The organism is Nocardioides sp. AX2bis (genome assembly GCF_902506435.1).
Lineage (GTDB): Bacteria > Actinomycetota > Actinomycetes > Propionibacteriales > Nocardioidaceae > Nocardioides.
On sequence record NZ_LR733215.1, the window covers coordinates 513697 to 571367 of the forward strand.

The 57671-nt window shown below is 73.7% G+C and carries 49 protein-coding genes, 1 tRNA gene and 1 pseudogene (2 of these 51 only partly in view); 24 read left to right on the forward strand and 27 right to left on the reverse strand.

All coding sequences use genetic code 11. The annotated features are described in order from the left end of the window. Both cysC and GV155_RS21085 read right to left on the reverse strand, forming a co-directional pair. The coding region annotated (gene cysC / locus GV155_RS02515) for an adenylyl-sulfate kinase (protein ID WP_236553872.1) crosses the window boundary (this coding region is incomplete at its 5' end): on the reverse strand, window positions 1-456 show 456 of its 1827 nt. The annotated region extends 1371 nt beyond the left edge of the window. A gap of 1 nt (window position 457) precedes the next feature. Further along, window positions 458-1005: pseudogene (locus GV155_RS21085) on the reverse strand (DUF222 domain-containing protein); the annotation flags it as partial. A 435-nt stretch (window positions 1006-1440) separates the two neighbouring features. Between GV155_RS21085 and GV155_RS02520 the strand changes: the two are divergent. The 4 genes from GV155_RS02520 to GV155_RS02535 all read left to right on the forward strand — a co-directional run bounded on the left by GV155_RS02520 (window position 1441) and on the right by GV155_RS02535 (window position 10513). Continuing rightward, window positions 1441-1710, forward strand: coding sequence for a hypothetical protein (locus GV155_RS02520; protein ID WP_160004944.1), 270 nt, complete (start codon window positions 1441-1443; stop codon window positions 1708-1710). A 95-nt stretch (window positions 1711-1805) separates the two neighbouring features. After that, complete coding sequence (locus tag GV155_RS02525) at window positions 1806-4676, forward strand: hypothetical protein (protein ID WP_236553874.1); 2871 nt, start codon at window positions 1806-1808, stop codon at window positions 4674-4676. Continuing rightward, entirely contained in the window at window positions 4673-5989 is a 1317-nt protein-coding gene (locus GV155_RS02530) for an ABC transporter substrate-binding protein (RefSeq protein ID WP_160004948.1), read from the forward strand. The genes GV155_RS02525 and GV155_RS02530 overlap by 4 nt, the downstream gene beginning before the upstream one ends. Before the next feature lie 54 nt (window positions 5990-6043). Then, complete coding sequence (locus tag GV155_RS02535; RefSeq protein ID WP_160004950.1) at window positions 6044-10513, forward strand: FtsK/SpoIIIE domain-containing protein; 4470 nt, start codon at window positions 6044-6046, stop codon at window positions 10511-10513. Between the two features lie 3 nt (window positions 10514-10516). Here the strand turns inward: GV155_RS02535 and GV155_RS02540 are convergent, their stop codons facing one another. The 10 genes from GV155_RS02540 to GV155_RS02585 form a co-directional block, all read right to left on the reverse strand. Then, window positions 10517-11341, reverse strand: coding sequence for a hypothetical protein (locus tag GV155_RS02540; protein ID WP_160004952.1), 825 nt, complete (start codon window positions 11339-11341; stop codon window positions 10517-10519). Further along, complete coding sequence (locus GV155_RS02545; protein ID WP_160004954.1) at window positions 11338-11862, reverse strand: DUF3592 domain-containing protein; 525 nt, start codon at window positions 11860-11862, stop codon at window positions 11338-11340. The genes GV155_RS02540 and GV155_RS02545 overlap by 4 nt, the downstream gene beginning before the upstream one ends. Window positions 11863-11864: 2 nt before the next feature. Continuing rightward, a complete protein-coding gene (locus GV155_RS02550; protein WP_160004956.1) occupies window positions 11865-12062 on the reverse strand; it encodes a hypothetical protein in 198 nt (65 codons plus the stop codon). Next, window positions 12059-12511 carry a DUF3592 domain-containing protein gene (locus GV155_RS02555; RefSeq protein WP_160004958.1) on the reverse strand — a complete coding sequence of 151 codons (453 nt, stop codon included), beginning with the start codon at window positions 12509-12511 and terminating at the stop codon, window positions 12059-12061. The genes GV155_RS02550 and GV155_RS02555 overlap by 4 nt, the downstream gene beginning before the upstream one ends. Before the next feature lie 110 nt (window positions 12512-12621). Continuing rightward, window positions 12622-18006 carry a DUF6531 domain-containing protein gene (locus GV155_RS02560; RefSeq protein ID WP_160004960.1) on the reverse strand — a complete coding sequence of 1795 codons (5385 nt, stop codon included), beginning with the start codon at window positions 18004-18006 and terminating at the stop codon, window positions 12622-12624. 133 nt (window positions 18007-18139) lie between these two features. Further along, window positions 18140-18424: a pyrophosphorylase gene (locus tag GV155_RS02565; RefSeq protein WP_236553877.1), complete on the reverse strand. Its 285-nt coding sequence runs from the start codon at window positions 18422-18424 to the stop codon at window positions 18140-18142. 268 nt (window positions 18425-18692) lie between these two features. Next, complete coding sequence (locus GV155_RS20935) at window positions 18693-19568, reverse strand: Imm1 family immunity protein (RefSeq protein ID WP_160004962.1); 876 nt, start codon at window positions 19566-19568, stop codon at window positions 18693-18695. Between the two features lie 263 nt (window positions 19569-19831). Continuing rightward, a complete protein-coding gene (locus tag GV155_RS02575) occupies window positions 19832-20323 on the reverse strand; it encodes a hypothetical protein (protein WP_236553879.1) in 492 nt (163 codons plus the stop codon). Between the two features lie 310 nt (window positions 20324-20633). Next, on the reverse strand, window positions 20634-21545 hold the full coding sequence (locus GV155_RS02580) for a hypothetical protein (protein ID WP_160004966.1): 912 nt from the start codon (window positions 21543-21545) through the stop codon (window positions 20634-20636). A 34-nt stretch (window positions 21546-21579) separates the two neighbouring features. Continuing rightward, window positions 21580-22506 (reverse strand): LysR family transcriptional regulator, encoded by a 927-nt coding sequence (locus tag GV155_RS02585; protein WP_160004968.1) that lies wholly within the window; start codon window positions 22504-22506, stop codon window positions 21580-21582. Window positions 22507-22619: 113 nt separating this feature from the next. Between GV155_RS02585 and GV155_RS02590 the strand changes: the two genes are divergently transcribed. Next, the gene (locus GV155_RS02590; RefSeq protein WP_160004970.1) at window positions 22620-22796 is read left to right on the forward strand and encodes a hypothetical protein; all 177 of its coding nucleotides are present in this window, start codon (window positions 22620-22622) and stop codon (window positions 22794-22796) included. Window positions 22797-22813: 17 nt separating this feature from the next. Here GV155_RS02590 and GV155_RS02595 read toward each other — a convergent pair whose 3' ends face one another. Together GV155_RS02595 and GV155_RS02600 are read right to left on the reverse strand one after the other, a co-directional pair. Further along, the gene (locus GV155_RS02595; protein WP_160004972.1) at window positions 22814-23794 is read right to left on the reverse strand and encodes an MOSC N-terminal beta barrel domain-containing protein; all 981 of its coding nucleotides are present in this window, start codon (window positions 23792-23794) and stop codon (window positions 22814-22816) included. A 135-nt stretch (window positions 23795-23929) separates the two neighbouring features. Beyond that, a complete protein-coding gene (locus tag GV155_RS02600) occupies window positions 23930-24448 on the reverse strand; it encodes a TspO/MBR family protein (protein WP_160004974.1) in 519 nt (172 codons plus the stop codon). A gap of 101 nt (window positions 24449-24549) precedes the next feature. Here GV155_RS02600 and GV155_RS02605 point away from each other — a divergent pair. From GV155_RS02605 to GV155_RS02620, 4 genes are all read left to right on the forward strand, one after another. After that, window positions 24550-24622: transfer RNA gene (locus GV155_RS02605), tRNA-Thr, on the forward strand. A gap of 195 nt (window positions 24623-24817) precedes the next feature. Next, complete coding sequence (locus GV155_RS02610) at window positions 24818-25825, forward strand: extracellular solute-binding protein (RefSeq protein WP_160004976.1); 1008 nt, start codon at window positions 24818-24820, stop codon at window positions 25823-25825. Further along, complete coding sequence (locus tag GV155_RS02615) at window positions 25822-27489, forward strand: ABC transporter permease (protein ID WP_160004978.1); 1668 nt, start codon at window positions 25822-25824, stop codon at window positions 27487-27489. The genes GV155_RS02610 and GV155_RS02615 overlap by 4 nt, the downstream gene beginning before the upstream one ends. After that, window positions 27486-28571 carry an ABC transporter ATP-binding protein gene (locus GV155_RS02620; protein ID WP_160004980.1) on the forward strand — a complete coding sequence of 362 codons (1086 nt, stop codon included), beginning with the start codon at window positions 27486-27488 and terminating at the stop codon, window positions 28569-28571. Before GV155_RS02615 ends, GV155_RS02620 begins: the two co-directional genes overlap by 4 nt. On the opposite strand, the gene GV155_RS02625 is transcribed toward GV155_RS02620, so the two are convergent. From GV155_RS02625 to GV155_RS02635, 3 genes are all read right to left on the reverse strand, one after another. Then, on the reverse strand, window positions 28463-31099 hold the full coding sequence (locus GV155_RS02625) for an AMP-binding protein (protein WP_160004982.1): 2637 nt from the start codon (window positions 31097-31099) through the stop codon (window positions 28463-28465). The two genes, GV155_RS02620 and GV155_RS02625, sit on opposite strands and share 109 nt — an antisense overlap. 155 nt (window positions 31100-31254) lie before the next feature. Continuing rightward, on the reverse strand, window positions 31255-31401 hold the full coding sequence (locus GV155_RS02630; RefSeq protein ID WP_160004984.1) for a hypothetical protein: 147 nt from the start codon (window positions 31399-31401) through the stop codon (window positions 31255-31257). Window positions 31402-31523: 122 nt separating this feature from the next. Further along, complete coding sequence (locus GV155_RS02635; protein WP_160004984.1) at window positions 31524-31670, reverse strand: hypothetical protein; 147 nt, start codon at window positions 31668-31670, stop codon at window positions 31524-31526. A 183-nt stretch (window positions 31671-31853) separates the two neighbouring features. Here GV155_RS02635 and GV155_RS02640 point away from each other — a divergent pair, with 183 nt between their 5' ends. After that, window positions 31854-32285 (forward strand): Fur family transcriptional regulator, encoded by a 432-nt coding sequence (locus tag GV155_RS02640; protein WP_236553881.1) that lies wholly within the window; start codon window positions 31854-31856, stop codon window positions 32283-32285. An 80-nt stretch (window positions 32286-32365) separates the two neighbouring features. Then, window positions 32366-34573 (forward strand): catalase/peroxidase HPI, encoded by a 2208-nt coding sequence (katG, locus tag GV155_RS02645; protein ID WP_160010739.1) that lies wholly within the window; start codon window positions 32366-32368, stop codon window positions 34571-34573. Between the two features lie 72 nt (window positions 34574-34645). On the opposite strand, the gene GV155_RS02650 is transcribed toward katG, so the two are convergent. Next, complete coding sequence (locus tag GV155_RS02650; RefSeq protein WP_160004988.1) at window positions 34646-34993, reverse strand: hypothetical protein; 348 nt, start codon at window positions 34991-34993, stop codon at window positions 34646-34648. Between the two features lie 187 nt (window positions 34994-35180). On the opposite strand from GV155_RS02650, the gene GV155_RS02655 reads away from it, so the two are divergent. Further along, window positions 35181-36008, forward strand: coding sequence for an oxidoreductase (locus tag GV155_RS02655; protein WP_160004990.1), 828 nt, complete (start codon window positions 35181-35183; stop codon window positions 36006-36008). Here GV155_RS02655 and GV155_RS02660 read toward each other — a convergent pair. Next, window positions 36001-36744 carry a RidA family protein gene (locus GV155_RS02660; RefSeq protein WP_160004992.1) on the reverse strand — a complete coding sequence of 248 codons (744 nt, stop codon included), beginning with the start codon at window positions 36742-36744 and terminating at the stop codon, window positions 36001-36003. The genes GV155_RS02655 and GV155_RS02660 overlap by 8 nt on opposite strands. A gap of 69 nt (window positions 36745-36813) precedes the next feature. On the opposite strand from GV155_RS02660, the gene GV155_RS02665 reads away from it, so the two are divergent. The 7 genes from GV155_RS02665 to GV155_RS02695 all read left to right on the forward strand — a co-directional run bounded on the left by GV155_RS02665 (window position 36814) and on the right by GV155_RS02695 (window position 44227). Continuing rightward, on the forward strand, window positions 36814-37437 hold the full coding sequence (locus tag GV155_RS02665; RefSeq protein ID WP_160004994.1) for a hypothetical protein: 624 nt from the start codon (window positions 36814-36816) through the stop codon (window positions 37435-37437). Between the two features lie 58 nt (window positions 37438-37495). Then, on the forward strand, window positions 37496-38512 hold the full coding sequence (locus GV155_RS02670; RefSeq protein ID WP_160004996.1) for an LLM class flavin-dependent oxidoreductase: 1017 nt from the start codon (window positions 37496-37498) through the stop codon (window positions 38510-38512). A 42-nt stretch (window positions 38513-38554) separates the two neighbouring features. Further along, window positions 38555-39088 carry an NUDIX hydrolase family protein gene (locus GV155_RS02675; protein ID WP_160004998.1) on the forward strand — a complete coding sequence of 178 codons (534 nt, stop codon included), beginning with the start codon at window positions 38555-38557 and terminating at the stop codon, window positions 39086-39088. 135 nt (window positions 39089-39223) lie between these two features. Then, window positions 39224-40378 carry a zinc-binding dehydrogenase gene (locus GV155_RS02680; protein WP_160005000.1) on the forward strand — a complete coding sequence of 385 codons (1155 nt, stop codon included), beginning with the start codon at window positions 39224-39226 and terminating at the stop codon, window positions 40376-40378. Between the two features lie 105 nt (window positions 40379-40483). Then, a complete protein-coding gene (locus tag GV155_RS02685) occupies window positions 40484-40798 on the forward strand; it encodes a Dabb family protein (RefSeq protein WP_201300033.1) in 315 nt (104 codons plus the stop codon). A gap of 11 nt (window positions 40799-40809) precedes the next feature. Then, entirely contained in the window at window positions 40810-42114 is a 1305-nt protein-coding gene (locus GV155_RS02690) for a uracil-xanthine permease family protein (protein WP_236553883.1), read from the forward strand. A 100-nt stretch (window positions 42115-42214) separates the two neighbouring features. After that, window positions 42215-44227 carry a sensor histidine kinase gene (locus GV155_RS02695; RefSeq protein WP_160005002.1) on the forward strand — a complete coding sequence of 671 codons (2013 nt, stop codon included), beginning with the start codon at window positions 42215-42217 and terminating at the stop codon, window positions 44225-44227. Between the two features lie 19 nt (window positions 44228-44246). Here GV155_RS02695 and GV155_RS02700 read toward each other — a convergent pair whose 3' ends face one another. After that, window positions 44247-45032 carry an SDR family NAD(P)-dependent oxidoreductase gene (locus tag GV155_RS02700; protein ID WP_160005004.1) on the reverse strand — a complete coding sequence of 262 codons (786 nt, stop codon included), beginning with the start codon at window positions 45030-45032 and terminating at the stop codon, window positions 44247-44249. 100 nt (window positions 45033-45132) lie between these two features. Between GV155_RS02700 and GV155_RS02705 the strand changes: the two genes are divergently transcribed. Beyond that, window positions 45133-46011 carry a helix-turn-helix transcriptional regulator gene (locus tag GV155_RS02705; RefSeq protein ID WP_160005006.1) on the forward strand — a complete coding sequence of 293 codons (879 nt, stop codon included), beginning with the start codon at window positions 45133-45135 and terminating at the stop codon, window positions 46009-46011. On the opposite strand, the gene GV155_RS02710 is transcribed toward GV155_RS02705, so the two are convergent. Continuing rightward, window positions 45986-46816 (reverse strand): Cof-type HAD-IIB family hydrolase, encoded by an 831-nt coding sequence (locus GV155_RS02710; RefSeq protein ID WP_201300034.1) that lies wholly within the window; start codon window positions 46814-46816, stop codon window positions 45986-45988. The genes GV155_RS02705 and GV155_RS02710 overlap by 26 nt on opposite strands. Window positions 46817-46956: 140 nt before the next feature. On the opposite strand from GV155_RS02710, the gene GV155_RS02715 reads away from it, so the two are divergent. Continuing rightward, window positions 46957-48366, forward strand: a complete 1410-nt coding sequence (locus GV155_RS02715) for a mycothione reductase (RefSeq protein WP_160005008.1) — start codon at window positions 46957-46959, stop codon at window positions 48364-48366. A gap of 63 nt (window positions 48367-48429) precedes the next feature. Then, a complete protein-coding gene (locus GV155_RS02720) occupies window positions 48430-49419 on the forward strand; it encodes an NAD(P)H-binding protein (RefSeq protein WP_160005010.1) in 990 nt (329 codons plus the stop codon). Between the two features lie 6 nt (window positions 49420-49425). On the opposite strand, the gene GV155_RS02725 is transcribed toward GV155_RS02720, so the two are convergent. Genes GV155_RS02725 through GV155_RS02735 form a run of 3 tightly spaced genes read right to left on the reverse strand, consistent with a single transcriptional unit; the run spans window position 49426 to window position 51565 of the window. Further along, window positions 49426-50148, reverse strand: a complete 723-nt coding sequence (locus GV155_RS02725) for a helical backbone metal receptor (RefSeq protein ID WP_160005012.1) — start codon at window positions 50146-50148, stop codon at window positions 49426-49428. Beyond that, window positions 50145-50636, reverse strand: a complete 492-nt coding sequence (locus GV155_RS02730) for a thioesterase family protein (RefSeq protein WP_160005014.1) — start codon at window positions 50634-50636, stop codon at window positions 50145-50147. The genes GV155_RS02725 and GV155_RS02730 overlap by 4 nt, the downstream gene beginning before the upstream one ends. Continuing rightward, window positions 50633-51565 (reverse strand): TetR family transcriptional regulator, encoded by a 933-nt coding sequence (locus tag GV155_RS02735; protein ID WP_160005016.1) that lies wholly within the window; start codon window positions 51563-51565, stop codon window positions 50633-50635. Before GV155_RS02735 ends, GV155_RS02730 begins: the two co-directional genes overlap by 4 nt. 147 nt (window positions 51566-51712) lie before the next feature. Here GV155_RS02735 and GV155_RS02740 point away from each other — a divergent pair, with 147 nt between their 5' ends. Together GV155_RS02740 and GV155_RS02745 are read left to right on the forward strand one after the other, a co-directional pair. Further along, on the forward strand, window positions 51713-52672 hold the full coding sequence (locus GV155_RS02740) for a cyclase family protein (protein ID WP_160005018.1): 960 nt from the start codon (window positions 51713-51715) through the stop codon (window positions 52670-52672). A gap of 7 nt (window positions 52673-52679) precedes the next feature. Continuing rightward, a complete protein-coding gene (locus GV155_RS02745) occupies window positions 52680-54326 on the forward strand; it encodes a class I adenylate-forming enzyme family protein (protein ID WP_160005020.1) in 1647 nt (548 codons plus the stop codon). Window positions 54327-54378: 52 nt separating this feature from the next. Here the strand turns inward: GV155_RS02745 and GV155_RS02750 are convergent, their stop codons facing one another. The 3 genes from GV155_RS02750 to icmF all read right to left on the reverse strand — a co-directional run. Then, window positions 54379-55224 (reverse strand): SDR family oxidoreductase, encoded by an 846-nt coding sequence (locus GV155_RS02750; RefSeq protein WP_236553886.1) that lies wholly within the window; start codon window positions 55222-55224, stop codon window positions 54379-54381. Further along, the gene (locus tag GV155_RS02755) at window positions 55221-56492 is read right to left on the reverse strand and encodes an acyl-CoA dehydrogenase family protein (protein WP_236553893.1); all 1272 of its coding nucleotides are present in this window, start codon (window positions 56490-56492) and stop codon (window positions 55221-55223) included. Before GV155_RS02755 ends, GV155_RS02750 begins: the two co-directional genes overlap by 4 nt. An 80-nt stretch (window positions 56493-56572) precedes the next feature. Then, on the reverse strand, window positions 56573-57671 hold the 3' portion of the coding sequence (gene icmF, locus GV155_RS02760; RefSeq protein WP_160005022.1) for a fused isobutyryl-CoA mutase/GTPase IcmF. 2126 nt of this gene lie beyond the right edge of the window; 1099 of the gene's 3225 nt are visible here — the last part of the coding sequence; its start codon lies beyond the right edge, outside the window; its stop codon occupies window positions 56573-56575.

Consider the following 57671-nt stretch of genomic DNA (forward strand, 5'->3'; position numbering starts at 1 on the left):
GTCGAGTCCCTCGGCCGCGGCCAGGGTGGCGCGGAGCAGCGCGACCGGCGACATCGGGGAGAGACCGGTGCCGCAGAGTGTCAGGAGCAGGACCGGGCCGAGCGCGGCCAGCTCCTGGACCTGCTCGACGGTCAGCGCGTCGGAGACCGGCACGACGGTGCGCCCGGCGTGCTGGGTGCGGACCTCGGCGGGGGAGAGGTGCAGGCGGCGGAAGGGGCCGTACTCGGCCCGCGAGAGCGGCTCGATCACACGGGAGCCGGCGGGCCCGCGGGTCGCCCGGGCCAGCGGCAGGCCCTCGGGGTCGACGAGCTCGACGACCCGGGCCTCCATCAGCGCGGCGGGCAGGTCGAGGGTCACCGGGCTGCCGGGCTCATTGAACCCTCGGAGCGGTGCCAGGGCGCCGGTGACGAGGAGCTCGAGGTCGTCGAGCTCTCGGGGCGTGGGGCAGTGCTGGGGNTCGATCTCTTCCCCGACCTCGGGTGCGATCAGGGTCAGGATGTGCGCGCCTAGCTGCTGGAGCACGACGGGGTCGAAGTCGGCCGCGTACGCGACCAGTGTCTCCTCGGCCTGGATGAGCAGGGCTGCGTCGAGGTCCTCGGGGAGGTCCTCCAACGCGTTCACGACAACGCGGACCTGGTCGGCGTTCATCGCCCCTGAGGCCAACGCGTCGCGGACCTTGGTCCAACGCGACTCCAACGCGGTCGCGAGCTTCACCTGGGCCGCGGTCACGTTCTTGCGGGACCTGGTGGCGTTCGCGGCCCAGACGCCGGTCGAGGTGCACCCGGTGTCGGAGCCGACCTGGACCTCGTCGGCGTGGGCGAGGACGGCGTACTCGTAGGCCGCGAGGCGTGACTTCAGCTCGGCCAGGGCCACGATGGTCTGGCGGGTGGTGGCGGCGTCTAACGCGAAAAGCGGCCGCTCCGCCAACGCCGTCACCGAGGCCGACAATGCGCGGACAGCACAGGGCACGGGGTGCCCGGTGGTGGTGTCCTCGGTGGTGGCCATGGATCAATCCAAGCACTCGCCGCCGACAGTCCTGGCCTGTTTCCACAGGTCAGAGGCGGTTCTGCACAACCGGGACGCCTACATTCGATCAAACGTTCAGTAACAGCTGCAGCGGGGGTCTCGTGACGCTCGCTGCGCTCGCTCCTCGACCACCTGCGGGTGAGGGTCTCGTGACGCTCGCTTCGCTCGCTCCTCGACCACCTGCGGGTGAGGGTCTCGTGACGCTCGCTTCGCTCGCTCCTCGACCACCTGCGGGTGAGGGTCTCGTGACGCTCGCTTCGCTCGCTCCTCGACCACCGGGGTCCTGGGTCTCGTGGCGCTCGCTGCGCTCGCTCCTCGACCGCCGGGGGTCTGCGCTCGCTCCTCGACCACCGTGGCTGCGCTCGCTGGGCTCAATCGCCGGGCATTGGGTCGGTCGTGCCGCATGATCAAGCCATGAGTGCCCCCGAGCCCCAGGCGACCCCTCCGTCACAGCCCCCCTCGCCCGCGCAGTCGTCCGCGTTCCCGAGCGTCGTCTACCTCGTCGTCACCGGCGTGGTCGCGGTGATCGGGCTCGGCCTGGCCTTCGCCGCGGTGGTGCCCTCGATCGTGGGCGTCATCTCCATGCTGCCGCTCCTGGTGGGGCTCCAGCAGATCGGCGTCCGCAAGCGGGCGGAACGGCAGGAGAAGAAGGTCCGGGAGGCGCGGGACGCCGATCTTGGTTGAAGCCTCAATGAGCCTCTGACCTGGGACGACGCCCCGGTCTAGTCGGTCGGACAGGACCATGGTTGTTCATGCGCGGGTCTCTGGTCCTAGGCCTTATGCTATGGCCGCCGCGAGGCACGTCATGGGGTTGTCTCACGTCCGCGAATCCGCAAGGTGGCTACATGTTCCAGTCCTTCCCGTCCGCACGGACGGCGACGCACCGCGCCCGCAAGCCCCTGGTCGGCCTCGTCGCCGCCGTGGCTGTCGCCTCGCTGATCGGCTCGTCGTCGACGCCAGGGCTGGTCTCCGTGGCCGACTCTGAGCTCCCTGTCTCCCCGGGTGACCGCGTGCTGCAGTCGGTCGAGATCGCGATGGGCCCCGACGGCACGCTCACCGCGGTCGACGGGACCACGGTGACCGCGTCGGCCGACGGCGAGAGCGCCGACAGCACCACGCAGGCGTACTCGCCCGACGACGTGGTCAGCGACCTCCCGGTCCGCGTGCTCACCTCTTACCGCACCGCGGACGGCTCCGGGTCGGACCTCTCCGACCTCGAAGGCTACGACGGTCAGGTGCAGGTCGACGTCACGGTCCAGAACCTGACGGTCGAGGCGGAGGACATCACCTACGACGTCCCTGGCGGCTCCCGTACGCGCCCGGCCCTCGTCGGCGCCCCGCTGACCATCGTGGCCTCGGCCGACCTCGGCGGCACCGACCCCGCCCGGGTCGTGACGCAGTCCGCCGGCGAGGACAGCGTGACCAACGGCGTGCTCAGCAAGGGCGCCGACGGCGCGACCCAGGTGCAGTGGGCCACGATCCTGGCCCCGCCGCAGCTGAGCTCCAGCGCCACGCTGAGCCTGGTCGTCGACGCCAAGGACTTCAGCGCCCCGGCCTTCGACCTGAGCGTCCAGCCCGGCCTGGTCACCGACCCGTCGGTGGGCGCGCTGGTGGAGAACGCCTTCAACCCCGCCGCCTCCGAGGAGCTCGCCCTCCAGGAGCGCACGGTCGAGGTCGTCGGCAACGTGAACGAGGTGCTGGCCGAGGCCGGTGACTCGATCTCCGCCGTGCGGGAAAGCCTGAACTCCACCACCGAGACCCTCGGCCAGAAGACGGTGGGCGACCTCCGGGCCAGCATCACCGGTATCTCCGACTCGATGGAGGCCCTCGACGGCACCGTCACCAGCCTCGGCGACGGCATCTCCTCGGCACTGGAGACCACCGGTTCCTCCTCCCTCACCCAGCTCGAGTCGACCGTCGCGTCCGTCGACGCGCTGCTCGGTGACACCACCGGCAAGCCGGGCACCGCGACCGTCACGGGTGGCGGGTGCAGCACGACCGTCAGGACCGGGACCGGCGCTGGCAGCGTGTACGACAGCCTGCTGCGTGTGGCCGGCACGCTCAACGGGTACGCCTCGGCGAGTGATGCCTGCAAGGAGGCGCTGAAGAACAGCCTGGCCAACGCGCTCGGGCCCGACCTCACTGGTCTGAACGCTGACGCAGTCGCTGACAAGTGCCGTGCCTCGACTGAGTCCAACCCGAACCAGCTCGCGGACTCGGTCACCTGCTCGCTGAGCGCTACCAAGACCCGCTTCTCCGAGGCCGCGGAGAACATCCGCGGCACCCTCCGCGGTGACGCGAACAACCCCAATGACGGCGTCCTGGACAAGCTGAAGACAGACGAGATCACAGGTGCTCTCAACGACCTCGACACAGTCGTCAAGCCCGATGGCTCCTTGAATGCGACGCTCAAAGCCCTTGAAGACGCGAAGGGCAGGTACGCCGAGGGCGAGGTCGTCAACTTTGTCGACGTCTACACCGCTCTCGGACGACTCTCGACCGAGCGTGGCGCGGTCTCGCAAGCCGTTGCAACCCTTCACGGTGTTGCCGGTCAGAACAGGGAGGCGGATCTTCAACTGATCAAGGACGTCTGCAACTTGGCTGCACCCGACGCGACCAATGTTCAGCCAGGGCAACTCAGCATCGCCCAAGTGGACATGTTGCGAGTGCAACTCACTGACGCCTCTTGCGAGTCAGTCGAAGCCGACGAGGATGTCACTGTTCGCGGATGGGACGCAGTTCTCGCGGCCACCGACTTGGAGATAAAGACCGGTGAAGGAATCGGGCCCGCCCTCGAGAGGTCGAGGGTTGCTTACGGTGACGTTGAGGCTGCTGTCGAGATCGCCGAGAGTGCTGTCAACTCGCAGTCGGAGAACCCGGACGTCAAGACCGTCAGGGACAGCCTGAACGCCTTGATCGGCGGCATCGCAGACCTTCGCGCGGCCCGTGATGACATCGGGACAGCCGCGACCAATCTTCGTTCCGGCTTGGACGGTGCCGAGGCCACACTGACCGGCGCGATTGAAGGGGCCGCAAGTACCACGGAGGACGCTGGCGCGAACGCCATCGATCCCGCCATCAAGCAGGTAGGCGAGAAGACTGAACAGGCGCAGCGCGAGGTCCAAGACGCATTCACCCGCTCCAAGAACGGCATGCGCGCCGCCGCCGACGGCATCGCTGCCGACGGCCGCGCCGCGATCAACGAGCAGAAGGCCGGCCTGGCCACGACCTCGAAGGAGTCGACGTCCGAGATCGAGTCGAACGTCCGTCAGGGCCTCGACCTCATCGCCGACACGGTGTCGGCCTCGACGCGCAACACCGACGCCGCCGGCAAGCTGCTCACCGCCGACCTCACCAAGGTGCTGCTCGACCTCGGTGACCCCGAGGTCGAGGGGGCCGGGCTGCTCGGCACGCTCGGCGCCAACGCGGGCGACGCCCGAGCGGCCGACTTCCAGCTGGCGCTGGCCGCGCGGACGGCGTCCTCCTACGCCAACGCGCGGGGGCAGGACATCGGCGGGCTGATGCTGCGCCAGGCGCAGGCCGAGGCGGCCTTCAAGCGCCAGGCCCAGCTGCAGGCCTTCCAGGTCGACGTGCCCGACGGTGTCGAGCGCCGCACGGTCTACTCGTTCCACCTGGCTGCCGGGCAGTGAGCGTGCGGTCGTCGCGTCGGTGGGCAGCCCTGCCCGCAGCAGCCCTGCTGGCCCTGACCGTCACCTCCTGCTCGGGCGACGACCCCGAGCCGGAGGAGGAGACGGCAGGGTCGAGCGCGGCGCCGGCTGCGCCGGCGACGGTGCCCCTCGAGGCCGAGGGGCTTCCCGAGGGCGCTGCCGTCGGGGTCGTGGTCAGCCTGGCCTCGGCCGGTGACTCCGGTGCCCAGTGGAACGAGGCGGCCGAGGGTGCCGAGGTGGCGGCCTACCGTCTCGGCCTCGGTGGCACGCCCGTCGACGTCGTCGCGGCCGACGACCGCGGCACGATCGACGGCGCGGCCCAGGCCGTCCGGGACCTGGCCGACCAGGGCGTCGCGGGCATCGTCGTGGCCTCCTCCGGCCCGCACGTCAGCGGTGCGGTGGACGCCGCGGTCGAGACCGGCGTGCCCCTGCTGATGCCCTACGCCCCCAACCCGTCGCTGCCCGACGGTGCGCCGGTGTGGCTCACCGGCCCGTCCCAGACGACCATCACCGACGAGCTGACCCGTGCCATCGGCGCCGCGGGCGTCTCCAAGCCCGTCCTGGTCGACGCCGGAGGTGGCGAGCTGCCCACGCTCGCCCCGGCCGCCCAGCGTGCCCTCGCCGTCACCGCGCCGGTCAGCGCCGCCGACCGGTTGTCGACCGAGATCGCCCGGCTGGCCGACGCCGCCGAGGTCGACTCCGTCGTCGTCACCGGACCGGCCGCGCGCCAGGCCGTCATGGTCCGCGCGCTCCAGGGCTCCGCGGTCTCCTTGCCGGTGTTCCTCTCACCGGACGCGCTGAGCCCGGTGCTGGCCCGCGACCTCGTCGAGGCCGACGGCAGCCTCTCCTCGGAGATGGTCACCGTCGGCGAGGAGGCCAGCGACGTCGCGGCCCTCTCGCCCGGCGCGACCGGCGAGTCGCTCTCGGCGTACTTCGCCGCCGTGCGCGCCGCGGCCGCCGACCCGGCCGTCGAGGACTTCTTCGACGGCGAGCCCTTCGCCACCATCGCCGGCAGCGCCGACACCCGCAGCCACGACGCGGTCGTCGCCCTCGCGCGCGCCGCGGCGGCGGCCGGCAGCACCGAGCCCGGCGCCGTCGCCGACGCGCTCGGCGGCCTCCGGCTCGGCCGCGGTGACGGCCTCACCGGCTCCGGTCTCGACTTCACCTCCCAGCGGGCGCTGCCCGCCGACCAGGTGGTCGCCCTCCAGGCCACCTCGCAGGACCCGGGCGTCCGCCCGGTGTCCGGCTCCGCCCCGGCACCCCGCCTCTTCTGGTTCGCGGTGCCGCGCGGCTGACCCCGTCGTACGCCGGTCCGCCCGGCGCCCCGACCGACCCCAAGGAGACCGCCCGTGCGCGTGACCATCGACGTCGACGGAACCCCCCACGACGTGGAGCTGGCGCAGGCCGCCGGTACGGCGACCATCGCTGACCTCGTCGAGCAGGTCTGCGGGCAGCTGCTCGCCGCGGCCGACGAGGTGTGGGTCGACGAGCGCCGCCACGTCGCGGAGGACCGCCTTGCCGACGTGACCCTGCTCGAGGGCTCGCGGATCGGACGGGACGCCCTGTCCCGCACCGCGCCGACCACGTCGTGGACCGCCACGGTCTCCGGTGGCCTCGACTCCGGCCGCGTCGTGCCCCTGCCTCGCAACCGCCCGCTGACCATCGGCCGGGCGCCCCTGGCCGACATCACGGTCGACTCGGCGAGCACCTCGTGGAATCACGCGAGCCTGACCCTGGAGGAGGACGGCGTCCGCGTGCGTGACGTCGGCTCCACCAACGGCACCTTCGTCGAGGGCGAGCGCGTCGAGACGCTCGCCGAGCTCGAGGCCGCGGCCGCTGCGGAGGCGGAGGAGGCCGCGAAGGCCGAGAAGACCGGCGTGGCCGCCAAGGTCTCGGGGCTGCGCCGCAAGGACGACGACACCGAGGAGCCGGAGCCGCTCGTCGACGGGGTCCTGGTCTCCGAGGAGGCCGTCGTGCTGGTCGGCGGCGCGGCCCTGACCCTGCGCCGCAGGGCCGCCGAGCCGCTGGCCCCCGCGCCGGGCTCGCTGAACAACCTGACGCCGTCCGGGACGGCGCCGTTCAACCGCCCGCCCCGCCCCGGCCGGCCGTCGGCGCCGGAGGACATCACCCCGCCGGCCAAGAAGGACGACCCGCCCCCGAGCCGCTTCCCGCTGGCCACCGTGATCGGGCCGCTGGTCCTGGCGGTCGCCATGGTCTTCGTGATGGGCAGCGCCCGCTACGCCCTGATCGCCGGGCTCAGCCCGATCCTCGGCATGGGCACCTTCTACGAGCAGAAGCGCCGCCGCACCAAGGACATCGAGGACGAGGAGGTCCGCTTCGCCGAGGCGCTGGAGACCTTCTCCTCCGACGTCGCCGAGGCCGCCGCGGCCGAGCGGGCGCGGCGTCGCGCCGAGCTGCCCGACCCGGCCACGACCATCCGGCGCGCCGCCCTGCCCTCGACGCTGATGTGGCAGCGGCGCTTCTCGGCCGACGACTTCCTCAAGCTGAACGCGGGCGTGGGTGACGTCGGCTGGGCGCCGCCGATCGACGACTCCTCGAACGGCAAGCGCCTCGACGACGCGGCCAAGAATACGATCCGCGCCAGCATCCTGGGCTCGGCCCCGGTCGAGGTCGACCTCGGCAACGCCGGCGTCGTCGGCATCGTCGGCGACCGCGAGGGCGCCCTGGCGGTGGCCCGCGGGCTGGTCGCCCAGGCCGCGGTCCACGTCGGCCCGGCCGACCTGACCATCGGCGTCTTCTGCGACCGCGGCCGGGACACCGACTGGTCCTGGACCCAGTGGCTGCCCCACAGCCGCCAGCTCGGTGACGCCTCCGGCGGGCACTGGCTCTCCGACGACCGCAGCCGCAGCGAGGCCATGCTGCGCGGGCTGCGCGACAACGTCGACCGCCAGCCGACCCCGGCCGTGCTGCTGGTGCTGGACTCTGACGTGCTCCTCGAGGGGCGCAACGCCCCCGCTCGTACGCTCCTGGGCCACGGCCGCAGGCTGAGCGCGACCAGCCCGGTCAACGTGAACCAGCGCGAGGTCCAGGTCAGCGGGATCGTCGTGGCCTCCTCCCACGAGCAGCTCCCGGCGTCGTGCACGGTCGTGCTCGAGGTGCAGCCCGACGCCCTCGGCACGGCCACCCGCCCCGACGACCTCACCACCGTCGACGACGTCGTCCTGGCCGGGCTCGACCTGGCCACGGCCCGTCGCTGCGCCCTCGACCTGGCCCGCTTCGACGACCCCGAGCTGGTCGTGCCCGGCGCTGCGCTGCCCTCGATGGTGCGCCTGCCCCCGCTGCTGGGCATCGAGGAGATCAGCCGCGAGGCGATCCGCGACGCCTGGCGCACCTCCACCCGGATCAAGGCCCCGATCGGGGTCGGCGAGACCGGCGGCTTCGAGCTGGACCTGGTGCGCGACGGGCCGCACGGCCTGGTCGGCGGGACCACGGGCTCGGGCAAGAGCGAGTTCCTGCGGTCCCTGGTCGCGGGCCTGGCCGCACGCACCGACCCCACCCGGCTGACCTTCATCCTGATCGACTTCAAGGGCGGCGCGGCCTTCGCGGCGTGCGAGCGCCTGCCCCACACGATCGGCACCGTCAGCAACCTCGACGCCCAGCTGGCCGACCGTGCGATCCGGGCCCTCGAGGCCGAGATGCGCTACCGCCAGGAGATGTTCGCGGCTGCGGGCGAGGGCGTCGACAACCTCGACGCCTACCTGGCCACCAACCCCGCCGAGCCGATGCCCCGGCTGCTGCTCGTGGTCGACGAGTTCGCGATGCTGGCCAAGGAGTACCCCGACGTCCTGTCGTCGCTGGTCAGCGTCGGCGCGGTTGGTCGTACCCTCGGCGTCCACATGATCCTGGCCACCCAGCGCCCTGCCGGCGTGGTCAACGAGGACATCCTGGCCAACACCAACCTCCGGGTCGCCCTGCGCGTGCAGAGCAAGGAGGACTCCAGCAACGTGATCGGCGTGCCGACCGCCTCGGCGATCGGCCGCACCCAGATGGGTCGCGCGTTCGTCAAGCTCGGCCAGGACGACATCACCCCCGTCCAGACCGCGCTGGTCACCGGCCGCGCCCAGGCCCAGTCCTCCACGGTCGTCGAGGCGCACCCGCTCGGCTTCGGCGTGACCCTGACGCCCGAGAAGGTCGAGGTCGACGACAAGGACGCGCCGACCGACCTCGACCTGCTCATCGACGCGATCGTCGAGGCCAACGACGAGCTCGGGTACGCCCCGCCGCGCCCGGTGTGGCCCGAGGCGCTGGGGGAGCGCGTCGAGCTCGACGGCCCGTTCGCGCCGGCGCCGACCGAGCCCGACCCGCACGGACCCGCGCCGCTGCCGGTGGTCGGGTCGCTGGTGGACGGTCGGGTGCTGTTCGCGGTCGCCGACGAGCCCGACCGGCAGTGCCAGGTGCCCGCCGGCTGGGACCTCGGCAACGGCAACGCGCTGATGATGGGCATCCCCGGCAGCGGCACCAGCACCGCGCTGGCCGCCATCGGGCTCACCTTCTGCGCGTCGTCCTCGCCCGACGACGTCGACGTGCTCGTGATGGACCTCGGCAGCCGCGACCTCGCCCCGCTCCGCGACCTGCCCCACGTGGTCGGGTACGTCGGGTCCGGTGCCGCGGCCCGCGAGGAGCAGGTGCGGCTGCTGAAGTACGTCCGCGCCGAGCTGGACCGGCGCCGCGCGTCGTCCGGGCCCTACCGCCGCCTGCTCGTCCTGATCGACGGCCTCGCCACGCTGAAGGACGAGTACGACGACTACGAGGGCATCCGGATGCTCGAGGGTCTCTACCGGGCCTGGACCGACGGCCCCGACCTCGGCATGCACTTCGTGGCCAGCACCTCGCGGGTCAAGGCCGTGCCGCCGGCGATCGACGAGGTGACCACGCAGAAGTGGCTGTTCCGCCTCGCCGACCAGTACGACTACTCCACCGCCGGGGTGCACCCGAAGCTCGCGCCGCCGCCGATCCCGGGCCGGTGCGTGCTCGCCGAGACCAAGCTCCAGACCCACGTGGCCACCCCGGCCGGCGGGCTGCAGGCCGCGGTCGAGGCGGTCCGGGCGAGCTGGACGGGCACGCAGCCCAAGGCGACGGTCATCGGCCGGCTCCCCGAGGTGGTCTCGGTGGCCGACCTCGGCGTGGGTGCCCGGATCGACACCGAGCCGATGCTGCTGCCGGTCGGGATCGCCGAGGCCGACCTCGGCGTCGCCGCGCTCGAGGTCTGGCAGGGCGAGCACGTGATGGTCGCCGGCCCCGCCCGCAGCGGGAAGTCGACGCTGCTGCTCGCGATGGCCGAGAGCATCCGTACGGCGGCCACCGCGGCCGGGACCCCGGTCGCGGTCTGGGGCGTCTGCGGGCGCCGCTCACCGCTGGCCGACGCCGGCCTCGACAAGGTGGCGGTGGGCGAGGACGACCTCGCCGCGCTGCTGGCCACCGCCCGGGTGCATCGCGGGCAGCTGGTGCTCCTCGTCGACGACGCCGAGCAGTTCGAGGACAAGGACCAGGCCATCGGCGGGCTGCTCGAGGCCAAGGTGCCGGGGCTGACCGTGATCGCGGCGGGGCGTTCCGACGACCTCCGCTCGATGTACAGCCACTGGTCCAAGACCGTGCGCAAGTCGCGCTGCGGGGTGCTGCTGATGCCGAACGTCGACTTCGACGGCGACCTGCTCGGCATCTCCTCGCTGCCGCGCAAGGCGCCCGTCGCGCTCACCGTCGGGCGCGGGTACGCCGCGACCGGCGGCGCGATCGGCCTGGTGCAGACCGTGAGCCCGACCCCGGCGCCCGTCGCCGGGGAGGCGGCGGTCGCCGGCTGAGGCTCACCGGTCGCGGTCGGTGACCTGCAGAGCCGGGGGGCGCAGCTCGCCGTCGGGGTCGTCGTCGGACCACGGGAGCGCAGGGTCGGCGCTGCCGTCGGCCAGGAAGGCCGTCACCGCCCCGATTGCGGGGTCGAGGGTGGTCGTCTGGTGTCGGCGCAGGTGGCCGTCGGTCTGGGCGATCCGGACCATCACCTCGCCGTCCGGTCTGCTGGTGGTGCCGAGGTGGCGCCACCGCGGCCGGCGTGCGGTGGTGTCCGCGCAGTGGTAGGTCGTCATCGCGCCGGCGGCGTCGCCGGCGACGTCGAGCCGTGCGGGTGGGCGGTGCAGGGTGACGACGGTGCGCGTGCGCCCGTCCAGGCGACGTACGGCGTCGAGGGCCGTCTCCGCGTCGGCGTCGTCGACCGCCACGTCCTCCTCATCGTCCTCCCACCGAGCGTGCACACGTCCGGGGCCGGGCGGGCCCGGAGCAGGTGACCGGACGGTCTGCTGGCGGCGGTACCGGACGCTCAGGGCGAGGGTGAAACCGAGGAACAACCCCGCGGGCGGGACCAGCGCGACGCCCCGGTCGAGGCCGAGCTCACCGGTGACGCCGGTCGACACGATGAACGCCACGACGAGCAGCGGCATGCCGAACCGAGGGACCAGCCCCGCCCCGAGCCCGACCAGGACCGCCGGCGCCAGCGTGACCGCCACGAGGGGAACCGGCACGTCCCGGACGAGGGCGAGGACCACGGCGCCCGCGGCCAGGCTTCCGTTCAGCAGGTACCCGAACCAGCCTGGGGCGAGCACCCGCTCGGTGCGGGCGGCTCGTCGCGGCGGAGTCACGGGCGCGGAGGCTCGTCGTACATCCCGGCCGGGCGGGCCTGGTCGGAGGGACGGGTCGTGCCGTCCGCCCGGGCGCGACGGCGGGCCAGCAGGCTCCGGACGAGCAGGACGAGGAGCAGCACCGCACCGAGGCCCGCGAAGATCGTGAGCCCGAGCGGCCCCTCGTCGGAGTCACCGGTCTCGGCCACATAGGGCGAGTCCGGGTCGTATCGGACCTCGACGGCGCTCTCGCCTCCGTCGGCCGGGCAGGCGCCGCCGACCCGGTCGGTGGTCTGCCACTCCCGCCCGTCGACCTCGAAGACGATCGTGCCGGAGCACCGCTCGCCGCCGGCGGAGAGGCTCTCGGTCTCGCCCGAGACGATCTCACCGGTCGTGGTGGCGCTCAGCGCACGCTCCTCCAGGACGCCCACCATGGCGGTGGCCACCCCGACGAGCGCCAACAGGAGGAGGAAGGCGAGGAGGGCAGGGGTGGCGCCGCGTCCCGAGAGGCGGGACCGACGGGTGTCGACCGCACGTGACACGACTACAGCGCACCTGCGACGTCGAGGGCCGGAGGTCGTTTGTCCTCGGTCCTGGCACTGCTTCGCCGGGCGTGCTCGGGAACCCGGGAGCCGGTGGCGGCGAAGTGCTCGCCCACGGCCAGGCTGCTGGTCATCAGGTGGCCGAACCAGCTCGGGGCCAGCACCCGCGCGGGGCGGGCGTCTCGACGGGGCGGAGTCATGGGCGGGGAGGCTCGTCGTACATTCCGGTGCGGGCGGTCGACGCTGAGGGGGCAGCCGAGCCGTCCGTCGTGGAGCGGCGGCGGGCCAACAGGTCGCGGGCCAGGAGCACCACAGTCAGGAGGAGGCCGGCGACGAACCCCCCGGCCACGACGAACGGAGCGGTGGGCAGGTCGCCCAGCTCCGCCTGCGGCGGGTACTCGGGGTCATAGCGCACGTTGATGGCGCTGCCGATCTCCGGGCACTTCTCGGAGCGGAACTGCTGGACGTCGAGCTCCTGGCCGTCGACGGCGTAGGAAGCGGAGACGTCGCACTGTGCCACCCGCGTGGAGTCCCCGCGCTGCTCCACGTCGGTCACCTCGCCGGTGGTCGAGGCAGACAGCGACAGACCCGCCAGCGCTCCGGTCAGCGCCGCCCCGCCACCGACCAGGAGGACGATCGTCAGCACCACGAGGGCCCCCGTCGTAGCGCGTCGTGGCACACGTCGCGAGGGGGCGTTTCCACGCGCGCCCCGGCGACGCCCGTCGCCCGTCGGTGTCGGTCCTGCCCCCGGTGAAGCGGTCACGGCTCGAATCTGTCGTCGGCGTACCGGTCGGCCATGGCGGTGACCGGAGTGTCGGCGCCCTCGCCCCCCAGGCCGGCGAGCCAGGGTCGGCCTGGGGTGGGCAGGGCACGACGGCCGCCGGTGCTGAGGTCGGGGGGCAGGAGGTCGCTCCCGGCACGTCCGAACCCACCGGCGGTGCTGGCGCCGGCGCCCTTGAACGCCGCCTTGTCGAAGTCGACCTCACCGCTGGTCAGGAGGTCCTGGGTGGCCGATCCGGCGAACCCGCCGGCCCCGTCGATCAGGCCAGACGGTGCCTCCCGTGCCACGACTCCGCTGAGGCCGGACCGGTGGGTGGTGCCGAGCCATGACGCCGCCCGGTCTCCCAGGGGTCCGGAGAGGCCGTTGGCGCCACCGCTGAGCGTGCCGCCCAGGAAGGCCCCGGTGGTGCCGTTCCAGGTCACGTCCTCACCGGAGACCAGGTAGCTGGCGGTGTTTCCCACCCCACCGATGGCGGCGTTGCCGGCGACGTTGATCGTCAGGGCCTTCGTGGTCGACATGGCACCAGTCTGGACCGCCGCCTTCATCGGCGCCGTCACGTATGTCCCGAACCCGGCGGTCGCTCCACCGATCAGACCGGACACAGCGACCTGCTTCCAGTTGACCTCGCCGGTGGTTGCCTTCTGGATGATGGTGTCGGCACCTGCAGCGATCAAGGCCATGCCGGCCGGCCCGCCGACGCCCGTCGCGATCATGACGCCACCGGCCAGCACCATCGCCCCGCCTGCGAGGTACTCCCAGTTGTCAGCCGTCCAGTCCGCGACGTGCTCACCCCACCCCTTGTTCGCCTCACTCCACGCGGCGAGGTCGGCATCCGTCATCGGGCTCAGCCCGAGCGGGTCCAGTGCGTGCAGCGGGTCGTTGCCGGCGTAGGAGTAAGGGTTGCCGGCCCAGGCCGCCCCGGCGACCGGTTCCACCGGGTCGGGCGTGAGGAAGGCGCGGGTGTCCTGGTCGTAGACCCGGGCGCCGAGCCACTCCAGCCCGGCCACGACGAGCTCGCCCGCGGCGCCGACGCTGACACCGTGGGTCACCTGGGCTGCGGAGGACGGTTGCCAAGGATCGGTACCGGAGCGGGCCTCCCGCCAGCCAGGGGAGCTCCAACCGTGGGGTGAGGCTCCGCCCACCCCGGTGAGGGGGCCAGCGTCGACGACCACGGCAGCCCCCACCTGGACGGGCCCACCGGCGAGCCGGGCCGAGTCCCAGAAGACGGGCACACCGTCCACCTCGGCGAGCTCGCCGAGCGCGTCCACCCGGAGGCTGGTGCGCTCGGTCGTCCCGTCGGCGGCGGTCCGGGTCAGCGAGGCCATCCCGCCGGCCTCCCAGACGTACTCGTCCAGCGATCCGTCGCTAGTCCGGCGCTGCAGCCTGCGGCCGGCGCCGTCGTAGGTGTACGCGGTGACCGAACCACCGGTGCGGCTGCTGACGAGCTGCCCCGCGGCGTCGTAGACCCGCTCGACGGTGCCACCGTTCGCGAGGTCCTCGGTGACGAGCCGGCCCGCCGCGTCGTAGCGCCATCTCCTCGAGATCGCACCATCGCCGGCGGCGACCAGTTGGCCCGCAGCGTCGTGCTCGTAGCGCGTCCGGTCCCCGTCGCGGACGATCCCCACCACCCGCCCGTCGTCGTCACGCACGACCTCCGTGCGTCGGACGGCGCCGTCGGCGTGGCGGGTCTCGTGGGCCGCGACCTGGCCGCCTGCGCCGCGCTCCCACCGGTGCGACGTCCCGTCGGCCTCGGCGCTTGTCACGCGCCCGGCCGGGTCGCGCTTCAGCACGACCCGGCCCAGGACCGGGTGCTGGACGTCGACGACCCGGCCTGCAGCGTCGCGCTCGTACCGGGTGGTGCTCCCGTCCGGTGCCGTGATCGCGGCGACACGGCCCTCAGCGTCGCGGTCCCAGCGCACGGACAGCCCGTCGCGGCTCCGCTCGACCAGGAGGCCCCGGGGGTCCCAGGCCAGCTCGTGCACGTGCTCGCGACCGGGTCCGTGCTCCACGATCCTGGTGCGACGGCCCCGGTGGTCCCTCTCCGTTCTCGACGAGGTCCGCTCCCCTACCTGGAAGGAGTCGGGGAGACCGGCGGCGTCGTAGGTCCATCCGACGCGCCCACCCGTCGGGTCGGTCCGCTCGACGGGACGGCCGGCAGCGTCGTAGGTGAAGCGCACCTGGCGTCCGAGCGGGTCGGTCCGCTCGACGAGCCGACCGGCCTCGTCGTAGGCGTAGGTGCTCCTGCCGCCCAGGGGATCGATCGCGGAGACGACGCGGTCGGCGTCGTCGTGGGCGTAGCGGGTGGTCCCTCCGCGAGCGTCCACGGCCTCGACCACCCGGTCGGCGGCGTCACGCACGAAGGTGCGACGGCCGAAGCGCGGGTCGTGCACGGAGCGGACACGGCCGGCCGCGTCGCGCTCGACACGGGTGGTGCCGTGGCCGGGGACGCGGCGTCGGACCACGCGACCCATCGCGTCGTAGTCCACCTCGATCCGGGTGCCGTCGGCCAGGACCTGGACGACCACGCGACCGGCCAGGTCACGCTCGAGCACCGTTCGTCCGCCGTCCTCGCCGACCACGGCGACCAGTCTCCCGCACCGGTCGTGCTCGAACCGCCGTCTCCCGCCGGAGGCGGAGACGAGCTCGACGACCCTGCCGCCGGCGTCGCGCACCATGCGGGTCACGGCTCCGGTCTGGTCGACGCGTTCCACGACGCGACCGCAGCGGTCGTAGCGGGTCAGCGTGGTCGAGCCGTCCGGCTCCGTCGTGGACTCGACCCGGCCCAGGCGGTCGAGGCGGAGGCCGGCAGTGCTCCCCGCGTCATGAGCCGTGACCTCACCCGAGGCCCGGTCCAGGTGGGCGTGCTGCGCGACGCCGGTGGGGTCGTCGACCCGGGTGAGCATGCCGACCTCGTCGTGGTGCCTGCCCCAGGTGGCGCCGGTGGGGTCGGTCGTCTCGACCAGGCGTGAGAGCGCGTCGTGCAGGAAGCGCCAGGTCGCGCCGTCCGGCAGCACCACGGTGGACAGGTTGCCCAGGTCGTCGTAGGAGCGTTCGGTGGCACGCCCGAGCGGGTCGACGAGGCGCTCGATCTGCCCGTGGTGGCCGCGCTCGACCTCGGACCGGGCGCCGGTGGCGTCGACCTGGGCGACGAGCCGTCCGGCGTCGTCGTGCTCGAAGCGTCGGACCGCACCGTCGGCGTCGCACCGTTCCTTCAGGAGCCCACGCTCGTCGTAGGTGTAACCGGTGCGATGGCCCAGCGGGTCGATGGCGGCGACGACGCGACCGGCACCGTCCCGCTCGAGGCGTGCCGTGCCGCCGTCGGCCGCGGTGATGGCCACGAGGTCGCCGTGGGCGTCGTGCGTGAAGGCGACCTCGACCCCGGTCGGGTCGACCAGGTGCGTCATCAGCCCCGCGCGCCACGTCATCCGGGTCTCCCCACCCTCGGCATCGACCAGGAGGGAGGGGGAACGGTCGTCGCCTTCGTAGTCGAGCCGGGTCGTGGCGTCGTCCGTCACGACCGCGGTGACGCGGTCGTCGTCGTCGAAGGCCCAGCGCAGGTCGGCGCCGCTCGGCAGCACGCGACGGATGAGGCGACCCCGCTCGTCGTGCTCGGAAACCGTGGTCGAACCGTCCCTCTCCGTCACCAGGACCCGGTTGCCCCAGGCGTCGTAGGAGAACGACTGACGGTGCTCGTGCGCGTCGACAGCACCCACCAGTCGGCCGCGCCGGTCGGAGACCCAGGTGTTCGACCGTGTGCCGTCCTCGTCGGAGACCACCGTCACCCGCCCCGGGAGGTAGGCGTAGCGACTGGTGCGCCCGAAGGGCGAGCGCTGGCTCGCGACGCGGCCACGCGCGTCGTAGGTGTTGTCCACCTCGACGACGCCGGCCTCGCTGGTCACGGTAGCCACCCGGCCCTGGTCGTCCCACCCGTAGGAACGGGTGCCCAGGACGCCGGTGGCGGCGACGAGCCGCCGCTGGTCGTCGTAGGTGTACGACACGGTGCGCCCGTCGCTGGCGCGGGCCTCGACGATGCGGTCGCCGGACCAGACGAGGTCGACGGCACGCCCACGGTCGTGACGCAGCCGGACCAGGCGGGACTCGACGTGCTCCAGGTGGACGCGGGCTCCCGACGGGTGGCGCAGGCTACGCAGGGCGCCGTCACGGCCGAGCTCCCATCGCGTCCCGTCGTTGCTGCGGACCACGTAACCGTCGCCGTCTCGGTCCAGCCAGAGGCTCTCGCCGGTGGCGCGGTCCCAGGCGTCGCCGAGGCGGGGGAACAGGACCTCGCGTCCGTCCGGCAGCACGAGAGCGGCGGACTCGTCGTCGAAGCGGACGTGGCTCTCGGTCCACGAGGACCACCCGGGCCCGAAGGCTCCGGTCGTCGTGCCAAGAGCGTTGTAGGTGCGACGGAGCACCAGGGTCGAGCAGCCGCCTGCGAAGGCGAGGTCGGTCTCGGTCTCGAGGAAGTTGCCGGTGGCGGTGTTGACCGGGTCGTCGGCGTAGCCCGACGTGGGTGCCTCGCCGATGATGCCGGGCGCGGGGATGGTCAAGTCCTGGCGCGTGGCGCTGACTCCGGCGGACCGGAGGGCCGCGCTCAGGGCGCTGTTGGACAGGGTGACGACGTCCCCCTCGCTGCCGGCGGCGGCGAAGGCCTGGGCGACGGCACTGGCCCAGTCGACGTCGTTGTCGTTCAGTTCCAGCCACGAGGAGAAGGCGTTGAGGACCTCGGTGGCCTCGAGCGAACCCCACTCGCACTTACCGACGAAGGCGTTGTAGTCGGAGCGGACCGTGTACAAGGAGGTCCGCTGGGCGACGTTCCGGTCGCCGCTCTGGGCAGCGAACGAGTCGAGGTCGGCCGGTCGGGCCGAAGATGTCGTGCCGCCGGCTCCACCCCCGGTCCCTGGGGTGGGCGTCTGACGGCCGCCGGGCGGCGGCGTGCTGACGGGCCGGTGCAGCTCGGGCTCGGGGCCCGGGGGCGGAGGGTCCTCGCTGCCCGGGGTGATGGCGTCCCAGACCTTCTCGGCGGCGTTGCGGTCCTTGCGCTCCTTGACCCAGGCCCGGGCCGCCTCACGGCGATCCTGCTCGGCCTGGGCCTTCTCCTTCAACGAGGCGGAGGCCAGGGCGATGTCCCTCAGCCGCTGCGCCAGCTCGTCGCCGTCTGACCGGGCCGTGCTGGCGTTGGTCTGGAACAGGACGGAGAAGAAGCCGCGGAACTCGACCATGGCGTGCGTGACCCAGAACGCCCGTCCGCCGGCCTGGCTCTCGATCAGGGAGGCCGCCGCGTTGGCGCTGGCGGTCAGCGCGTCGGCCTCGGACCAGCCGAACTTCACGTCGTCGTCGATACCGGAGAGCGGGTCGCCCATGTCGTCGTTCCTCTGCTCGAGCGTTGGTGTCGTGCGGCGTCTTTCGCGCCGGGTGGTGCGGGCACGGCGGACCGCCACCGCTACGAGGGGCGGTGACGGTCCGATGCCGTGCCGTGCTGGGTGTCGCCGTCGGTCAGGAGCCGCCGCCGGCCGACATGATGTTGGCGCTGATCTTGTCGAGCTGCTGGCGCAGGTCGTCGAGCTCGACCTTGGCCTTGTCCAGCGCCGACTTGGCCTCGGGCCAGGTCGAGTTGCGGAACGTCTCGGCCAGCGGGCCGTCCCAGTTGTTGGGGTCGGAGAGCTCCTTGCCCTTGGCGTCGAGCTGGCTGATCTGGTCGGCCAGGCCGCCGTTGATGATGGAGGACATCTGCTGGATGGCCGCCTTGGCGGTTCCGGAGGAGAGGACGCGGTCGGACACGGGTGCCTGCCTTTCGCCGACCCCGTGGGCCGGTCGGGTGAGGACACGGACCCGGCTTCTCCGGATCCGTGGTGCTGCCTTGCGCGAGCAGGGTAAGCCAGGGAACGGGACTTCCGGCCCCCCTTCGGCGGGACCGGTCCTACCCCGTCTGGACCAGGTGGGGCGTCCGGTGCCTCCAGGGGTGAGACGAGGGCTATCGACGGACGGCCGCCTCCGGCTCTCGCGGGATCCTGGACTCATGCCCGGGTGTGGGCACTGCGCGCCGCGGTCAGGCGCCGGCCTTGCGCAGCGCGACCGGGCGGCCCATCTGCTGCGGACGGTCCTCGCGCCACCAGGTCAGCGAGGGGTCCCGCTCGCCTCTCTCCACCCAGGTGCGTACGGCCCGCTCCGCGGCCGCCACGTCGGTGGTCCGGCCGGCCGGGTAGCGGGCACGGGCACCGGCGAACACGAGCGTGACCTCGTCGCCGGTGTCACCGTCGGCCGGGCCGGCGGGGTCGACCACCACGTGCCAGCGGGCCCTGTCGTCGGACTGCATCACGACGAGGCCGTCGGCGGCGCTCCCCCCGACGAGCAGGATGCGTCGACCGTGCCAGATCGCGAGGTAGCTGCGGGCTGCGCCGTCCAGGGCGCGGACGGCCCGGAGCATCGTGGTGGGCTCGGGCTCGACGGCCTCGTACTCGTGCGGCAGGTCGTCCCACTTCGCGAAGTCCCCGACGTCGCGGAAGTGCTGGGGGTCGCGGCCCGAGGGCGGGGCGCCGACCGCGGTGGCGTAACGCCAGCGGCGCTGGCGGAACCACTGCAGGTCGAGGACCAGCAGCATGCCCACGACGTAGCTGAAGAAGAACGCGACGGCGTAGGGAGCCAGGGCCTGGGTGGAGTAGGAGAACCCGGTGAAGAACATCAGGGCCAGGACGCCCGTCCTGGCCCGGGCCGGCAGCGGGTAGGTGAGCAGGGGGGCGAGCAGCGAGACCCCGGCCACGGTCGCGGTGACCCCGGCCGCCCCGTCCGCGACCGCCAGGGGGTGCCAGACCGCCAGCGCTAGGAACGCCGCCCACAGCGGCAGGTCCCGGGCCGGGGCCGGCCGCCGTAGGCGCCCCCCGGGTGGCACGTCGAAGCGGGTCACACCACGGTGCAGGTCGGCCACGACCGGGAGACTAGTGCCGGTCCCGTGGCGGGACACCCGGGTCGTGACCGCGACGACCCACCCCTAGGGCGTTCGCTCCCACCGCAGGGTGCGTCCACCGCGGCTGCGCCCGGCGAGGATGACCCAGGGGTCCCACGCCGGTGGATGCTCTCGCCGTCCACGGTGCGCTCGACGATCCGGGCCCGGTGGTCCCGCTCGCTCCGACAAGGCCACCGGGGAGGCGGCCGGCGCCCCGTCCCGTCGGGATCACGAGCCCGGAGGGGTCACGAGCGCGGAGGGTCGTCGTACATCCCCGTCGGTGCTGTCGACGACGATCGAGGGGCGACACCGTCCTCCTCGGAGCGGCGGCCGGCCAGCACGCTGCGGACCAGCAGCACGGCGAGCAGGAGCGCGGCCAGGGCGGCCGCGATGGCGACTCCCAGCGGGCCCTGGTCGGGGTCACCCAGCTTGCCGCCGTACGGGGACCCAGGGTCGTACCGCACCTCGATCGTTTCGCTGCCGCCGTCGGCCGGGCAGGGACCCGGGGCGAGGCCGGTGGTCCGCCACTCCCGACCGTCGACCTCGTAGACGACGCTGGCGTCGCACCGCTCGGCGCCCGACGCGAGGTCGTCGGTCTCGCCCGAGACGATCTCACCGCTGGTCGCCGCGCTCAGCGCCCGTTCCTCCTCGGCCATGACGTAACCGGCCGTGGCGGCGATCAGCGCGAGGACCAGCAGGAACGCGAACAACCCGGGTGAGCCCGGCCCCCGCCTCACCGGGTCGTCCGGCCGGGGTGGGGTCCTCGGAACGGCTGGTCGCGGGCCACGGGCTGGACGCTAGCGGCCTCGGTAGGCATCGGCGGAGCGGCCCGTCGCGGCGGTGCCGACCGAGCCGAGGCCCCCGGCACTGAGGCCCCTTCGCCACGCAGGCGCCGGACTACCGGGGCGGTGCTGGCTGCGCCGATCTGCTCCAGGAGTGCGTGTCCCGGGTGGGCCGTCACGCGAGGCGGTCCGGGTTGCCGGCGGAGGTCAGCGCGTCCGCACCGAGCGGGCCCTCCTCGACGACGATCAAGCGCCTGGAGCCGGGTCAGTCGGTGCGTCGCAGCTGGGCCGGCTGAGGGTGCGCGTCGCGCATGGTGAGCCGGTACCAGCTCAGTCCCCGGTCGCGGATGCCGTGCGTGATCCAGGTGCGTACCGCGGTCTCGGCCGCGGCGAGGCCGACGACCCGTGCCCGGTCGACCCGGTGGCCCGGGTAGCCGAGCTCGACCTGCTCCCCGGATGCTCCACGCGGCAGCGAGGCGGGGTCGACCACGACGTGGAAGTCCCAGGCCGGCGACAGTCGGCTGTCGGTCTGCTGGACGACGTAACCCTCCTGGTCGCCGAGGACGTCCAGCCGACCAGCCCCGCGATAGACGCTGACGTAGACGTGGTGCACCGAGTCGAGGCGCCGCACGGCGTCGAGAACCACCTCGGGGTCCGGCTCAGCGGCCTCGTACTCGTGGCGGGCGTCCCGCCAGGTGGCGAGAGTGCCTACGTCGGTGCCCTTGCGTGGGTCGTGGTCGACCGGCGGGGCTCCGGCGGCCGTGGCCAGTCGTCGACGCCGGTCACGGCGCGAGAGCAGTGACACCAGGATGGTGAGACCGACCCAGAACCCCATGAACCATGACACCAGCTCGCCGCCCGCGCCCCCGTCGGGACCGCCGAGCACTGCCACGCCCGTCACCGCTCCGACGATGAGGACCGTGAGGCGCACCAGCCCCGGCACCGGGTAGCTGACGACGCAGAGCGCGGTCGCGAGAGCGAGGCAGCCGACGGCCAGCACCAAGGAGGTGCCGAAGGCGACCGGGGCCAGGCCGAGGACCACGCCGACGCCGAGGCCGAGGAAGATCCCCCGCTCGCTGTACCTGTTCCAGGTGCTGACGCGGGCGATGTCGAAGGAGGTCACACCAGGGGGCAGGACCGCGGCGCGGGCTGGGTCGGGAACGGGTTCCTGGGTCACGGCAGCAGTGTGCCGTGTCCGGCGCAGGCGAGCCTCAGCGCGGCGTGACCGGCTCGGCGATCGACCGGATCCGCGCGGTGGCCAGCTCGATCATCAGCTGCGCGGCTGGGCTGAGCACCGCGCCGGCGCGGTGCACGATGGCCAGCGTGTCGTACTGCCGGGGGCGCAGGCTGACGAAGCCGGCGTTGGGGGCCAGACGCGGGAGCAGCTGGTCCACCGCCCCGCGCGGGATGATGGTGTCGGCCAGGCCGCGCCCGGCGAGCTCGACGGCGGTCTCGACGTCCTCGACCTCGATCCGGGTCGTGGGGTTGCGGCCGGTCTCGTGGAGCATCTGGCGGAGCACGATCCGGGTCGAGTCCTCCGCGCGCCAGGTCGTCTCCGGCATCACCAGGGAGGCGCGCGCCAGGCGCTGGGCGGTGACCGGGCTGGTGAGCCGCTCGGGGTCGGCGCTGACGTAGACCAGCTCGTCGCGCGCGACCGGGGTGACCGTCATGCCCTCGCCGGTGAGTCCGGGCACCGCGATCATCGCGGCCTCGATCCGACCCCGGCGCAGGTCCTCGAAGACGTCGGAGGAGTTCTGCCCCACCAGCTCGACGCGCACCCCCGGGTGCCGCTCGAGGACGTCGGCGACCAGGTCGGCCCCGGCGTAGAGGCGGGCGGTGCCGAACATCCCGAACCGGATGGTGCCGGTCTGCAGGGTGCGGGCGCGCTGGACCGCGCGTCGGGCCTCCTCGACGGCGGCCAGCACCTGCTCGGCGTGGGGGCGCAGCGTGTCCGCCACCGTGGTCGCCACCACGCCCCGCCCGACCCGGCGGAACAGCTGGACCCCGAGGGTCTTCTCCAGTGCTCTGACCTGCTCGGACACCGACGGCTGGGCGTAGCCGAGCTCGTCCGCGGCGGCGGTCAGGGAGCCGTGCTCGTAGGTGGCGAGGAAGCAGGTGAGCTGATGCAGGGAGAGCACTCTCACATCATAGGAGATTCCTGGGGCTCCTCAAGGAAAGCAAGGCTGGTCCTGGAGGTTGAAGACGGTCACACTGGGGGAGTCCCCGATCCACCACCGAGGAGGTCCTCACCGTGTTCACCCGCCGTTGCACCACCTGCGAGCGCCGTCAGCTCGTCTTCCCCAGCCAGCTCGCCGGCATCACGACCACCGCCCACGGCGTCGAGGTCTCCTACCGCTGCTGGTGCGGCGACGTGCAGTCCTTCGAGACCGCGCACGTCGACCAGGTCATGCCCCGCATCGCGGCCTGACCCACCTGCGGCTGCCCTCAGGGCAGCAGCCGGGCGCCGAGGCGCAGCGCCGGCCGGGCGACCCGTCGTACGACGGGCCCGGCCACCCGGGCCGCCCGCGGCACCGGGGTCCGGCCGAGCGAGGCCACCTCGTCGCCGACCCGCAGCGAACCGCCGTCCCGCACCTCGGCGTAGACACCCAGGAAGCGGCCCGCCTCGCGGGCGACCGCGCGGCTGACCCCGCGGTCCTCCGCGATCCCGTCGGCCTGGGCGTGCCCGGGCACGACGCAGCGGATCGTCGGCATCGTGACCGACGCCCGGGCGTCCCCGAGCGCGAGGTCGTGGTCCACCCACGCCCGCTCGGGGTACGCCTGCTCCCGGCCGGTGCCGACCGGCTCGAGGAGCGCGGTCGGTCGGAAGCGCCGGACGTCGGCGTCGACCCCCGCCGCCGCGAGCGTGGCCAGGCTGGTGGTGGTCAGCAGGTGCAGCCCGGCCACGTCGGCGAAGGTGCCCGGCGGTGTGCTCCAGACCGCGAGCCGTGCCAGCGTGCGCGCGTCGAGGAACGACGGGTCGGGCAGCGGCTCGTCGGGGTCGAGGCCGAGCTCGCGCCGGATCGCCGCCGCCGTCCGCAGCCCGCCCCGGTGGGCGCGCCGGTCGGTGAGCGGTGGGAGCGGCTCGAGGCGGCTCGGTCGGCCGAGGACCTCGGTGAGCGCGTCGTGGACCCGGGGGTCGGCGCTGCCGACCTCGGCACCGTCGGGCAGCGTCACGACGACCGGCCAGGCACGGCCTGGCCCGACGTCCGCCGGTGGCTCGTTGGTGAAGCGGGCGCGGCAGGTGAGCAGGGCCGGCAGCCGCCGGGCCGTCGCCACCCGCCCGTCCTCGAGGTCGCGCACCGCCCACAGCCGGTCGCCCACGACACCGCGCGGTCCGAGCCGGACCTCGTCGACGGGCCCGCCGCCCATCGACTTCACCGGGTAGCGCCACAGACCGACCACCCGGGCCGCAGCCGCCGCGTTCATGGCCTCAGCCTGCCTGGTCCGGGAGCGTCCTGCGTAGTGACCGCGACTCGCCGGCAGTCCTTGGCTCGCTGACCTGCGGCGACGCGGGGGTCGCGGCGGCGGGACGGGTGTTTGCTACGCGGGACGACCGCGGCCTCAGCGGTTGAGCCACCAGATCGAGGCGTTGAGCGCGGTCGCGAACAGGACCCACGCGAGGTACGGGACCATCAGCCACGCCGCCGGGCGGCTGCGCGGCAGGAAGAGCGCGACGGTGACGACGATCGCGACCAGCAGCACCACGATCTCGACCAGGGCGACGCCGTAGAGGCCGGCGCCGAAGAACAGCGGCGTCCAGGCGGCGTTCAGCACCAGCTGCACCGCCCACGCGGTGGTCGCGCGGTCCCACCCGACGCGGCGCCAGACCAGCCACCCCGCGACCGCGATCATCACGTAGAGCACCGTCCACACCGGCCCGAAGACCGAGGACGGCGGCGCGAAGGACGGCTGGGCGAGGCGGGCGTACTCCGAGCCGGCCGACCCCGCCGCGATCCCGCCGAGTCCTGCGGCCACCGCGACCGCGGCCAGGAACCCGAGCAGGGCGAGCAGGGACCGGGGGCCGGCCGGACGGGGCGCGGTGCGGGTCGAGGTACGGGGCGCGGGGGTCGACGGGCTCACCGGTCGATGGTCCCCGACGGCGGTTTCGCGGCGCACGGTGGGCGTCTGTATGCTCCGGGCGTTGCTCGTCACGGTGCCCAGCGGTGCCGGTCGACCTGCACGCCGCCTTAGCTCAGTCGGTAGAGCGTCTCACTCGTAATGAGAAGGTCGTCGGTTCGATTCCGACAGGCGGCTCCGATCCTCCCCCTCGCGTGGCCGCATTGGTCCGCGGCCGTCGACCCTGTCTGGGGACGGCGTCCCGCGTCGTGGTCCTGGTGCCGTCGGCGACGGCGAGCCCCGGTCGTGAGGCCGAGGCCACGCGGTGGCGCGCGGATACCAAGGGCAGGCTAACCTCACTCCAGCCTGTCCGACCTGACGAAAGCCCTGAGAATGCGCCGTCTGCTGATCGCGATCGCCGCCCTGCCGCTCCTGCCCCTCTCGGCCTGCGGCCTCGGTGGCGAGGAGGCGGACCTGCAGGTCTACTCCGCCCGCCATTACGACCTCGAGGCGGCGTTCGCGGACTTCACCGAGGACACCGGCCTGACCGTGGAGTTCCTCGACGGCGACGACGCCGAGCTGCTCGAGCGGCTCAAGGCGGAGGGTGACGACACCAGCGCGGACGTCTTCATGACCGTCGACGCGGGCATGCTGTGGAACGCCGCCGAGCAGGACCAGCTCGCCGTCATGGACTCCGCCGTGCTCGAGGAGGCCGTGCCGAGGGACCTCCGGGACCCCGAGGGTCGCTGGGCCGGTCTGTCGATGCGAGCCCGCACCGTCGTCTACGACCCCGAGGCGGTCGACCCGGCGGAGCTCGACGCCGCCGACACCTACGCCGGCCTCGGCGACCCGCAGTGGCAGGGCAGGATCTGCATGCGCGACGAGACCTCCTCCTACACGCAGTCGCTGGTGGCGAGCCTGATCGACCTGCACGGCCGTGAGCGCGCCCAGGAGATCGTGGAGAGCTGGGTGGCCAACGACGTCGAGGTGATGAGCAACGACATCGAGCTGCTCGAGGCCATCGACGCCGGTGGGTGCGAGGTCGGCATCACCAACCACTACTACCTCGCGCGCCTGCTCGAGGAGGACCCCGACCTCGGTGTGGAGATCTACTGGGCCAGCCAGGAGGGCGACGGGGCGCACGTCAACATCTCCGGCGCCGGCGTCGTCGCCGAGTCCGACTCCCCGGCCGAGGCCCAGCAGCTCGTCGAGTGGCTGGCCACCGACGGGCAGAGCCAGTTCGTCGACGACAACCACGAGTTCCCGGTGAACCCGGACGTGGCGCCCGAGGAGCTGATCGCGGGCTTCGGCGACTTCGAGCGGATGCCGGTCGACGCCGCGGCCTACGGCTCGCTGAACGCGGACGCGGTCGAGGTCCTCGACGCCGCCGGCTACCGGTGACGCACCCCCTGGCCCGCCTCCCCGGCGGGGCAGGCAGACGCGGCTGGTCGCTGCTCGTCCTCCTCGTCGCGGCCGTGGTCGCCAGCCCCGTGGTCGGGGTCGCGGCCGTCGCCGTGGCCGGTGACGGGCTCACCGCCCCCGGCGGCACCGGCGAGATGATCGCGACCACCGCGCTCCTGCTGGGGCTGGTGGCCGTCGGCACCGGCGTGCTCGGCACGGGGCTCGCCTGGCTGGTGACCGCCTACGACTTCCCGCTGCGCCGGACCCTGGCCTGGCTGCTGGTGCTGCCACTGGCGATGCCGGCCTACATCCTGGGCTTCGTGTTCCTGTCCACCTTCGACTACGCCGGCCCGGTGCAGACGGCGCTGCGGTCGGTGCTCGGCGACGACCTGGGTGTCGGCTCCGACGGCCTGCCGGTCCGCTCGGTCGTCGGAGCCGCCGCGGTGCTGGTGCTGACGCTCTACCCCTACGTCTACCTCACGACGCGGGCGGCGTTCCTCGAGCTGGCGCCGACGGCGTACGACGCCGCGCGCAGCCTGGGCGCCGGACGGGCGCGGGCCTTCCGCGTGGTGCTGCTCCCGCTGGCGCGCCCGTCGCTGGCGGCCGGCCTGGCGCTGGTGATGATGGAGACGCTGACCGACTTCGCGACCGTGCAGTACTTCGGCGTACGGACCCTCTCCGTGGGCGTCTACCTGGCCTGGAAGGGCTCCTTCGACCTCGCCTCGGCGGTCGCGGTGGCCGTGCTGGTGCTGCTGGCCGCGGTCGTGGTCCTCGCGCTGGAGCGGGCGCTGCGCGGCCGGGCCAGCTACGCCCAGCGCGGCGGGCGCGGCAGCGGCCTGGCCCGGCGACGCCTCACCGGACCCCGGGCCTGGGTGGCGACCGGGGCGGCGGCCTCCGTGGTGGCCCTGGCCTTCGCGCTGCCGGTGGTGCGCCTGGTGACCTGGGCGCTGTCCGCCCTGGGCGACGACACCGGGGCCGGGGTCGACGACCGCTTCGCCGACCGTCTCGTCAGCAGCGCGGTGCTCGCGGTGGTCGTGGCTGCGACGTGCGTGACCGTCTCGCTGCTGGTGGCGCACGCGCTGCGCCTGGGTGGCGGCAGGGTCGTGCGCGGAGCCGCGCAGGTCACCACCTTCGGGTACGCCGTCCCGGGCGCGGTGGTCGGCATCGGCGTCCTCGTGGTGTTCCAGGGCGCCGACGACGCCCTGGTCGCCCTCGGGGTCGAGGGCGGCACCGGGCTGCTGGTCACCGGGTCGGTGCTGGGGGTGCTGGTGGCCTACGTCGTGCGGTTCACCGGTCCGGCCTACCAGGCCGTCGACGCCAGCTTCTCGCGCGTTCCCACATCCCTGACGCAGTCCGCGCTGAGCCTCGGCGCGGGTCCCGGCCGGCTGCTGACCCGCGTGCACCTGCCGTTGGTGCGGCCCGGGGTCGCCGTGGCGCTGACGCTGGTCCTCATCGACGCCGTCAAGGAGCTGCCGCTCGTGCTGCTGCTGCGTCCCTTCGGCTTCACCACGCTCTCGGTCTGGGTCTACGAGCTGGCCTCGGAGAACTTCTGGGAGCGCGCCGCGCTGCCCGCGCTGCTCATCGTCGCGCTCGCGGTCCTCCCGGTCGTGCTCCTCAACCACTCCTCGCGTGCGGTCGACCCGTCGGCCCGGGTGGTCCGGTGACCGGGGCGCAGGCCCTGGCGCTGGAGGAGGTCGACAAGCGCTACGGCACGGTGCACGCCGTCCGCCGCCTCAGCCTGAGCCTCGACGCCGGTGAGGTGCTGACTGTCATCGGGCCGTCGGGCTGCGGCAAGTCGACGCTGCTGCGCCTCATCGCCGGCCTCGAGCGTCCGGACGCCGGCCGGGTCCTGATCGACGGCGAGGTCGCCGCGACCGAGCGTCGGTCGGTCCCGCCGGAGGGTCGCCACGTCGGCCTGGTGTTCCAGGACCATGCACTGTTCCCCCACCTCGACGTCGGTCGGAACGTCGCCTTCGGGCTGGCGTCCCTCCCACGCTCGCAGCGGGCCGAGCGCGTGGGGGAGGTGCTCGACCTGGTGGGCCTGGCCCACCTCGCCGGCCGGCACCCGCACGAGCTGTCCGGGGGTGAGCAGCAGCGCGTCGCGCTGGCCCGCGCGATCGCGCCCCGGCCCGCCGTCGTGCTGCTGGACGAGCCGTTCTCGAGCCTCGACGAGAACCTGCGCGCCCAGGTGCGTGCCGACACGCTCGCCGCGCTGCGCGAGACCGGGAGCGCCGCCGTCGTCGTCACCCACGACCAGGACGAGGCGCTGTCCCTGGGAGACCGGCTGGCCGTCCTGCGCGACGGGCGGGTGGAGCAGGTCGCGTCGCCGCGCGAGGTCTACGAGAGCCCGGTCAACCGGTTCGTGGCGACCTTCATGGGGGAGGCCGACTTCCTGCCTGCGCACGTGCACGACGCCCTGCTGACCTCCGAGATCGGCATCGTGTCCACCGTCCCGGGGTGGGCGCACACCGACCACGACGTCGAGGTGGTGCTGCGGCCGCACCAGGTGGCCCTGCGCCCCGATCCGGGCTCCTCGGCGCGGGTCGAGGGGGTCGAGTACCACGGGGCCTTCGTCCTCCACCACGTACGGCTGCCCTCCGGCCGCGCGGTGCGGTCCTGGCAGCAGCACGGCGTGCGTCACGACCCGGGGACGACCGTCGCGGTGGGCGTGGTGCCCGGGTCTCGGCCGGTGCTGCTGTCCGGCGACACCGCGCTGGCGGGTCCGCCGCCGGAGGCGCGGCGCTGAGGCACCGGGTGCCATGACCAGGGCCGGCCGGTCGCCGACCGGGCCGCCGACCAGCCCGCCGACCAGGCGCGCCAGGCGACGACGCCCACGACGAGCGAGGCCAGGACCGCAGCCCACGGCCACCGGTCCTCGAGGTGGGGGTAGACCTGCCAGTGGGTGAGGTAGATCCACAGCGAGGCGGCGGCCGTGGTCCCGACCAGGCGCGCGACCGGGGTGGGCAGCCGGACGGTCGGCACCCAGACCAGGGCGAGCAGGCCGAGGACGACCACCGCCTCCCGACCGGGGTCGGCGAAGAACCCCGGCACGGTGAGCCCGAGCAGGACCGTCACCACGGCCCGGTGCCACCACGAGGTGGCCCGTGCCGCGGCCCAGCCGAGGGCGACCAGCCAGAACACCACGTGAGCGCGGTGGATGTCGTCGCCGCCGCGCAGCTCGACGAGGCCGTACCGCGTGCTCAGCGCCGCCACCGCCAGCGCCACCGGGAACCAGAACGGCCACCGCCGCTCGGCCCGGTCCGCCGCCGGCAGCGCGACCAGCACCGCGAGACCGGCCAGGGTGAGGACGGCGGCCTCGGCGAACCACAGGTGCCAGGCCGGCTCGGCCCACCCGCGGGGCCCGGCGACGCCGTTGAGCAGCAGGACGGTGCGCCAGGGGTACGCGTCGGTCAGCACGGTGACCGCGCCGGCCCACACCACGGTGGGCACGGCGACCCGGAGCGCGCTCCGCACCAGCCGCCGGCACCGCTCGGCGGCCGGGGCGCCGGTGAGGTGGAACCGTGCGACGTTGAAGCCGATCACGCCCAGGAGGACGTGCGCGCCGCCGGTGAGGCTCACCAGGTTGCCGTGGGTCGCCACGACCGCGACGATCGCGACCGCCCGGACGAGCACGCCCGTCTCGAGGGTGCGGCCGCGTCGCCGCGGTCTGGCGGGTCGGCGCCCCGCCTCCAGGTCGCCCACCGTGCACTCGTGCCAGCGGGCCGGGAGGTCGCCCAGCAGCTCCTCGAGGCGCACCGACATCTCGACGTAGGACAGGGAGTCGCCCCCCAACGAGGTGAAGGTGTCGCTGTCGGCCACCCGGTCGCGGCCGAGGACGAGCGCGAACGTGCCGCGTACGTCGGTCCCGGTGTGCGTCCCGCCGGCCAGGGCGAGGACGGCCCGGGTGTCGGGCTTGCCGCTGGGCAGCCGTGGCAGGTCGGCCACCAGGACGACCACGACCGCCAGGGGCGGCAGGGAGGTGGCCGCGAGCACCCGCGCCCGCGTCCGTTCGACCAGGCCCCGCTGGTCGAGCCTGTCGCGGTCCACGACCGCGACGACCAGGCGGTCGTCGTCCGAGGCACAGGCCGCCGTCAGGCCGTCGTCACCGAGCAGGTGCTCGACGCTGTCGAGGTCGACGCGCACGCCGTACAGCTTGGCGAAGCGCGAGGTGCGGCCGACGACCTCGACGAGGCCGGCGGGGTCACGGCGGGCGAGGTCGCCGGTGCGCAGTTCGGTGACCTCGCGGGGGCGCGCCAGGTCGGCGCGCGACGAGGCGTACCCGAGCATGACGTTGGGTCCGGCGTAGACCAGTTCCCCGACGCCCGTGGTGGGGTCGGGGTCGTCGACGCGGAGGGTGCCGCCGGGCACCGGGACGCCCACCGCGCCGGGGTGCTCGCGAGCGAGGTCGGGCGGCAGGTACGCCATCCGGGCGGTCGCCTCCGTCTGCCCGTACATGACGAACAGGTCGAAGCCCTGGCGCTGGCCGACCTCGGCCCAGCGGCGCACCAGGTGGGGTGCCATGCGGCCGCCGGCCTGGGTCAGGTAGCGCAGCGAGGGCAGGGGCCGGGAGTCGAGGCCGACGCGGTCGAGCAGGTCGAAGGTGTGCGGCACGCCCGAGAGCGAGGTGACCCCGCGACGACCGACGAGCTCCCAGAAGCACGGGTCGACCACCGACAGCGTCGTCAGCACGACGGCGGCCCCACGCAGGAGGTGGCTGTGCAGCACCGACAACCCGTAGCAGTAGTGCAGCGGCAGGGTGGTGACGGCGACGTCGGTGTCCCGCACGGAGAGGTAGCCCGCGATCGCCTCGGCGTTGGCCTGGACGCCACCGGCGCCGAGGCGCACCAGTCGTGGCGCCCCGGTCGTGCCCGAGGTGGACAGCAGCAGCGCGAGATCCGGGTGGAGGTCGTGCGTGCTGCCCTCCCGCACCACCTGCAGGCCGCCGCGGCGCACGACCACGTCCGGGTCGTAGGTCTCGACGAGACGCTCGACGGTCCCGGGTGCCTCCTGGGTCAGCAGCACGACGTGACCGGCGGCGAGCGCACCGAGGTAGGCGACGACCGAGGCCACGTCGCGGCCGATGGCCACCAGCACCAGCTGGCGCACCGGTCCGAGGCGACGCCCGACGTCGGCCACCCGGTCGGCCAGCTCGGCGTAGGTGACCTGCTCGTCACCGGCGTCCAGCCCGGTGCCCGTGACGAGCGCCAGGCGGTCGCCGAACCTGCTGAGGTCGGCGACCGACGCCAGGGGCACCCCGGTCGGCCGACGCTCCATGCCTCAAGGATAGGTGAGGCTAACCTCACTTCGCATCGACCCCTCCGGGCGCTGGGTGCCGGCCGTGTGTGCCGACACGCACGAGGCCCCCGCACCGCCATCGGCGGTACGGGGGCCTCGGCCGTCCGCGGGGGGAGCGGACGCGACGTGGTGCGTCAGTTGGTCCGCGTGTTGCGCGACCGGCTGCGGCGGTTGCGACGACGACGGCGGCGACGCCGACCGTCCCGGCTGCCGGTGTCGGTGTTGTCGCCGCGGGCGGCGACGGCGGGGGTGAGGGCGGTGAAGATGCCGGACCTGGCCATGGTGGTGCTCCTTCGGGTTCGTGGTGGGTGCTGCTGGTGGGTGCTGCGGGTCGTGCGGTCCCGCTCCGCGCCGGCCGTGTGGCTCCTGAGGTGAGCCACCTGTCGGGTGCGGGCGGGGCGTGTCAGTTGGTCCGCGTGTTGCGCGACCGGCTGCGGCGGTTGCGACGACGGCGACGCCGGCGGCGGCCGTCCCGGCTGCCGGTGTCGGTGTTGTCGCCGCGGGCGGCGACGGCGGGGGTGAGGGCGGTGAAGATGCCGGACCTGGCCATCGGGTTCTCCTTCGGTGGGTGTGTCCCCGGTGTCCGGGGCTGATGTCGAGAACTCTGACGGGGCTCGGTGAGGTGACCGTGAGATGTCGGTGAGGGATTCCTCATCGACGCCCACCGATGTCCTCCGGAGGCCCGCCACCCCGTTGTCTTGACTCATTCCAGAAAAGCGGGCAGGGTCGAGGGGTGCAGCCGACCCCTGAGATCCAGCAGGCCCTGCGCGGCGCCGAGCTGCGCGTGACGCGGCAGCGCGCCGCCGTGCTGGCCGCGGTCCTCGCCCGCCCGCACGCCGACACCGACACCGTGCTGCGGGCCGTGCGCGACGAGCTGCCGGGGGTGTCCCACCAGGCCGTCTACGACTCGCTGCACACGCTCACCGGCGCCGGTCTCGTCCGCCGCATCCAGCCCGCCGGCTCGGTCGCCCGCTACGAGGCGCGTACCGGCGACAACCACCACCACGTGGTCTGTCGCTCCTGCGGCAGCGTGGCCGACATCGACTGCGCGGTCGGCGCCGCGCCCTGCCTGACCCCCTCCGAGGATCACGGCTTCGTCATCGACGAGGCCGAGGTCGTCTTCTGGGGCACCTGCGGAGCCTGCGGCGCCGCCCGCACCACCTGACCTTCCCGAACCGACCGACCGTCCACCCGAACGAGAGGAACCCCGTGACCGAGCAGAACCACGAGACCCGCGAAGCAGAGATGAACACCCAGGACGCCGGCGGCTGCCCGGTGGCCCACGGGCGGATGAGCCACCCGACCGAGGGCTCGTCGAACGAGCGGTGGTGGCCGGAGACGCTGAACGTCAAGATCCTGCGCAAGCACCACCCCTCCGCCGACCCGATGGGCGAGGACTTCGACTACTCCGAGGCCTTCCAGACCGTCGACCTCGCCGAGCTCCGGGCCGACGTCAAGCAGGTCATGACGACCTCGCAGGACTTCTGGCCGGCCGACTACGGCCACTACGGCCCGTTCTTCATCCGGATGGCCTGGCACAGCGCCGGGACGTACCGCGTGGCCGACGGCCGCGGCGGCGCCGGCGCCGGCATGCAGCGCTTCGCCCCGCTGAACAGCTGGCCCGACAACGCCAACCTCGACAAGGCGCGCCGCCTGCTGTGGCCGCTCAAACAGAAGTACGGCCGCAACCTGTCCTGGGCCGACCTCATCGTCTTCACCGGCAACGTCGCGCTCGAGGACATGGGCCTGCCCACCTTCGGCTTCGCCGGTGGCCGTGCCGACGTGTGGGAGCCCGACGAGGACGTCTACTGGGGTCCCGAGACCACCTGGCTCGGCGACGAGCGCTACACCGGTGACCGGGAGCTCCAGGGCCCCCTCGCCGCGGTCCAGATGGGCCTGATCTACGTCAACCCCGAGGGCCCGAACGGCAACCCGGACCCGCTGGCCTCGGCCCGCGACATCCGCGAGACCTTCGGCCGGATGGCGATGAACGACGAGGAGACCTTCGCCCTCATCGCCGGCGGTCACACCTTCGGCAAGACCCACGGCGCCGGCGACCCCGAGCCCCACGTCGGCCCCGAGCCCGAGGGCGCGGACCTCACCGAGCAGGGCCTCGGCTGGCGCAGCACCTTCGGGTCCGGCAAGGGCCGCGACGCGATCACCAGCGGCATCGAGGTCACCTGGACCCAGACGCCCACGCAGTGGTCGATGAAGTACCTCGAGAACCTCTACAACCTCGACTGGGAGCTCACCAAGAGCCCCGGCGGCGCCTACCAGTGGCAGCCGGCCGACGGTGCGGCCGCGAACACGGTGCCCGACCCCGAGGACGGCTCGCTCTCGCGCCCGCCGACGATGCTCACCACCGACGTCGCCCTCAAGGTCGACCCGGTCTACGAGGAGATCGGCCGCCGCTTCCTGGCCGACCCGGACGAGTTCGCGGACGCCTTCGCCCGTGCCTGGTTCAAGCTGACCCACCGCGACATGGGCCCGATCCAGCGCTACCTCGGCCAGGAGGTCCCGACCGAGGAGCTCGTCTGGCAGGACCGCGTGCCGGCCGTCGACCACGAGCTGGTCTCGGACGCCGACGTCGCCGCGCTGAAGGAGAAGGTGCTCGAGTCCGGCCTGTCGGTCTCCCGCCTGGTCTCGACCGCGTGGGCCTCCGCCTCGACGTTCCGCAACAGCGACAAGCGCGGCGGCGCCAACGGCGCGCGCCTGCGCCTCGCACCGCAGAACGGCTGGGCGGTCAACGACCCCGAGGAGCTCGCGCAGGCGCTGCGGGTCCTCGAGGGTGTCCGCGACGACTTCAACGCCGCCGGCGGGGCGAAGATCTCGCTGGCCGACCTGGTCGTGCTCGCCGGTGCGGCCGGTGTCGAGAAGGCGGCCCGCGACGGCGGCCACGACGTCACCGTGCCCTTCACCCCGGGGCGTACCGACGCCACGCAGGAGCAGACCGACGAGGCCTCCATGGCCTGGCTCGAGCCCACCGCCGACGGCTTCCGCAACTACCTCGGCAAGGGCCAGATGCTGCCGGCGGAGTTCCTGCTCGTCGACCGGGCCAACCTGCTCGGCCTGAGCGCGCCGGAGCTGACCGTCCTGGTCGGCGGCCTGCGCGTGCTCGGCGCCAACACCGGCGGCTCGAAGGCCGGGGTGCTCACCGAGCGCGAGGGCGTGCTGAGCAACGACTTCTTCCGCACGCTGCTCGGCATGGACCTCGAGTGGAGCCAGGTCGGCGACGACCGCGACTCCTTCGAGGCCCGTCGCCACGGCTCGGACGAGGTCGTGTGGACCGGGACCCGCAACGACCTGGTGTTCGGCTCGAACTCCGAGCTGCGCGCGGTCGCCGAGGTCTACGCCTCCGACGACGCCCAGGAGAAGTTCGTGCGCGACTTCGTCAAGGCCTGGGACAAGGTCATGATGGCCGACCGCTACGACGTGGCGGACGCCCGCGCCTGACGCTCCCGTGACGCACGAAGCCCGGTCGCCCCGAGAGGGGCGGCCGGGCTTCGTCGTACGCGGGGGCCGGCGTCAGCAGCAGCAGGCCGCCGCGCGGGAGGCGGTCGGTGCGGCGACAGCGACCGCGGTGGTCTGCGTGGCGTGGTGGGGGTCCGGCGCGCCGGCGACCAGCACGTGGGCCTGGGGCGCGTCGGCGTGCGGCCCGCGGACGCACCGCAGCGACCCCGAGCGGTGCTCGCAGCGCTCCTCGTCGTGGCCGGCGACCTCGATGCTGCCGATCCGGAACGGGGCGGGGGCCGTACGCAGGGTGCGGCGGGTGCTCAGCGACGTCACCGACCGGCCGGGGCGCCGGCGGGGGACGGCGGGCTCGAGGTGGGTCACGGTCTTGACGACGGCGGGCTGGACGGGCCGGGCGGGCATGGCGGGCGGTGTGGCGATCACGGGGGCCTCCGGGAGGGGGTCGGGGTGGTCGGCCACCGGTGCTCCGTCGGCCTGTCAGGGGGTGCAACAACGCGGGGGCCCCGGACACTCCCGCCGGAGGGGTGACTTCTACCGTCATGGGTCAGCGGCCGCAGCCGGCCGCGCCACCGACCAGGAGGGACAGACCATGACCACGTGGTTCATCACCGGATGCTCGACCGGGCTCGGGCGGGCCTTCGCCCTCGAGGCCCTCGACCGCGGCCACCAGGTCGTCGTCACCGCCCGTGACGCGTCCTCGGTCCAGGACCTGGCCGACGCCCACCCCGACCGGGCGCTCGCGGTGGCGCTCGACGTCACCGACGACGCCCAGGTGGCCACGGCCGTCGCCGCCGCCGAGGAGCGCTTCGGGGGTGTCGACGTGCTGGTCAACAACGCCGGGTACGGCTACCGCTCCGCCCTCGAGGAGGGCGACCACGACGACGTGCTGCGCCTCTTCGACACCCACGTCCACGGCACCGTGCGCCTGACGAAGGCGGTCCTGCCGGGGATGCGCGCCCGGCGCTCGGGCACGGTGGTCAACCTCTCCTCGATCGGGGCGCGGATCTGCCCGGAGGGCTCCGGCTACTACGCCGCGGTCAAGGCCGCCGTCGAGGCGCTGACGCTCTCGCTGCGCAAGGAGGTGGCCCCGCTCGGGATCACCGCCATGGCCGTCGAGCCCGGAGCCTTCCGGACCGACTTCTCCGGTCGCTCGCTGACGCAGTCGGCCGTCCCGATCGACGACTACGCCGACACCGCGGGCCGGCGCCGGCGGGAGAACGACGCGACCGACGGCACCCAGCCCGGTGACCCCGCGAAGGCGGCGACCGCCCTGGTCGACGTCGTGGAGTCGGGGCGGGCGCCGTACCTGCTCGTGCTCGGCAACGACGCCTCCGACGGCATCCGCGGGGCGCTGGGCGCGCTGCGCGAGGACCTCGACGCCTGGGAGGACGTCAGCCGGAGCACCGACTTCAGCTGAACGGGTCCTCGGCCACGGCCCGGATCTCGACCAGGGTGCCCGGGACGACCAGCTCGGCGATCCCGATCGCCGACCACGCGGGGTACGGCGCGGGCACGTGCTCGTCCTTGACCGCGGCGAACGCGAGGAAGTGCTCGCGCAGCCCGACGTGGTAGGTCGTCAGCTCGACCAGGTCGGCGGTCGTCGCGCCGGCGGTGGCCAGGACCGCCTCGAGGTGCGCGAACGCCTGGTGGAACTGGGTCGCCGGGTCGGGGTCGACCGTGCCGTCGGCGCGCACGCCCGTGACGCCGGAGCAGAGCAGCAGCCCGCGGCTGCGCACGACGTGGCGGAAGCGCCAGCGCACGGCGGGGTCCTCGGGGTCGTCCACGAGGGGGTCCTGCGCTCCCGTGGCTGGTCGCTCCGACCGCACCCAGAGGCAGGCGACCACGTCGTCGGTCTCCGGGGCGACGAAGAGCACGTAGTGGCGGCCCGCCGTGTGGTCGGTGACCTCGGCGAGGCGGAGCTCCGGGTGACCGCAGGTCGCGAGGTCGTCGACGGTGCGGTCGAACCCGGCGTGCTCGAGGCCGACGGCGACCACGTGCGCCGCGCGGCGCCGGTAGATCGTGAGCAGGTTCGCCGTGGTCGCCCGTCCCGGGAACGTCTCGGGGCGGGAGCCGCGGCCGATCGCGTCGGCGCAGTCGTGCGAGGCCTCGTCGGGCCGTACGCGCAGCGTCGTCTGCAGCCGGTCGAGGTCCATGCCCCGATGCTGGCACCCAGCTGGTGCGTTCCGGACCACCGCCCGCCGGCGGCGTCTAGCCTGCGGGACGTGCTGCTCCACCTCGCCGTCGTCCCGCCCCCCGCCCTGGTCGACGAGGCCTCGGCCCTGCTGCGGGACCTCCGGGCCCCGGCCCCGGCTCGTGGCGGTGGGGTCGGGCGCCTGCTCGGGCGATCCCGCACCACGCCCGCCGGGCCGGCGCCCCTCGACCTCCTCGACCCGGACCTGGTCCTGCTGCCCGTGACCCCCCTGGGCAACCTCACCCCGCGCGACGCCCGGCGCCTGGCCGCGGCGGTCACGGCGGCCCTCGCGCCCCTGCCCAGGCCGGTGGTGCGCACGCACGGCGGGGTCGCCCTCGAGCCGATCGGCGACGACCGTGTCCAGGTCCGCCTGGTCGGCGACGAGGCGGGGCTGCGGACGGTGGTCTCGGCGACGCTCGGCGCGATCGAGCAGGTCGGGATCTTCTGCGACCGCCGGGTGTTCCGTCCGCTGCTCCCGCTGGCACGGGTCAACGAGGCGACCACCGAGGCCGACCTGGAGGCGGCGCTGGCCGCGTTGGACGGGCCCGAGGGGCGGCCGTGGGCCGTCGACCACGTCGCGCTGCTCCAACGCCCCGCCGACGCGCGGACGCAGCCCTCGCGGGTGGTCGAGCGGATCCCGGTCGGGGCCCCGTAGACCGAGACCCCCGCGGGGCGCTCGGGAAGAAATGGGCCGTGATGTTGTTCAATCTTGCATGAAGAAGGTCGGTTTCCTGTCCTTCGGGCACTGGACCCCCTCGCCGCAGTCGCAGACGCGCTCGGCCTCCGACGTGCTGCTGCAGTCGATCGACCTCGCGGTCGCGGCGGAGGAGCTCGGGGCGGACGGGGCCTACTACCGCGTGCACCACTTCGCGAACCAGCTGGCCTCGCCCTTCCCGCTGCTGGCCGCGGTCGGGGCGCGCACGAGCCGGATCGAGATCGGCACCGGCGTGATCGACATGCGCTACGAAAACCCGCTCTACATGGCCGAGGACGCCGGCTCCGCCGACCTCATCTCCGGCGGCAGGCTCCAGCTCGGCATCAGCCGCGGGTCACCGGAGCAGGTCGTCGACGGCTACCGCTACTTCGGGTACGCCCCCGGCGAGGGCCAGGACGCCTCCGACATGGCCCGCCAGCACACCCAGGTGCTGCTCGAGGTGCTCCAGGGCCAGGGGTTCGCCGAGCCCAACCCGCGCCCGATGTTCCCCAACCCCCCGGGCCTGCTGCGCATCGAGCCGCACAGCCCCGGTCTGCGGGACCGGATCTGGTGGGGCGCCGGCACGCGCGCCACCGCCGAGTGGACCGCGGAGCAGGGCATGAACCTGATGAGCTCCACCCTCCTCAGCGAGGACACCGGGGTGCCGTTCCACCAGCTGCAGGCCGAGCAGGTCGAGCGGTACCGCAAGGCGTGGGCCGACGCCGGGCACCAGCGCGACGGTCGCGTCTCGGTCAGCCGGAGCATCTTCCCGGTCGTCAACGACCTCGACCGCGCGTACTTCGGGGCCGCCGGCGGCCAGGACCAGGTCGGCTACCTCGACGGCGGCAAGGCGCGCTTCGGCAAGACGTACGCCGGTGAGCTCGAGCCGCTGATCAGGGACCTGGCCGAGGACGAGGCCATCGCGGCGGCGGACACGCTGCTGCTGACGATCCCCAACCAGCTCGGGGTCGACTACTGCGCCCACGTGCTCGACGTCGTCGTGAACCAGGTCGCCCCGGAGCTCGGCTGGCGCTGACCCCCGGCTCGTGGGTCGGGCCCCGTCCGGTAGACAACACCCATGAGCGACCTGTTCACCGAGTCCAGCAGCCAGTGGCTGAGCCGCGACGAGCTGGAGGCGGCCCGCGAGCGCCTGCCGATGCTCTACGTCGACGCGGTGCCGGTCCGGGTCGACGAGACCGGCACGGTCACCGCCTTCGGCCTGCTGCTGCGCGTCAGCGGCGACGGCGAGATCAGCCGGGCGCTGATCTCCGGCCGGGTGCTCTACCAGGAGCGGGTGCGCACGGCGCTGCTGCGGCACCTCGAGAAGGACCTCGGCCCGCTCGCGCTGCCCAAGCTGCCCGCGCACCCGCAGCCGTTCACCGTCGCGGAGTACTTCCCGATCCGGGGCGTCACCCCCTTCCACGACGCGCGCCAGCACGCCGTCTCGCTGGCCTACGTCGTGCCGGTCGAGGGCGACTGCCACCCCCAGCAGGACGCGCTCGAGCTGGCCTGGTTCACCCCCGAGCAGGCCGCCGACCCCGAGGTGCAGCAGGCGATGGCCGGCGGCCAGGGCACGCTGCTCCGCCAGGCCCTGGCGGTCTGCGGCTTCTAGCCGAGATGACGCTTGCGGACAGCCCAGATGACGCTCGCGGACACCCGAGATGACGCTCGCGGACACCCGAGATGACGGTTCCGGCGCGTGGCATGCTCCGGCCATGGCTGATCCGCTGACGTCCGTCGCCCGCGCATGAGGGCGGTCTCCTGCGCCCACGGCGACCTGGAGGTCGTCGACCTCCCCGACCCCCGCCCGGCCGCCGGCCAGGTCGTGCTCGCGGTCAGCCGCTGCGGGATCTGCGGCTCCGACCTCCACGCCAAGGACCACGCCGACGAGCTCGACGAGGTCATGGTCGAGGTGGGGTACGACGCCTCGATCCGCTCGGACCGCCCCACCGTGCTCGGCCACGAGATCTGCGGCGAGGTCGTCGAGCGCGGCCGCGGCGTGCCGCGCGAGCTGCGTCCGGGCACGCTCGCGGTGACCTTCCCGCTGGTCCGCGCGGCGGGCGCGGTCCACCTGACCGGTCTCTCCCCGCAGGCACCGGGCGGGTACGCCGAGCAGGTGCTGGCGCAGGGGTCGATGACCCTCGCGGTGCCGAACGGGCTCGCCCCGGAGGTGGCCGTGCTCACCGAGCCGATGGCCGTGGGCCTCCACGCAGTGCGCAAGGCCGACGTCGGACGCCGCGACGTCGCGGTCGTCCTGGGCTGCGGCCCGGTGGGCCTGGCCGTGATCTGCCACCTCAAGGCGCGCGGCGTACGACGCGTGGTCGCCTCGGACCCGTCGGCCGCCCGGCGCGCCCTGGCGCTGCGGTGCGGCGCGGACACCGTCGTCGACCCGCGCGAGGAGTCGCCGTACGACGCCGCCTCGACGCGGCGCACCGTCCGCACGGCGCCGCAGCTGTTCGAGCTGGCGGTCGGGTCGATGGACCGGCTGCGCAAGGTGCCGGGGTGGGTGCACCTCTACCGTGCGGCCGAGCGTGCCGGGGCCGTGGACGCGCCGCGCCCGGTCGTCTTCGAGTGCGTCGGCAACCCCGGGATGATCGACGGCGTGCTGTCGGGCGCGCCGATGGGCACCCGGGTCGTGGTCGTCGGTGTCTGCATGGGCGCGGACCGGATCCGCCCCTCGATGGCGGTCAACAAGGAGGTCGAGCTGCGGTTCGTGCTCGGCTACACGCCGCTCGAGCTGCGCGACACGCTGCACCTGCTGGCCGAGGGCGAGGTCGACGCCTCTCCGCTGGTCACCGGGACGGTCGGGCTCCAGGGCGTGGCCGGGGCGTTCGTGGCCCTCGCCGGGGCCGAGAAGCACGCCAAGGTGCTCGTCGACCCGTCCTCCGACGCCGTCCTCTGACGCCGGCCCCGCGGCCGGGGGAGTGGCGCCGGAACCGTCATCTCGGCGCGCCGCGAGCGTCATCTCGACGCGCCGCGAGCGTCATCTCGGCCGTAGGGTCCTGGCGTGATCCGCAACGTGGTGCTCGTCCGGCTGCCCGACCCCTCCGAGCAGCCCGACCCGGCGGCGCGCGAGCACGCGCGGGCCGAGCTCGAGGCCGGCCTCGCCGGGATCGCCGCCCTGCGGCTGCCGGGCCAGCTGGACGTGCGGGTCGGGCTGGACGCCGGGCTCCGCGCCGGCGGGTGGTCCGCGGCCATCACCAGCGACTGGGTGGACGAGGCGGCCTACCGGGCCTACGACGTCGACCCCGAGCACCAGGAGTACCGGGCGCAGATCGTCGCGGTGTCCACCGACGTGGCCCGGGTGCAGTTCGAGGCCTGAGGAGGGGGACGATGCCACCCATGCGACTGACCTGGACCCTGCACGGCGACGGGCGCTCGGTGGCCCCCGACGCGATCGTCCGCCCCGGCGAGCGGCTCAGCTGGCCGCTGACGATCGGCCTGGGTGCGCAGCACGTCGTGGCGATGTTCGGCGCGACCTTCCTGGTCCCCCTGCTGACCGGCTTCCCGCCGACCGCGACGCTGTTCTTCTCCGGCGTCGGCACGATCCTCTTCCTCCTGCTCACGGCGAACCGGCTGCCGAGCTACCTCGGCTCGTCCTTCGCCTTCATCGCCCCGATCACGGCCGCCAGCAGCGGCGGCGGCCCCGGGGCGGCCCTGTTCGGCGTGCTGGCCACCGGGCTCCTGCTGGCCGCGGTGGGCGCGCTGGTCCTGGTCACCGGCACCGGCTGGATCGAGGCGCTGATGCCGCCGGTCGTCACCGGCGCGATCGTCGCCCTGATCGGGCTGAACCTCGCCGGCGCCGCGACCGCCAACGTCGAGATGGCGCCGCTCACCGCCGTCGTCACGCTGGCCGTGGTGCTGCTGGTCGCGGTGGGCCTGCGCGGGTTCGCAGCGAGGCTCTCGATCCTGATCGGCGTCGCGGTCGGGTACGCCGTGGCCGCGGTCACCGGCGTCGTCGACCTCGCCCCCGTGGGGGACGCCGCCTGGGTCGGCCTGCCCGACTTCACCGCGCCGACCGTGGCGTGGTCGGTGCTGCCGGCCTTCCTGCCGGTGGTGCTGGTCCTGGTCGCCGAGAACGTCGGCCACGTGCGCACGGTCGCCCACCTCACCGGCGACGAGTCGGTCAACCGGCTCACCGGCCGCGCGCTGCTGGCCGACGGGCTGGCCACCACGCTGGCCGGGGCCGGCGGCGGGTCGGGCACCACGACGTACGGCGAGAACATCGGCGTGATGGCGGCGACGCGCGTCTACTCGACCGCGGCCTACTGGGTCGCGGGTGTGACGGCGCTGCTGCTGAGCTTCTCGCCGAAGTTCGGTGCGCTGGTCAACACGATCCCGGCGGGTGTCCTGGGCGGGGTGACCGTCGCGCTGTACGGCCTGATCGGCGTCATCGGCGTCAAGATCTGGATCGACAACCGGGTCGACTTCTCCCGTCCGGTCAACCAGCTCACCGCCGCCGTCGCCCTCGTGATCGGGATCGGCGACCTGACCCTGGGCTTCGGCCTCGGCGGCGAGGACGTCGTGGTCACCGGGATCGCGCTGGGCACCGTTTCCGCGCTGGTCGTCTTCCACCTGATGACCGCGGTGGAGCGGGTCCGGGGGACCGCGGGCTCCCGGCCCGGTCGCCACGGGTGACCGGGCCGCTGACCTTCCGGTCCCGAGGCCCTGCCGGCCGCCCGGGGAGCGTCTACTGTCGTGTGGTGAGGAAGCGACGGGTCGTCGAGGGCTCCGAGCCGTGGCGCTGACCCCCGCACCGGCGGCGGTGCGCGGCTTCGCGGGCTGGGCCGTCGCCTTCGTCCTGCTGGCCTGGGTGGGCCGGCTGACCGTCGTCGGGGGCGACTCCCTGAGCCTGGTCTGGCCCGCAGCCGGAGCGGCGTTCCTGTGGCTGCTGCAGCAGGAGGGCCGGGCCGCCGGTGCGTGGTGCCTGCTGGCGATCGCCGCGTTGCTGACGCTCGTCATGGCGGGGACCGGTGCGCCGGCGGTGGTCACCGCGACGGCCGTGGTCGTCAACGTCGGCCAGACGGCCCTGGCGGTGACATTGGTGCGCCGGTGGTGCCCGCAGCTGCTCGGTGCCGGTGGCGCCGGCAGCGTCCATGACCCCGGGGTGCTCGCGCGCGGGGTGGCGGCGGTCGCGCTGGCGACCGCGGCCGGTGCCCTGAGCGGCAGCGCCCTCCTCGGTCTCGCGGGTGCGTCCAGCCCGGGGTCCGGGCCGCTGGACTGGTGGGCGCGCAACCTGACCGGCCTCGTCGTGGTGGCCGCCATCGGGCACCTGGTCTGGGAACGGGTCCTCGAGCGCAGGGGTGGCACGGCCGGCCCGCTCGTGGACCCGGCACGCAGGGTCGAGCTCGCGGCCCTCGTGGTGGTCTCCCTCGTGGGCTACCTGGCCGTCTTCGGCCAGGAGGCCGGGTTGCCCCTCGCCTTCCTGCCGATGGTGCCGGCGCTCTGGGCGGCCTCGCGCTTCAGCACGCTCGTCGCGGCCGTGCACGCCGGCGCCCTCGGTGCGCTGGCCGTCGCGCTCACCCTGGCCGGGCGGGGCCCGTTCGGGGTGCTGCCGACCGCGCAGTCCGAGGCGCTGGTCACCCAGGCCTTCCTGCTCACGGTGCTGCTCACGGTGCTCGCGGTCGGGACCGGCCGCGACGAGCGGGACGGCCTCACCGCGCAGCTGACCGACGCGCACCGGGACACGGCGCGACGAGCCGAGCTGCTCGACGCCATGACCGACGCCATGGACGAGGGGCTCGTGGTGCTGGACCTGGGAGGCGAGATCCTCCGGACCAACGAGGCCGCCCGGAGCCTGCTGTCGCTCACCGAGACCGGGTACCGCTCCTCCTCCCGCGAGTACCTCGCCTTCCGCCCGGACGGAACACCGCTGCCCTTCGAGGAGCACCCCTCCCAGCGTGCGCTGCACGAGGGACGTGTGGCTCCAGTCGACGTCGTGCTGCGGGACGCCAGCGGTGGCGAGAAGGTCCTGTCGATCACCGCAGCCGCGTTGTCCTCGGGCGTGCCGGGTGCGGGGCCCACGGCCTCCCTGGTCGTCTACCGCGAGGTCACCGCGGAGCGCCAGCAGCGTGCGCGGCTGTCGGACTTCGCCGCCGTGGCCGCGCACGACCTCCGCAACCCGTTGACCTCCGTCGGCGGATGGGTCGACCTCGCCCGCCTCCAGCTGGCCAAGAAGGACGGCGCGGACCCGGTCGCCCTGGACCGGGCACTGGACCGGGCCCGGGGCGCGGTGGACCGGATGGCCTCCCTGATCGACGACCTGCTGGCCCAGGCGCACGCCGAGGGAGGCGCGCTCGACCTCGCCGTCACCGCCCTGGACGGACAGGGCGGTCTCGTCCAGGAGATGGCCGGGGACCTCGACCTCGTCACCGAGGTCGTCGACGGCCCCTGGCCGCCGGTGCTGGTGGACGCGGACCTGGTGCGGCAGCTCGTGGCGAACCTGCTGGGCAACGCGGCCAAGTACGTCGCCCCCGGGGTCGAGCCGCGGGTCCGGCTCTCCGCCCACGTGACCGGTGCCCGTCTGGTCGTCCGGGTCGAGGACAACGGGATCGGGGTCCCGGACGGGCACCACCACCGCGTCTTCGAGCGCTTCCACCGCGCGCACGCCGGCGACCAGGACTACGCCGGCACCGGTCTCGGCCTGGCCATCTGCCGCACGGTGGTGCAGCGGCACGACGGCAGCATCGTCTGCACGCCGGCGGACGGCGGCGGCACGGCCTTCACCTTCGACCTGCCGCTGGCGCCGTAGTCCCGGCCCTGGCCCGGCCTCACATCGGCCGGGTGGCGCCGATCCCGCCGTCGACCGGGAGCGTGATCCCGTGCACCGCGGCGGCCTCGTCGGAGCACAACCAGGCCACCGCGTGGGCGATCTCCTCGGGGCGCACCGAGCGCCCGGCCGGCGTGCCGGCGACGATCGCGTCCAGGACCGCCCCGTCGCCCTCGTTGATCGGGGTGCGGGTGACGCCCGGCGCGACGGTGTTGACGCGGACGCCGTACGGCCCGAACTCGGCCGCCCAGCTGCGCGTGAGCTGCTGCTCGGCGGCCTTGGTCGCGGCGTAGAGACCGACGAACGGACTGCCGACCGAGGCCATCCAGGACCCGGTGTTGACCACGACGCCCGACCCGCGCGCGGCCATCGCCGGGGCGAGGGCGGCGACCAGGACGTGCGGCGCCCGGACGTTGGTGAACAGGGCGGCGTCGAGGTCGGCGTCGCTGAGGTCCGGCGTGGTGACCGCGGGGCAGACGGCGGCGTTGTTGACGAGCACGTCGACCCGCCCGTCGAGCGCGTCGGTGGCGGCCCCGGCGAAGGCGCGCAGCTCGCCGGCCGCGGCGGTCAGCTCGACCGGCAGGAAGGTCCCGCCGACCTCCTCGGCGACGGCCCGACCGCGGGTGTGGTCGCGGCCGCTGACGACGACGCGGGCGCCCTCGGCGGCCAGCCGGCGGGCGATCGCGGCGCCGATCCCGCTGGTCGAGCCGGTGACGAGGGCGTGCCGACCCTCCAGGCGCAGGGTCGGGGACGTGGGGGAGGTGGGTGTGGTGGTGGTGGTGGTCATGGCCCCATCCGACCTCGCACCCGCGGACCCCACCAGGGCCGGCGCTGCCGGGGCACGGCACGACCAGGCAGGCGGCGGCGGCCCGCCGTACGGTGGTGCCGTGCCTCGTGACCGCACCGCCCTGGGGGCGTTCCTGCGCTCCCGCCGGGACCGGCTGACCCCGGCGCAGGCCGGCATCCAGGCCTTCCCGGGGCCCCGCCGGGTGCCGGGGCTGCGCAAGGAGGAGCTGGCGGTGCTGGCCGGTCTGAGCCCGGACCACTACAGCCGGCTCGAGCAGGGCCGGCAGTCGACCGTCACCGACGACGTGGTCGACGCGCTGGCCCGGGCGCTGCGCCTGGACGAGACCGAGCGGACCCACCTGCGCGACCTGGCCGCGCCCGCCCCGCGCGGCCCCCGCGCGTCGGTCGAGGCGCCGCAGCAGGCCGACCCCGGGCTGCTGCGGCTGATGAGCACGCTGGACCACGTGCCGGTGCTGCTGCTGGGGCGGCGTACGCAGGTGCTGGCACGCAACCGGCTGCTCACGGCCGTGCTCGGCGACCCGATGGAACCGGGCTCGTCGTTCGCGCGCTGGCTGTTCCTCGACCCGGCGTCGCGGGTGCTCATCGGCAACTGGGAGCACTTCGCCGCCGCGGCCGTCGGCGGGCTGCGGCTCGAGGTCGGCCGGCGGCCGGAGGACCGGCGGCTGGTCGCCCTGGTCGCGGAGCTGCGCGGGGCCAGCGAGGAGGTGGCGGGGTGGTGGGACGACCACCACGTGCGCGACCACACCTCGGTCGACAAGCTGCTGGCGCACCCGGTGGGCGGCCCGCTGCGCTTCGGGATCGAGGCCGTCAGCACGCCGCACGACCCCGACCAGCGACTGGTGGTCTACACCGTCGAGCCGGGCTCGGCAACGGCGCGGGTGCTGCCGATGCTGCAGGGCTGGGCCGAGGACCCCGCGGAGGCTGCGAGCGTCGTCAGGCCCGGTCGAGCAGGGCGGTGACGGTGCGCACGACGCCGTCCTCGGTGTTGGCCGGCGCCCGGTGCCGGGCGCGGTCGAGGACGTCCGGGTGCGCGTTGTCCATCGCGAACGACAGCTCGGCCTCGTCGAGCATCTCGAGGTCGTTGAGGTAGTCCCCGAACGCCGCCGTCTGCGCCGCGGTCACCCCGAGCGTCTCCTGCAGCCGGCGCACCGCGACGCCCTTGTGCACCGCGGCGTCCATGACGTCGACCCAGTGCGCGCCCGAGACCACGACCTGGTGGTCGGGCCGGAGCGGTGCCAGCGCCGGCTCGACCCGCTCGGTCGGGTCGCCGAAGGCGAACACGGCGACCTTGACCGCCGTGTCGTCGACCGCGAGCAGGTCGTCGACCTCGGTCAGGCTGGCGTAGTAGGGGTCGACGTGGTCGAGGAAGGCCCGGTCGTGCCGCTCGACGTAGGCCGTGCGACGGCCGCAGACGACCACGCCGAGGTCGGTGCCGTCGTCCGCGAGCGCCCGCATCCGGCGTACGACGTCGGTCACCAGGGAGACGGGCAGGGTCGCCGCGCTGACCTCCTCGTCGTCGCGGACGACGTAGCCGCCGTTCTCGGCGATGAACACCATGCCCTCGGCTGCGCGGGCGAACATCGCGGCCAGGGTGGCGTACTGACGGCCGCTCGCGGGGGCGAAGACGACGCCGGCCTCCCGCATCCGGTCCAGCAGCGGCCAGAGACCGTCCGGGACCTGCCCGTCGCCGTCGAGCAGGGTGCCGTCCATGTCGACGACCACGAGGCGGACGTCGGGGCGCTCGGGCATCGGTGCGTGGCTCACCGGACCAGGATCCCAGTCCCGCCCGGGACCGGTGCACCCGGTCGCTCGTCGCCGGAAGGAACGACGTGCGCCACGTCCCCTGGTGCGGGGCGTCGACGTCACTACCCCCTGGGTGAGGCGTCCCGACCTACGGTTCCGGCATGGCGCACTACGACCTCGTGATCATCGGCACCGGCTCGGGCAACACGATCCTGGACCACCGCTTCGAAGGATGGAAAGTGGCGATCGTCGAGGAGGGCCCGTACGGCGGGACCTGCCTGAACCGTGGGTGCATCCCCTCGAAGATGTACGTCATCCCCGCGAACATCGCCTACGAGGCGGCTGAGGAGGGTCCCCGCCTGGGTCTGCGGACGTCGTACGACGGCGCCGACTGGCGCGCGATGCGGGACCGGGTCTTCGGTCGGATCGACCCGCTCGCCCGCGGCGGGCAGGACTACCGGGAGGGGCAGTCGCACGTCGACGCGATCACCGGCCGGGCACGGTTCACCGGGCCCCGCGCCCTGACGGTCTCCCGCGAGGGGGAGGCCGATCTCGCGCTGACCGCCGACCAGGTCGTGGTCGCGGTCGGCAGCCGCCCCGTCGTGCCGGACGTGCCCGGGCTGGACGACGTCCCCTACGAGACCAGCGACACCGTCATGCGCCTGGACCGGCTGCCGGCGCGGATCGGCGTCGTCGGTGGCGGCTACGTCGGCTCGGAGTTCGCGAACGTCTTCGCCTCCCTCGGCGCCCAGGTGGTCCAGGTCGACTCCGCGCCGCGGCTGATCGACAACCACGACCGGGAGGTCGCCGACCACTTCACCGAGCTGGCCGGGCGCCGCTGGGACCTGCGCCTCGACGCCGGCCTGGAGAAGGTGGAGCGCACCGGCTCGGGCGGGATCGTGATGCACCTCGGCGACGGCAGCAGCGCCGAGGTCGACGTGCTGCTGGTGGCGGTGGGGCGCAAGCCCAACGCGGACCTGCTCGACCTCGACGGCAGCGGGAGCGGGGTGGAGGTGGACGACGCCGGGCGGGTCGTGGTCGACGAGCACCAGCGCACCACCGCCGAGGGCGTCTGGGCGCTGGGCGACGTGTCCTCGGCCCAGCCGCTCAAGCACGTGGCGAACCAGGACGCACGGATCGTGCAGCACAACCTGCTCAACCCCGACGACCTGCGCGTCACCGACCACCGGTTCGTGCCGAACGCGGTCTTCGCCTCCCCCCAGGTCGCCGCGGTCGGCCTGACCGAGGAGCAGGCCCGCGAGCAGGGCCTCGACCTCGCGATCGGACGGTCCTACTACGCCGACACCGCGCACGGGTGGGCGATGGAGACCGACGACCGGTGCCACTTCGTCAAGGTGCTGGCCGACCGCGCCACCGGCCGGCTCGTCGGCGCGCACCTGATCGGCCCCCAGGCCTCCGTGCTGGTGCAGCCGCTCATCCAGGCGATGAGCTTCGACCAGCCGGTGGTGGGGCTGGCCCGCGGCATGTACTGGATCCACCCCGCGCTGAGCGAGGTCGTCGAGACCGCGCTGCTGGCGCTCGAGGAGGAGCTCGTCGGCGAGAAGCCGTAGCGGCTGCAGGGCCGTGCCGGGGGTGAGGGGTGCGCGCCGTACCGTCGTGACCGTGAGGACACGATGACGGACCAGCAGGACGCCGCGCCCGGACGCCGCCAGCGGGTGCTGGTCACCGGAGCGACGGGGTACGTCGGCTCGCGGCTCGTGCCGGCCCTGCTCGCCGAGGGCCACGACGTGGTCGCGGCGACCCGGAAGGCGTCGAGCCTCGAGGCGTACCCGTGGTCGGAGCGCGTGACCACGGCCGAGTTCGACATCGCTGACGAGGACAAGATCGCGGCGGCGGTCGAGGGCGTCGACGCCGTCGTCTACCTCGTGCACTCGATGGCCGACGAGGACTTCGTCCGCAAGGACCGCGAGGCCGCCGAGCGGGTGGCCCGGGCCTGCGAGACGGCCGGCGTGAAGCAGGTCGTCTACCTCTCCGGCCTCGTGCCGGATGCCGAGCTCACCGACCACCTGCGCTCGCGGCTCGAGGTCGAGGAGGTCTTCCTGGCCTCCTCGGTGCCGGCGACCGTGCTGCGCGCGGCGATGGTGATCGGGTCCGGATCGACCTCCTTCGAGCTGCTCCGCCGGCTCAGCCGCCGGGTGCCCCTGGTGACGCCCGTCCCGTCGTGGATGCGCAGCAGCCTGCAGCCGGTCTCGATCGACGACGTCGTCCACCTGCTGGTGCGCTCGCTCCAGGGCGAGGTGCACGAGCGCCACTACGACGTCGGGGGCGACGACGTCCTGACCTACCCCGAGCTGCTGGCCCTGTTCGCCGAGGTCGACGGCCTGAAGCGACGCCGCGTGCTCGTGCCGGGCCTGTCGGCGAAGGTCGTCGGGTGGGGCTGCGCGCGGATCAGCGGGATGGACATCACCACCGTGTCGGCCCTCGTCGAGAGCCTCTCGGAGGAGATGGTCTGCGGCGAGGACGACGTGCGCCGCGACCTCGCCGACCCGGACCACCGCTTCGTCCCGGTGCGCGAGGCGCTGCAGCGCTCGCTGTCGGGCTCGACCGACGGCGGCACGCTCCAGGGCGACACCCACGCGCCCGCACCGACCGACTCGGTCTGAGCCGCCTCAGCCGTCCCGCAGCGCCGCGGCCTCGCCGAGCGAGGGGCCGTACCAGGTCAGCAGGCGGCCGGGGACGCGTCGCGTCGGGACCCGGGTGAAGGCCTCGGGGCCGTCGGCGGCGGTGAACTCGTACGGCTCGTCGGGCAGCAGGACCAGGTCGACGCGGTCCGGGTCGTCGACCTCGGCCAGCTCGACGTGGGGGTAGCGCTCCCGGTCGCCGAAGGCGTTGGCCCAGCCCAGTCGGCGGGCCAGGTCGGAGGTGAAGGTGTCGCCGCCGACGACCATCCACGGGTCGCGCCAGACCGGGATGGCGACCCGCGCGACGACCGGCGGCAGCGGGCCGCACCACTGCTCGCGGGCCGTGCCCAGCCAGTCGGGCCGGTCCCAGCCCAACACCCGGTCGAAGAGGTCCTCGAAGGTGGACACCGCCTCGGGGACCGTGCTGATCTCGCTGATGTGCACCCGGACGCCGGCGTCGCGCAGGCGGCGCACGTCGAGCTCGCGGTTCTCCTCCTTGACCGCCAGCACGAGGTCCGGCTCGAGCGCCCGGACGGCGGCCAGGTCGGGGTTCTTCGTGCCGCGCACCCGGGTCACCGCGAGGTCGGCCGGGTGGGTGCACCAGTCGGTGGCGCCCACCACGCGCTCGGGGGCGACCGAGGCCAGCGCCTCGGTGAGCGACGGCACCAGCGAGACCACCCGCCGCGCCGCACGGGGCGCGCCCGGGATCACGACGGCCGCCGCAGCGTCAGGCCGGTCGCGGCGGCAGCCACCCAGGGGTGCCGGGCGACCTCGGCGTCGGCACGGGCCGCGACGTCGTCGGGCATGGCGCACGCGCGCCGCGCACCCATGTCGACGTGCACGTAGACGATCTCCATCCGGCAGGCCACCCGGTCGCGCTCGCGGTCGACGACCAGGGCGAGGCCGTGCAGCGCCTTGTCGGTACGACCCGCGAGCGCCGCGTGCACCGAGTAGCGCTCACCGAGCCGCAGCTCGCCGAGGTAGGCGATGCGGTGCTCGACGGTGAAGAACGACGACCCGCGCCGGGCGATGTAGTCGGGCCCGGTGACCCGCTCGCTGGTCAGGTCCCAGACCGCCCAGGAGGCGGCCGAGAAGTAGTGGCCGATGTTCATGTGGCCGTTCTCGTCGATGTGTCCCTCGGGCACCGTGGTGTCGGTCGCGGTGTGCAGGGCGAGGACCTGCTCGGTGGTCGGCGTCACGGGTCCTTCCTAGCGGAGGGGGTGCGACCGGCCGGACGGCGGTCCGGTGCGCAGCGGACGAGGTCGAGGGCGAACTCGACGTACTGCGCGGCGACGTGCTCGGCCGGTGCCGGGCCGTCGTGCCGGAACCACTGCGCCAGGGCGGTGCACATCGTCACCACCGCCCGCGCGGCCTCGTGCGGGCGGGTGGTGCCGAAGGCGCCGGCGCGCACGCCGTCCTCGACGGTGGCGTCGACGACCCGCTGCTCGGCCACGCGCAGCGCGGCCACCCGGTCGCGCGAGACCGGCTCCAGGCTGCGCATCTCGGAGGCGCCCACGAAGCCGAGCTCGCGGCGGTGGGTGTGGAAGAGCGCCAGGCACTCGACCACGTGCGCGAACCGCTCGACCGGGTCGTCGGACTCGGCCAGGGCCGCACGGGTGCGGGCGTGGAGGTCGGCCATGGTCACGTCGAGCAGGGCGACCAGCAGGTCCTGCTTGCTGTCGTGGTGGTGGTAGAGCCCCGGCACGGACAGCCCCGCCCGGTCCGCGATCGTGCGCATCGTGGCGCCGTGGTAGCCGTACTCGAGGAAAGCCGAGAGCGCCCCGGTCAGCGCGGTGTCGAGCACCAGCGGCGGGAAGGCCCGCCAGTCGCCGGCGGGCGCCGCGAGGCCCTCGCCCGCACGTCGCGGGGGGAGGTCGACGGGGTCGGCCAGCAGCTGCGGCACGGGCACCCCGAGCGCCTCGGCGACCTCGGCCAGTCGTCGGGTCGAGACGCCGGTGCGGCCGTTCTCGATGCCGCTGACGGTGGCCAGGCTGACGCCGAGGCGCCCGGCCAGCTCGCGGGAGGTCAGGCCGCGGCCGCGGCGGAGGTCGCGGATCGTGCGGCCCAGCCGCTCGCGGTGGGTGACGTCGCCCGAGGGGACCGGCGGGACGTCGTCGAGCGTGGGCACGGGTTCAACATAACTGAACCCGGCGGTCTCGGAAGGGGCGGTGGACGGACCCTTGACGCCCGGGTGCGGCCCGCGACAAGGTGAGGTACGTCATACGCGTGCCGAGCGCTCGCTCGGACCGTCGCCGTCACCGCGTTGGAGGAACCCATGAACGACGCCCCCGTCCCCGCCCTCGGCGAGCTGCTCAAGGACGCCCCGAGCAACTGGGGCAAGTGGGGGGAGGACGACGAGGTCGGCGGCCTGAACTACCTCGGCCCCGAGCAGGTGCTCGCCGCGGTCGGGCTGGTCCGCCAGGGCAAGACCTTCTGCATCCAGCGGCTGATCGGGGACCCGAACGGTGACCCCGTCTGGCCCGGCCGCAAGCCCGCCGTGCGCACCCAGATCATGGACGAGGCGACCTGGGACGCCGACGACGCGCCGGCCTTCCCCGGCGGCCTGCACTACGCCGACGACATGATCAACGCCTTCCTCCAGGGCTCCACCCAGTACGACGCCCTCGGCCACGTGTGGTTCGACGGGCAGATGTGGAACGGCTACGACGCCCGTACCTCCGTCGGCGGCATGGACAAGGCCAGCGTCGAGCCGATCGCGCAGAAGGGCGTCGTGGGGCGCGGCGTCCTGCTCGACATGGCCCGCTTCCGGGGCAAGACCTACCTCGACTCCGCCGAGACCTTCACCCACGAGGACCTCCTCGCCTGCGCCGAGTCGCAGGGCGTCGAGCTGCGCAAGCGCGACATCATCGTCATCCGTACCAACTACCTCCAGCGCTTCTTCGAGCTCGGGGACACGTTCTACGAGGGCTTCTGCGAGCCCGGTCTGGTCTACAGCCCCGAGCTCGTGCAGTGGTTCCAGGACATGGAGATCCCCAACCTGGTCACCGACACCATCGCCAACGAGGTCACCTTCGACCCGAACACCGGCGTCGCGCTGACCCTGCACAACGCCCTGATGCGCAACCTCGGCGTCACCTTCACCGAGATCGTCGACCTCGAGGCCCTCGCCGCGGACTGCGCGGACGACGGGACGTACGAGTTCTGCTACACCGCCGCCCCGATCAAGGTCGCCCAGGGCAGCGGCGCCCCGGTGAACCCCGTCGTCCTGAAGTGAGGACCGCATGAGCGCCTACGACGACAAGCCGTGGCTGGCCCTCTACGACGGCCAGCCCACGGAGATGCCGCCGGCGTACCCCGACGCGCTCACGATGTACCGCGCGGGCCTGGCCGCGGACCCCGACGGCGTCGCGATCCGCTACTTCGACGGCGTGCTGACCCGCGCCGAGCTGGAGGCGCAGAGCGACGCCCTGGCCAGCGCGCTGCTGGCGCACGGCTTCGAGCGCGGCGACCGGCTCGCGGCCTACCTCCAGAACGTGCCGCAGTTCGTGGTCTGCCTGGTCGCCACCTGGAAGGCCGGCGGCGTGATGGTCTCGATCAACCCGATGAGCCGCGTCCGCGAGCTGTCCTACCTGCTCGCCGACTCCGGCGCGCGGGTCCTGGTCAGCCTGGAGACGTTGTACGACGAGGTGGCCCGCGAGGTCGTGCCCGGCACCGCGGTCGACCTCGTGCTGACCACCAGCGAGCTCGAGCACCAGCAGCGGGACGACGAACGGCTCTTCGCCGGCGTCTCCCGCGCCCGGCACGAGGGCACCACCGACCTCGCCGAGCTGATCGAGGAGCACCGCGGGCAGGTGCCGCCGCCGGTCGAGCTCGGGCCCGACGACGTCGCGTTCCTGACCTACACCTCGGGCACGACCGGGGTGCCCAAGGGCGCGATGAACACCCACCGCAACGTGGTCTTCACCGCCGGCGTCTACCGCGACTGGGCCCGGTTCGGCCCGGGCGGGTCGGTGTTCGGCATCGCCCCGCTGTTCCACATCACCGGCCTGATCGGGCACATCGCGGTCAGCCTCGCCGCCCCGTCGGAGCTGGTGCTGGCCTACCGCTTCGAGCCGGGGGTCGTCCTGGACGCGCTGCTGGAGCACCGCCCGACGTACACGATCGGCGCGATCACCGCCTTCAACGCGCTGCTCAACGCCGAGGGCTTCACCCGCGACCACTTCTCGTCCTTCACCTCGGTCTACTCCGGAGGGGCCGCGATCTCGCCGACGGCCGAGAAGGCGTTCGCGGAGAAGACCGGGCTGCAGGTGCACAACGCCTACGGGCTGACCGAGACGACCAGCCCGATGACGCTGACCCCGTTCGGGGCGCCGTCACCGGTCGATCCGACGTCGGGCGCCCTCGCGGTCGGGGTGCCGGTGCCGAGCACGATCGTGCGGATCCAGGACGACGACGGGAACGACCTGCCGCTCGGCGAGGTCGGGGAGATCGTCGCCGACGGCCCCCAGGTCGTCGCGGGCTACTGGGGCAAGCCCGACGAGACCGCGGCGAACCTGCCGGGCGGCGCCCTGCGCAGCGGCGACGTCGGCTTCATGAACGCCGACGGCTGGATCTTCATCGTCGACCGCAAGAAGGACATGATCAACGCCTCCGGCTACAAGGTCTGGCCGCGCGAGGTCGAGGACGTCCTGGCCGAGCACCCGGCGGTGCGCGAGTCCGCCGTGGTCGGCGTGCCCGACGAGCGTCGCGGCGAGACCGTCAAGGCGTTCGTCAGCCTGAGGGCGGGCACGACGGTCACGCCCGACGAGCTCGTCGCGCACTGCAAGGAGCGGATGGCCGCCTACAAGTACCCGCGCCAGGTCGTGGTGATCGAGGAGCTGCCGAAGACCGTCACCGGCAAGATCCTGCGCCGCGAGCTGCGCGACTGACCACGTCGGACCACGGACCACCAGGCCGTGGTCCGACGTGCCCCACCGGGCCTCAGGCGTCGTCGGGGTCCAGGAACAGGTCCGGGCGCAGCGGGCCGGAGCCGGCGGTGACCCGGTAGCCGTCGAGGTCGGTGACGCCCTCCTCGGCGAGCACCTCGTCGTCGATCAGGAAGCGCCCGGTGCAGGTGCGCGGGTCACGGGTCAGCACGGCGTACGCCGCGTCGGCGACGATCTCCGGCGTGCGCGACCCGGCCATCGCCTCCTCGCCGCCGAGCAGGTTGGCGACCGCGGCGGTGGCGATCATCGTGCGCGGCCACAGCGAGTTGGCCGCGATGCCGGCCTCGCGCAGCTCCTCGGCCAGGCCGAGGGTCACCAGGCTCATGCCGTACTTGGCCATCGTGTAGCCGAGGTAGGACCCCGCCCAGCGAGGGTCGAGGTCCAGCGGCGGCGACAGCGTCAGCACGTGCGCCTGGTCGCTGCGCTCGAGGTGCGGGATGGCGGTCTTCGACAGCAGGAAGGTCCCGCGGGCGTTGATCGACTGCATCAGGTCGTACTTCTTCATGCTCAGCTCGCGGGTGGGGCTGAGGTCGATCGCGCTGGCGTTGTTGACCACCACGTCGATCCCGCCGAACCGCTCGACGGCCGCGGCGACCGCGCGCTCGACGTCGTCGTCGCTGCGGACGTCACCGACCACGGCCAGGGCCTGGCCGCCGGCGGCCTCGACCTCGGCGGCCGCGGTGTGCACGGTGCCCTCGAGCTTGGGGTGCGGCTGGTCGGTCTTGGCCATCAGGACGACGTTGGCGCCGTCGCGGGCGGCGCGCAGCGCGATGGCCAGGCCGATGCCGCGGCTGCCGCCGGACATCAGGATCGTGCGGCCGGCCAGGGTGCGGGTGCTCACGAGCGGCCCCCGTCGGTGTTCCCGGAGGTGGGGCCGGCCGGGGGGAGCACCGGCGTACGTCCCAGCTCGCCGCGGGCGATCGAGCGCACGTGGACCTCGTCGGGGCCGTCGAAGAGGCGCATGGCGCGGTGCCACCCGTACATCGCGGCCAGCGGGGTGTCGTCGGTGACGCCGGCGCCGCCGTGGACCTGGATGGCGCGGTCGATGACGTTGGTCGCGGCACGCGGGACCGCCACCTTGGCCATCGCCACGAGGTTGCGGGCCTCCTTGTTGCCGGCGGCGTCGATGACCGCGCAGGCGCGGTGGCACAGCAGCCGGGCCTGGTCGATCTCCATCCGGGACTCCGCGATCTGCTGGCGCACGACGCCCTGGTCGGACAGCGGGCCGCCGAAGGCGACCCGGTCCTGGGCGCGGGCGACCATCAGGGCCAGGGCCCGCTCGGCCGCGCCGAGCGCGCGCATGCAGTGGTGGATGCGGCCGGGTCCGAGCCGGGCCTGGGCCGCGGCGAACCCGCCGCCCTCCTCGCCGAGCACGTTGGTCGCGGGCACGCGCACGTCGTCGAAGCGGACCTCGGCGTGGCCGTGCTGGTCGTGGTGGCCGAAGACGGGCAGGTCGCGCACGATCGTCACGCCGGGGGTGTCGCGGGGCACGACGACCATCGTCTGCTGGCGGTGGGTGGCGGCCTCGGGGTCGGTCTTGCCCATCACGACGAGGACCGCGCAGCGCGGGTCCATCGCACCGCTGGTCCACCACTTGCGGCCGTTGACGACGTACTCGTCGCCGTCGCGGACGATCCGGGTGGCGATGTTGGTGGCATCGCTGCTGGCCACGGCCGGCTCGGTCATCGAGAACGCCGAGCGGATCTCCCCGGCGAGCAGGGGGGCCAGCCACTGCTGCTTCTGCTCCTCGGTGCCGAGCAGGTGCAGCAGCTCCATGTTGCCGGTGTCGGGCGCCTGGCAGTTCAGCGCCTCGGGCGCCAGGTCCAGGCTCCACCCGGACAGCTCGGCGATGGGGGCGTACTCGAGCTGGGTCAGCCCGGACTCCGAGGGGAGGAACAGGTTCCAGAGCCCCAGCGCCTGGGCCTTGGTCTTCAGCTCCTCGACCACCGGCGGCAGCGTGTGGTCGTCGGGACCGGCGGCGCGACGGTGGTCGGCGTAGGCCTGCTCGGCGGGCAGCACCTCGGTGCGCATGAACTCGACCATCCGGCCGTGGAGGTCCACCGCCCGCTCGGAGGGGGCGGGCAGCGAGTGGTCGTCGTACGTCGTCACAGAGGCGCTCCTGAAGTCGGACCGAGTCAGCGCTCGGGTGATGTTCACCCTAGCGGGACCGGAGGGTGGGACGGGAGGGGTCAGACGTTGCGGCGGTACTGCCCGCCGACCTCGAAGAACGCCTCGGTGACCTGGCCCAGCGAGCACACCCGCGCGGCATCCATCAGCACCGCGAAGACGTTCTCGCCGCCCATCGCGGCCTCCTTGAGCCGGGCCAGCGCCGCCGCACCCTCGTCGGTGTGGTCGGCGCGGAAGGCCTCCACCCGCGAGAGCTGGCCCTCCTTCTCCTCCTCCGTGGCCCGCGCGAGCTCGACGTGCTGCGGGGTCGCGTCGTCGGACTGCGGCGCGAGGAAGGTGTTGACCCCGACGATCGGCAGCGAGCCGTCGTGCTTGCGGTGCTCGTAGAGCATCGACTCGTCCTGGATGCGTCCGCGCTGGTAGCCGGTCTCCATCGCGCCGAGCACGCCGCCGCGCTCGTTGATCCGGTCGAACTCGGCCAGCACGGCCTCCTCCACCAGGTCGGTCAGCTGGTCGATGACGAACGAGCCCTGGAGCGGGTTCTCGTTCATCGCCATGCCCCACTCGCGGTTGATGATCAGCTGGATCGCCAGCGCCCGGCGTACGGACTCGGCGCCCGGGGTGGTGACGGCCTCGTCGTAGGCGTTGGTGTGGAGGCTGTTGGCGTTGTCGTAGATCGCGATCAGCGCCTGGAGCGTGGTGCGGATGTCGTTGAAGTCCATCTCCTGCGCGTGCAGGGACCGGCCGGACGTCTGCACGTGGTACTTCAGCTTCTGGCTGCGCTCGTTCGCGCCGTACTTCTCCCTCATCGCCACCGCCCAGATCCGGCGGGCGACGCGGCCGATCACGGAGTACTCCGGGTCCATGCCGTTGGAGAAGAAGAAGGACAGGTTCGGCGCGAAGGCGTCGATGTCCATTCCGCGCGCGAGGTAGGCCTCGACGTAGGTGAAGCCGTTGGCGAGGGTGAACGCGAGCTGGCTGATCGGGTTCGCCCCGGCCTCGGCGATGTGGTACCCGGAGATCGACACCGAGTAGAAGTTCCGCACGCCCTTCTCGATGAACCACTCCTGGATGTCGGCCATCATCCGCAGCGAGAACTCGGTCGAGAACAGGCAGGTGTTCTGCCCCTGGTCCTCCTTGAGGATGTCGGCCTGCACCGTC

Coding starts and splice junctions, on each gene's coding strand:
- GV155_RS02520 (WP_160004944.1), top strand. CDS start 1,441: ATGAGTGCCCCCGAGCCCCAGGCGACCCCTCCGTCACAGCCCCCCTCG.
- GV155_RS02525 (WP_236553874.1), top strand. CDS start 1,806: ATGCTATGGCCGCCGCGAGGCACGTCATGGGGTTGTCTCACGTCCGCG.
- GV155_RS02550 (WP_160004956.1), bottom strand. CDS start 12,062: ATGACTCCGCCCCGTCGAGACGCCCGCCCCGCGCGGGTGCTGGCCCCG.
- GV155_RS02560 (WP_160004960.1), bottom strand. CDS start 18,006: ATGGGCGACCCGCTCTCCGGTATCGACGACGACGTGAAGTTCGGCTGG.
- GV155_RS02595 (WP_160004972.1), bottom strand. CDS start 23,794: ATGAACGCGGCGGCTGCGGCCCGGGTGGTCGGTCTGTGGCGCTACCCG.
- GV155_RS02610 (WP_160004976.1), top strand. CDS start 24,818: ATGCGCCGTCTGCTGATCGCGATCGCCGCCCTGCCGCTCCTGCCCCTC.
- GV155_RS02625 (WP_160004982.1), bottom strand. CDS start 31,099: ATGGAGCGTCGGCCGACCGGGGTGCCCCTGGCGTCGGTCGCCGACCTC.
- GV155_RS02630 (WP_160004984.1), bottom strand. CDS start 31,401: ATGGCCAGGTCCGGCATCTTCACCGCCCTCACCCCCGCCGTCGCCGCC.
- GV155_RS02635 (WP_160004984.1), bottom strand. CDS start 31,670: ATGGCCAGGTCCGGCATCTTCACCGCCCTCACCCCCGCCGTCGCCGCC.
- katG (WP_160010739.1), top strand. CDS start 32,366: ATGAACACCCAGGACGCCGGCGGCTGCCCGGTGGCCCACGGGCGGATG.
- GV155_RS02650 (WP_160004988.1), bottom strand. CDS start 34,993: ATGCCCGCCCGGCCCGTCCAGCCCGCCGTCGTCAAGACCGTGACCCAC.
- GV155_RS02655 (WP_160004990.1), top strand. CDS start 35,181: ATGACCACGTGGTTCATCACCGGATGCTCGACCGGGCTCGGGCGGGCC.
- GV155_RS02660 (WP_160004992.1), bottom strand. CDS start 36,744: ATGGACCTCGACCGGCTGCAGACGACGCTGCGCGTACGGCCCGACGAG.
- GV155_RS02670 (WP_160004996.1), top strand. CDS start 37,496: ATGAAGAAGGTCGGTTTCCTGTCCTTCGGGCACTGGACCCCCTCGCCG.
- GV155_RS02675 (WP_160004998.1), top strand. CDS start 38,555: ATGAGCGACCTGTTCACCGAGTCCAGCAGCCAGTGGCTGAGCCGCGAC.
- GV155_RS02680 (WP_160005000.1), top strand. CDS start 39,224: ATGAGGGCGGTCTCCTGCGCCCACGGCGACCTGGAGGTCGTCGACCTC.
- GV155_RS02690 (WP_236553883.1), top strand. CDS start 40,810: ATGCCACCCATGCGACTGACCTGGACCCTGCACGGCGACGGGCGCTCG.
- GV155_RS02700 (WP_160005004.1), bottom strand. CDS start 45,032: ATGACCACCACCACCACCACACCCACCTCCCCCACGTCCCCGACCCTG.
- GV155_RS02715 (WP_160005008.1), top strand. CDS start 46,957: ATGGCGCACTACGACCTCGTGATCATCGGCACCGGCTCGGGCAACACG.
- GV155_RS02720 (WP_160005010.1), top strand. CDS start 48,430: ATGACGGACCAGCAGGACGCCGCGCCCGGACGCCGCCAGCGGGTGCTG.
- GV155_RS02740 (WP_160005018.1), top strand. CDS start 51,713: ATGAACGACGCCCCCGTCCCCGCCCTCGGCGAGCTGCTCAAGGACGCC.
- GV155_RS02745 (WP_160005020.1), top strand. CDS start 52,680: ATGAGCGCCTACGACGACAAGCCGTGGCTGGCCCTCTACGACGGCCAG.